This is a genomic window from Pseudomonas sp. PS01297 (assembly GCF_029959305.1).
Taxonomy (GTDB): Bacteria; Pseudomonadota; Gammaproteobacteria; order Pseudomonadales; family Pseudomonadaceae; genus Aquipseudomonas; species Aquipseudomonas helleri.
In genome coordinates this window covers 1-53,627 of the sequence record NZ_JASCPQ010000028.1, presented here as the reverse complement: position 1 = coordinate 53,627, position 53,627 = coordinate 1, and the positions used below count along the sequence as shown (strand labels likewise).

The window sequence follows — 53,627 nt, the reverse complement described above, 5'->3', positions numbered from 1 at the left end:
GGCTTGCTCGCGATCCAGGCAACGCGGTCCGGCAGGCAGGTCGCGTTGATCCTTTCGCGAGCAAGCCCGCTCCCACAGGATTCTGTCCGGTCTTCAACAGGATTTTTATAACCCCATGCTCATTCCGCCAATCGGGTTTATGATGCCAAACGGCACTATTTCTTGATGTCCCCACCAGGGATGACCTCAACCCTCCCGCGGAGTGTGTAATGCAGACCTTGTTCCCGCAGATCAAACCCTACGCCCGGCACGATCTTGCTGTTGATGGGCCGCATGTCTTGTATGTCGACGAAAGCGGTACGCCCGACGGCCTGCCGGTGGTCTTTGTGCACGGCGGGCCGGGGTCGGGGTGTGACGCCAACAGCCGCTGTTATTTCGATCCGGGCGTGTACCGCATCATTACGTTCGATCAGCGCGGCTGCGGCCGTTCGACTCCGCATGCCAGCCTGGACAACAACACCACGTGGGATCTGGTCGCGGACATGGAGCGGATTCGTCTGTTTCTGGGCATCGACAAGTGGGTGCTGTTTGGCGGCTCCTGGGGCTCGACCCTGTCGCTGGCCTACGCGCAAAGCCATCCGGATCGTGTTCATGGCCTGATCCTGCGCGGTATCTTTTTGGCCCGCCCGCAAGAAATTGAATGGTTCTACCAGGCCGGTGCCAGCCGTCTGTTCCCGGATTACTGGCAGGACTACATCGCGCCGATCCCGCCGGAGGAGCGCGACGACTTGCTCGGTGCCTTCCATAAGCGCCTGACGGGCAATGACCAGATCGCGCAAATGCATGCAGCCAAGGCCTGGTCGACCTGGGAGGGCCGCACCGCGACGCTGCGCCCCAACCCGCAAGTGGTTGAGCGCTTCTGCGACCCGCACCGGGCGCTGTCGATTGCCCGCATCGAATGCCATTACTTCACCAACAGCGCGTTCCTTGAGCCGGATCAACTGATCCGCGACATGCACAAAATCGCCCATTTGCCGGGCGTGATCGTGCATGGCCGCTACGACGTGATTTGCCCGCTGGACAACGCCTGGGAGCTTCACCAGAACTGGCCGGGCAGCGAACTGCAAGTGATCCGCGAAGCCGGCCACGCAGCCTCTGAGCCCGGAATCACCGATGCCTTGGTACGGGCTGCCGAGCAAATGGCTCGCAGCCTGCTCAACTTGCAGCCGGACGAAGCATGAAGGGCCTGCTGCAACGCGTAAAAGGTGCGCGGGTAGAGGTGGGCGGGGAAATTGTCGGTTCGATCGATCAGGGTTTGCTGGTGCTGTTGGCCGTCGAACCCGACGACACCGAGGCCCATGCGGCCAAAATGCTGCACAAGCTGCTCAATTACCGGGTGTTCAGCGATGCCGAGGGCAAAATGAACCTGTCGCTGAAGGATATCGACGGCGGCTTGCTGCTGGTGTCGCAATTTACCCTGGCCGCCGACACCAAAAGCGGCTTGCGCCCCAGCTTCTCCACCGCGGCCCCACCGGCAATGGCCGAGGCGATGTTTGAGCACGTCCTGGCCGAAGCCAAACGCCTGCATCCGACAGTCGAATCAGGCCGTTTTGGCGCCGATATGCAGGTGCATTTGGTCAATGATGGCCCGGTTACATTTTTGTTACAGATCTAAAACCTTGAAAATCTGTGTTTTCGTCAGAAAACATTAAGTTTTAGTTAGAAATACTTGGCGACAATAGATGCGTTGTAACGCGGGCTACTAGATAATCCCCGACTACCATAGAGACTAATCCGACACGTCAGGGGAATCATTCTTCCCTACGACGGTCGGAACAGTGCTCGCCAACCCGGCGATTTAGATCGCTGGCCGTTGGTTTCATCATCTGTTTTCGGCGAGGTTGCTCGTGATTGTTAGTCCATTAAATGCACCAAAAAGGTCTGCCAAGCGGTTACGCAACGCACTGGTGACGGGCTCTGCGCTCTTTTGCTTGCTCGGTGCGGGTCAACTGTGGGCCTTCAGTCTGGATGACGTAGCGGTTCAGGCTAAAGCCCTGGCCGAACAGAAATACCAAGCCCCGCGCAGCAATCTGCCAAACGAATTCCGTGACATGAAATTCGCGGACTATCAAAAGATTCAGTTCAAGCGCGAGAAGTCCCAGTGGGCGGGCGACAAGACCCCGTTCAAGCTGTCCTTCTATCACCAGGGCATGCATTTCGACACGCCGGTGAAAATCAACGAAGTGACCGCCGACAAGGTTGAAGAGATCAAGTACGACCCGAGCCGTTTTGATTTCGGCGACGTCAAATTCGATCCTAAAGCCACCGAGAACCTCGGCTGGGCCGGTTTCCGCGTCTTGTATCCGATCAACAAGGCTGACAAACAAGACGAAATCATGACCATGCTGGGCGCGAGCTACTTCCGCGTGATCGGCAAAGGCCAGACTTACGGCTTGTCGGCTCGTGGCATGGCGATTGATACCGCGTTGCCATCGGGCGAAGAGTTCCCGCGCTTCACCGAGTTCTGGGTTGAACGCCCAAAACCTAACGACAAACACCTGGTGATCTTTGCCTTGCTGGATTCGCCACGGGCGACCGGTGCCTACCGTTTTATCCTGCGCCCTGGCGTAGACACGGTGGTGGACGTGAAGGCACAAATGTACCTGCGTGACAAAGTGGGCAAGCTGGGCATCGCTCCGCTGACCAGCATGTACCTGTTTGGTGCGAACCAGCCGTCCAAAGTCCTCAACTACCGCCACGAGCTGCACGACTCGTCGGGCCTGGCGATCCATGCCGGCAACGGTGAGTGGATCTGGCGTCCGCTGAACAACCCGAAACACCTGTCGGTGAGCAACTTCGCCGTTGAGAACCCGCGCGGCTTTGGTTTGCTGCAACGTGGCCGTGACTTCAGCCAGTTTGAAGACCTCGACGACCGCTACGACAAGCGTCCAAGCGCCTGGATCGAGCCACAAGGTGACTGGGGCAAGGGCTCCGTTGACCTGGTAGAAATCCCGACAGCTGACGAAACCAACGACAACATCGTTGCGTTCTGGAGCCCGGGTACTCTGCCAGAGCCAGGCAAGCCGTTTGACTACGCTTACCGCCTGCACTGGACCCTGGACGAAGCAGCGCTGCACCCGGCTGACAGCGCCTGGGTTAAACAAACCATGCGTTCGACCGGTGACGTCAAGCAATCCAACCTGATCCGTCAGCCTGACGGCAGCGTGGCTTACCTGGTGGACTTCGAAGGCCCGGCGCTGGCCAAACTGCCTGCTGATGCGCCTGTGCGCAGCCAGGTGAGTGTGGGTGACAACGCCGATCTGGTTGAAAACAACCTGCGTTACAACCCGGAAACCAAAGGCTGGCGCTTGACCTTGCGCTTGAAAGTCAAAGACCCGAGCAAGTCCACGGAACTGCGTGCGGCACTGGTCCAGGACGTTGAGCAAGCTCCGGCAACCGTGGCCAAGGCTGAGAAAGTGGCGGCCAAGGTGCACGAGAAGAAAGAGCCAAAAGAAGCAAAAGCCAAGGACGCCAAGGATGCCAAGGGCACCCCGGCGCCTGCCGCCGAAGCTGCCCCTGCCACCCCAGAGCCGGTGAAGACTGAAAAAGTACTGACCGAGACCTGGAGCTATCAGTTGCCAGCCGATGAGTAATGCTCACTCTCAGCCAGTCTCGCTTGGCGAGTACCTGGCCCACCTGCCACTGAACGATGAGCAGCGCGCCGAACTGGCGAGCTGCACCTCGTTCGCTGAGTTGCATGAACGCCTGTCGGCGCGCCCGGACATCGACACCGCCGAGGCCGCCCAGGCTTCGGTGGCTTCGCGTCTGAACCTGAGCACGGCTCAAGCGCTTGAGGACGCAGAAATGCTCGCCCTCGATGCCAGTGGCCGGGTGATGCTTAAGGCCACGCCGCCGATTCGTCGTACCAAGGTGGTCCCGGAGCCATGGCGCACCAATATTCTGGTGCGTGGCTGGCGACGCCTGACCGGGCGCAGCAACCCTGCGTTGCCGCCCAAAGACGAGCGTGTATTGCCCAAGGCCCGCTGGCGTACGGTGGGTTCGATCCGCCGTTACATCCTGCTGGTGCTGATGCTGGGCCAGACCATCGTCGCGGGCTGGTACATGAAAGGCATCATGCCGTACCAGGGCTGGTCATTCGTTGACCTGGACGAGGTGCTGCATCAGCCGTTGCTGCAAACCGCACAACAAGTGCTGCCGTACGCCTTGCAGACCAGCATCCTGATCCTCTTCGGGATTTTGTTTTGCTGGGTGTCTGCAGGCTTCTGGACCGCCCTGATGGGCTTCCTTGAACTGCTGACCGGGCATGACAAGTACCGTATTTCCGGTGCCAGCGCTGGTGATGAGCCTATCCCTGAGCAAGCGCGTACAGCGTTGGTGATGCCGATTTGTAACGAAGACGTCACCCGTGTGTTTGCGGGCTTGCGGGCAACGTTTGAATCGGTGGCTGCCACAGGCGACCTGGATCGCTTTGACTTCTTTGTCCTGAGCGACAGTAACGACCCCGATATTTGTGTCGCAGAACAACAGGCCTGGCTGGATGTGTGCCGCGAGACAGAAGGCTTTGGGCGGATTTTCTATCGCCGTCGTCGCCGTCGTGTGAAGCGCAAAAGCGGCAACCTCGACGACTTTTGCCGTCGTTGGGGCGGCGATTACAAGTACATGGTGGTGCTCGACGCCGACAGCGTCATGAGCGGCGAATGCCTGACCAGCCTGGTGCGCTTGATGGAAGCCACGCCAGACGCAGGCATTATCCAGACCGCGCCACGGGCGTCGGGCATGGACACCTTGTATGCACGCATGCAGCAGTTTGCAACGCGCGTATACGGCCCGCTGTTCACCGCCGGTTTGCACTTCTGGCAGTTGGGTGAATCCCACTACTGGGGCCACAACGCGATCATCCGCATGAAGCCGTTTATCGAGCACTGCGCCCTGGCGCCGTTGCCGGGCAAGGGCGCGTTTGCGGGGGCGATTTTGTCCCACGACTTCGTTGAAGCCGCGCTGATGCGCCGTGCCGGTTGGGGCGTGTGGATCGCTTACGACTTGCCGGGCAGCTATGAAGAACTGCCGCCTAACTTGCTGGACGAACTCAAGCGTGACCGCCGCTGGTGCCACGGTAACTTGATGAACTTCCGCCTGTTCCTGGTCAAAGGCATGCACCCGGTGCACCGTGCGGTGTTCCTGACCGGCGTGATGTCGTACTTATCGGCGCCGTTGTGGTTCTTCTTCTTGCTGCTGTCGACGGCCTTGCTGGCGGTCAACACGCTGATGGAACCGCAGTACTTCATGGAGCCGCGCCAGCTGTATCCGTTGTGGCCACAATGGCACCCGGAAAAGGCGGTCGCGCTGTTCTCGACCACCATCGTGTTGCTGTTCCTGCCTAAACTGCTGAGCATCATCCTGATCTGGGCCAAGGGCGCCAAAGAGTTCGGCGGCAAGTTCAAGGTCACCGTGTCGATGCTGCTCGAAATGCTCTTTTCGATGCTGCTGGCGCCGGTGCGCATGATCTTCCACACCCGTTTCGTCCTGGCTGCCTTCCTGGGCTGGGCTGCGACCTGGAACTCGCCACAACGTGACGACGATTCCACGCCGTGGAGCGAAGCGGTACGCCGTCATGGCCCGCAAACCCTATTGGGTGCTGCGTGGGCCTGCGTGGTGTTGTGGCTGAACCCGAGCTTCCTGTGGTGGCTGGTGCCGATTGTGGGTTCGCTGATGCTGTCGATTCCAGTGTCGGTTCTGTCCAGCCGGGTTAAACCGGGCCTCAAGTCGCGTGACGAGAAGCTGTTCCTGATTCCTGAGGAATACGCGCCGCCGCGTGAGTTGTCGGCCACCGAGGAGTACACCCACGAGAACCGCTACCACGCGCTTCACGATGGCTTTGTACGGGCCGTGGTGGACCCGCAGCAAAACGCCCTGGCGTGCGCCTTGGCAACCTCGCGTCACCGCGAAGCCGAGCCGATCGAATGGCTGCGCGCCGAGCGCGTGCGTCATGCGATCAAGGTCGGCCCGAGCGGTTTGAACAACAACGAGCGTATGGCGTTGTTGAGCGACCCGGTGGCGTTGGCCCGTCTGCACGCGTTGGTGTGGACCGACGGTCACGAGGACTGGCTCAAAGCCTGGCGTGATTCGGTGGCCGCCGATAACCACGCACCGTTGCTGGCGTTGCAGCCAGCGGCGTGATCCACAGCACAAACCCCACGAAAGTGGGGTTTGTGCTTTTGTAGTCGCAGCCTTTAGCTGCGAAGGGTTGCGGAGCAACCCGTTCCCTTGAACACCCACACATCTCATCGCAGCCTTCGGCAGCGACTACGGTATTGGTTTTTACGCCCCGCCTGTCGTGCTTTTAACGCGCAAAACTCGTCTCAAAACCTTCTGTGAGTTAGCATCCGTCCCCGAATGGGTGAGTGCCCGGCTTTGTTGGCTTTATCAAGCAAACCCGCCGCAGGCCAACACCTTTATTGAGTCGGTTGAGGGGAGGTTGATGATGAAGAAGTTTCTGACGAAACTGCTGTGCGGCGCCACTGCATTACTGGCAGTCAGCGCAGCCCATGCAGGCGCCATTGACGACGCGGTCAAGCGCGGCACGCTGAAAGTCGGTATGGACCCAACGTACATGCCGTTTGAAATGACCAACAAACGCGGTCAGATCATTGGTTTTGAAGTTGACCTGCTCAAAGCCATGGCCAAGTCCATGGGCGTCAAGCTGGAACTGGTGTCCACGGCTTACGACGGTATCATCCCGGCCCTCATGACCAACAAGTTCGACATGATCGGCAGCGGCATGACCCTGACCCAAGAACGCAACCTGCGCCTGAACTTCAGCGAACCCTTCATTGTTGTGGGCCAAACCCTGCTGATCCGCAAAGAGCTGGCAGACAAGGTCAAGTCCTACAAAGACCTCAACGATCCACAGTACCGCCTGACCTCCAAAATCGGCACCACGGGTGAAATCGTCGCGCGCAAGCTGATGTCCAAAGCCCAGTACCACGGCTATGACAACGAGCCAGAAGCGGTGCTGGACGTGGTTAACGGCAAGGCAGACGCGTTTATCTACGACGCGCCTTACAACGTTGTAGCGGTCAACAAGTTCGGCAACGGCAAGCTGGAGTTCCTCGACAAGCCGTTCACCTACGAGCCGTTGGCGTTTGGTCTGAAGAAAGGCGACTACGACAGCATCAACTACATCAATAACTTCCTGCACCAGATCCACGAAGACGGCACCTACGATCGCATCCATGACAAGTGGTTCAAAGACACCGCTTGGCTCAAAGACATGGAATAAGCGCGATTCCCTGTAGCCGCTGCCGCAGGCTGCGATAAGGCCCGAAGGGGCTTGAAGATTTCAGGGCTGCTCTGCAGCCCGTCGCAGCCTTCGGCAGCGGCTACAAAAAAGCTGACCGCGTGACCTTGACGGAAAAATTGCAAAGTGATCAAACAAAAGAAAGCCCAGTGGCCGTGGCACGTTTTGACCGTGCTAATCCTCATCGGTCTGGCGGGGGCGCTGTATTACGCCACCTCGCTGATGTCCTACGAGTGGCGCTGGAACCGAGTCCCGCAGTACTTCGCCTATCAGGCCGAAGAAGCTCAACGGGCCGCTGAAACCTCCACCGTGATCGAAGTGATACACAACGGCGGAAAGGCCGAAGTGGTGCTGCGCGGCGACGATGGCGCCGAACAGCGTCTGACCGTTGCTGACAACAGCCTGCAATTGGCTGAGGGCGACGATGTTGCTGAAGGCGATGTGATCGGTGTGAACCGACATTGGGCTGCCGGGCCGCTGCTGCTGGGCCTGTGGACCACTGTCTGGCTGTCGCTGGTGTCTGGCGTGCTTGGGTTGCTGATCGGGCTGGCCACGGGCCTGTGCCGGCTGTCAAACAACCCGACCCTGCGTGACCTGTCGACGTTGTACGTTGAGCTGGTGCGCGGTACGCCGTTGCTGGTGCAGATTTTTATCTTCTACTTCTTTATTGGCACCGTGCTGAACCTGTCCCGCGAATTTGCCGGCATTGCTGCGCTGTCGCTGTTCACAGGCGCGTACGTGGCCGAAATCATCCGCGCGGGCGTCCAGTCCATCGCCCGTGGGCAAAACGAAGCGGCACGCTCGCTGGGCCTCAACGCCAGCCAGTCGATGCGCTACGTGGTCCTGCCGCAAGCGTTCAAACGGGTGCTGCCACCGCTGGCCGGGCAGTTTATCAGCTTGGTCAAAGACACCTCGCTGGTGTCGGTGATTGCGATTACCGAGCTGCTCAAAAGTGGTCGTGAAGTCATCACCACCTCGTTCTCGCCGTTCGAAATCCTGTTCTGCGTGGCGGGCCTGTACTTGTTGATCAACCTGCCGCTGTCGCACTTCGCCAGCCGGCTTGAGCGGAGGCTCGCGCAAAGTGATTGAAGTTCGCGAACTGGTAAAAGTCTTCGACACCCGCGGGCACATCGTACGCGCGGTCGACAACGTCACCACCAAGGTCGACAAGGGCGAAGTGCTGGTGGTGATCGGCCCGTCCGGCTCCGGCAAATCGACCTTTCTGCGCTGCCTCAATGGCCTGGAAGAGTTCGATTCGGGCTCTGTCAGCATTGATGGCGTAGACCTGGCCGACCCGAAAACCGACGTCAACGCCTACCGGCGTGAAGTCGGCATGGTGTTCCAGCATTTCAACCTGTTCCCGCACATGACCGTGCTCGAAAACCTCTGCCTGGCGCAGAAGGTGGTGCGCAAGCGCGGCAAGGCCGAGCGTGAAGCCAAGGCCCGTGCGCTGCTGGAGAAGGTCGGGATCGGGCAGAAGGCCAACGAATTCCCGTCGCGCCTGTCGGGCGGCCAGCAACAGCGTGTGGCCATTGCCCGTGCGCTGGCGATGGAACCCAAGGTCATGTTGTTTGACGAACCCACCTCGGCACTCGACCCGGAGATGGTCGGCGAAGTGCTCGACGTGATGAAGACCTTGGCCCTGGAGGGCATGACCATGGTCTGCGTGACCCACGAAATGGGCTTTGCTCGTGAAGTGGCGAACCGCGTGCTGTTCTTCGATCACGGCAAACTGCTGGAAGACTCCGCCCCGGAAGACTTCTTCAACTCGCCAAAAGACCTGCGCGCTCAAGCGTTCTTGCGCCAAGTCTTGTAACGCCAATCCCCGTAGGAGGGGCCGCCCCGTCTTCGACGCCGCGCTGTCGCGCAGCAAACAGGACAGCGAGTATCTTCAGCATCCCCCAATCGGTTCCCTCTCCTTCGGGAGAGGGCTAGGGTGAGGGGGCTCTTAGATCAAGATCAAAAGATCGCGAGACAAGCTCGCTCCTACCGGTTCAGACCTTAAATCGCCCCACCAATGTCTGCAAATGCGTGCCCAGACGCGCCAGTTCAATACTGGACGCGGCGGTTTCTTCGCTGGCGGCGGCCGTCTGATCCGACACATCACGCACATTCAGCACGCTGCGGTTGATCTCTTCCGCCACGGCACTTTGCTGCTCGGCGGCAGCCGCAATTTGCTGGTTCATGCCCTGAATGGCAGACACGGTACGGGTGATGTTGCCCAGCGACTGGCCCGCAGTGCGGGTCAGTTCGACGCTGCTGTCGGTGAGGGTACGGCTGCTGTCCAGGCGACTTGAGACCTGCTGTGTGCTGCTTTGCAGGCCGGCAATCAGTTCTTCGATTTCCTCGGTTGATTGCTGAGTGCGTTGCGCCAGGCTGCGCACCTCGTCGGCCACCACCGCAAAACCGCGCCCGGCTTCACCGGCCCGTGCCGCCTCAATGGCCGCGTTCAGGGCCAGCAGGTTGGTTTGCTGGGCCACCGACTTGATCACGTCCAGCACGCTGCCAATCTTGTCGCTTTCGCGCTTGAGGTGATCCATGGCCTCGGTGGAGTGCGCAACCTCTACGGCGAGCTTCTCGATCTGGGCGATGGCTTGTGCAACCACCGTGTCGCCTTCATGGGCCTGCTGGTCGGCAGCACCGGCGGCTTCGCTGGCTTCCTCAGCATTGCGCGCCACTTCTTGCACCGTCGCGGCCATTTCGTTCATGGCGGTAGCCACCTGATCGGTTTCGACTTTCTGGCTGTTAACACCGGCGCTGGTTTGCTCGGTGACGGCAGACAGCTCTTCCGCGGCGCTGGCAATCTGGGTGACGCCATCGCGAATCCCGCCAATCAGCTCACGCAGGCCTTCGGTCATGTTCTGGATGGACTTCTGCAATTGCCCCAGCTCATCGCGGCGCTCAGTTTTAGTGTCATGGGACAGGTCACCGGCGGCGATGTACTCAACGGACTTGAGCGTGCGTTGTAGCGGCACCACGATCTGGCGGGTAATGATCCAGGCCGCAATGATCCCGATCACCAACGCCAGCACGGCACAACTGACCAGCAGCGTTCTGGCCTGCTGGCTGTCTCTGTCACGCTTGGCGGTTTGCAGTGCCGAGAGCTTTTGGCTCAGGTCGATCAGGTTATTGCCTTGCAGGTGCATGCGCTCCAGCGCCTGATCGGTATTTTTACCTTGCGCCAGATCATCGAAGGCCCGTTTGTACTCGGCGGCGGCACTGATCTGCTGATCGACCAGCGCCAGGTCTTCAGGCATGGTCAGTTGCTTGCGCGAGGCGACCAGAATGGTGTCCAGCTCGCGCAGGCGCTCATCCACCTGGTGCTGGGCATCGGCCTGCTGGGTGAGTTGATAATCGAGCCGCGCAATGCGCAGGTCTTTGGTCAGCCCGATGATTCTGGAGATACTGGCCAGCTTGTCACCCCGCTCAATCACCGACGCCAGGCCGTTCCAGCCCGCGGTGGCAATCAGCACGGTCAGAACCAGCACCAGGCCGAAACCCAGGCTGAGTTTACGATTGACGCTCATATTGCCGAGTAGTTGGGCTAACCGACGGTACATGGTGCTGCTCCTTTATAGACCTGGATCGAGAGACGCAAAGTTGTCCGTTGCTTCGCGGTGCTCGTGACTTCACAGCGCATCGGCGTCCCGGCAGATAACTGTAGGACGGCTGTCGAATATGTGATCCAGGTCGCAAGAAGTGGCTTATTGCCATTACTGAGAGAACGTGCTCGCGGTCTTTTAAGATCAAAAGATCGCGAGACAAGCTCGCTCCTGCAGCAGGCAGTGGGCTTAGAACAGCCGGGCGAGGAGGGCGGTGACGGCGGTTTCGACCCGCAGGATGCGGGCGCCGAGTTGTACCGGTTGCAACCCGGCGTTGACCAGCAGGTCGATCTCGTAAGGGATCCAGCCACCTTCCGGGCCGATGGCCAGGGTGACGGCTTCGCTCAGGCCGCGTGGGCAGTCGGGGTAGTTGCCGGGGTGGCCGACCAGGCCCAAGGTGCCGTCGGCCATGGCCGGCAGGCGGTCTTCGACAAACGGTTTGAAGCGTTTTTCGATGATGATTTCAGGCAGCACGCTGTCGCGGGACTGTTCAAGGCCCAGGATCAATTGCTCGCGTATGGCCTCGGGCTCCAGAAACGGCGTTTGCCAGAAGCTCTTTTCAACCCGGTAACTGTTGACCAGCACGACGTTGGGCACGCCCATGGACGCTACTGTCTGGAGTACCCGACGCAACATTTTTGGGCGCGGCAGGGCCAGCAGCAGGGTCAGCGGGAGCTTTTGCGGCGGGGGCTGGTCGAGGCTCAGGATTACCAGCTCGGCCTCTTTGGCTTCAAGGCGCACCAGTTCGGCGCTGCCCATCAAACCGCCAATGCGCCCCACGCGCAGGGTGTCGCCCACCGCTGCCCGGTGCACGTCCTGCATGTGGGTCAGGCGCCGGTCGCGCAGGATCACGCGGTCGGCGGCAATGAAGTCAGCCTCTTCGAGGAGTAGCAGGTTCACGGCTGCGGTGCTGGCGGTTGGGCGTTGCTGTCGTTGTCAGCCGATTCTTCTTCGTCGCCGCGCTTGTTTTTGCTGATCAGGCTGCCAAACAGAATGCCGATCTCAAACAGCATCCACATCGGCACGGCCAGCAGCGTCTGCGAAAAGATGTCTGGCGGGGTCAGGATCATGCCGACCACGAAGCAGCCGATGATCACGTACGGGCGGATCTTGCGCAGGTATTTGACGTCGACTATGCCGATCCAGACCAGCAGCACCACGGCCACCGGAATTTCAAAGGCCACGCCAAAGGCAAAAAACAGGGTCATGACGAAATCAAGGTAACTGCTGATGTCGGTCATCATGGCCACGCCTTCCGGGGTCGCGGCAGCAAAGAACTTGAACACCAGCGGGAAGACCAGGAAGTAGGCAAACGCCATACCGGCATAGAACAAAAAGATGCTGGAGATCAGCAGCGGCACGGCAATGCGCTTTTCATGCTTGTACAGGCCCGGCGCAATAAAGCCCCAGATCTGGTGCAGGATCACCGGAATGGCAATAAACAGCGAGACCATCATGGTCAGCTTGAGCGGCGTGAGGAACGGCGAGGCCACGTCGGTGGCGATCATCGTGGCGCCCACCGGCAGGTATTCACGCAGCGGCGTGGAGACCAGGGTGTAGATCTGCTGCGTAAAGGCAAACAAGGCGATGAAGATCAGAAAGATCGCCGCAATACAGCGCAACAAACGGGTACGCAGCTCGGTCAGGTGCGAGACCAGCGGCATTGGCTGGTCGTGTTCGGGCTGCTCGTTCTTGGAGGAGTCGCTCATGCGCTTAGGGGGCTCGCGGTGGCAGGGTTGGGTCGTGTGGCGCTGGCGCGTGAGGCGCTGGCCCGGCCTCGGTCTCGCTCAGGCTGGTCGGTGCCGGGCTGGCAGGCTCCGGGTGAGCCAGCGGGGCCACAGGCGCGGCTGCGGGGGCTGGCACGGGCTCTGTCGGCACCACGGGCGGCACCGTCGGCTGGAGCGGGGCCAAGATCTTCTTGGCTTCCTCTTCCATCGACAAGATGTGTTCGTTGTGCAACTGGCGACGGATCTCGTCAGCGCCGATTTCACGTTCAACTTCCTGTTTGATCGCATTGAAACTGCGTTTCAAGCGTCCGATCCACAGGCCGGCGGTGCGTGCAGCACCCGGCAGGCGCTCGGGGCCCAGCACCACGAGGGCAACCAGGCCGACAAGCAGCAGTTCACTGAAGCTGATACCGAACATGGGTTTTGGCTCACACGTCTTTGCGGGTCGGCTCTTCGACTTTTTGCGCCTGCACGTCGATGGTGTGCGGCTCATTCAGGGTCGAAGTGGTGTGCGGTGTCGGTGCGGCAGTTGGCTGCGCAGGAGGAACCACGGGTTCTGCAGGCTTTTCGTCGTCGTTCATGGCTTTGCGAAAGCCTTTGATCGACTCGCCCACGTCGGTGCCCAGATTTTTCAGTTTTTTGGTGCCGAAGACCAGGACCACGACTACCAGAATGACGATCCAGTGTTTCCAGTCAAAAATGCCCATGCTGTGCTCCTTGAAAAAAGGGTTTAGGCGGAAGGCCGGGAGGCTTTTTCCACGTGTCCGGAAGTGCCGATGCGGCGCTCCAGTTCATCCAGTACCGCCTGAGGATGCTGGCCCAGCTGGGCGAGCATGATCATGCTGTGGAACCATAAATCAGCCGTTTCGTAGATGACATCGCTGCAGTCACCGCTGATGGCAGCATCTTTGGCGGCAATGATGGTTTCGACCGACTCTTCGCCGACTTTCTCCAGGATCTTGTTCAAACCCTTGTGGTACAGGCTGGCGACATAGGAGCTGTCTGGCGTGGCGCCTTTGCGTGCTTCGAGCACCTGGGCGACGCGGTTCAGGGTGTCAGTCATGGGAGTGGCCTGCGTGATAAATGGCGTTCGGGTCTTTAAGCACCGGATCAACGGTCTTCCATTCGGCGTTTTCATAAACGCGATAGAAGCAGCTTTGACGGCCGGTATGGCAAGCGATGTCGCCGATTTGCTCAACCATCAGGATGATCACATCAGCGTCGCAGTCCAGGCGCATTTCATGCAGCTTTTGCACGTGGCCTGATTCTTCACCTTTGCGCCACAGTTTGCCACGCGAGCGTGACCAGTAGATGGCACGGTTTTCTGCCGCGGTCAGGCTCAGGGCCTCGCGGTTCATCCAGGCCATCATCAGCACACGTCCGGTTTTATGGTCTTGGGCAATTGCCGGCACCAGGCCATCGTTGTCCCATTTGATCTCGTCCAGCCAGTCTTTCATGTTTGACTCCGCACTCGCGATGCCCACAGTTTGCCAGCCTCTCTCAAGAGTGACCAGAATTCCTACGATCGGCGCACGATCAGGTAAAGGCCCGCCACCAGCAGGATACCCGCCGGCCAGTATCCGATGCTGCCCAAGGGGCCGACAGTTGCCAGCAAGGCACCCGCAACCACATGCCCTGCGCCCAGCAGGCGCAAGAACCAGCCGTCACGGGGCTCACGCACCGCCAGCGGCTGGTTTTTGGCGTGAGGTTGCGACATGCGCTCCAGCAGGTCGCGGGTCATGCCCGCCAGATGCGGGATCTGCTCGACCTGGCTGTGCAGGTTGCGCAGCAGGGTTTTGGGGCTGACGCGCTCGCGCATCCAGCGTTCAAGGAACGGCTGCGCGGTGCTCCACAGGTCGAGGTCGGGGTACAGCTGGCGGCCCAGGCCTTCGATGTTGAGCAGGGTTTTTTGTAACAAAACCAACTGCGGCTGGACTTCCATGTTGAAGCGCCGAGCAGTCTGGAACAGGCGCATCAGCACCTGACCAAAGGAAATCTCTTTGAGCGGCTTCTCGAAAATCGGCTCGCACACGGTGCGGATCGCTGCCTCAAACTCGTTGAGCTTGGTGTTCGCCGGCACCCAGCCCGAGTCGATGTGCAGTTGGGCCACACGCCGGTAATCCCGCTTGAAGAAGGCAAACAGGTTGCGCGCCAGGTAGTCCTGGTCTTCGGGGGTCAGGCTGCCGACGATACCGCAGTCGATGGCGATGTATTGCGGGCTCCACGGGCTGACCGTGCTGACGAAAATGTTGCCGGGGTGCATGTCGGCATGGAAAAAACTGTCACGAAACACTTGGGTGAAGAAGATCTCGACCCCGCGTTCGGCCAGCAGCTTCATGTCGGTGCGCTGGTCGGCCAACGCCGCCAGATCGGTGACTTGCAGCCCGTAGATGCGCTCCATGACCAGCACTTTGGGGCGGCACCAGTCCCAGTAAATCTGCGGCACGTAAAGCAGCGGCGAACCTTCGAAGTTGCGCTTGAGTTGGCTGGCGTTGGCCGCCTCGCGCAGCAGGTCGAGTTCGTCGTAGATGGTTTTTTCGTAATCGCTGACCACGTCTACCGGGTGCAGCAGGCGCGCGTCGGCGCTCAAGCGCTCGGCGGTCTTGGCCAGAATAAACAGCCAGGCCAGGTCAGAACCGATAATCGGCTTGAGGCCCGGGCGGACGACTTTGACCACCACCTCTTCGCCGGTCTTGAGCTTGGCGGCGTGCACCTGGGCCACCGAGGCCGAGGCCAGCGGCTCAATGTCAAAACGGCTAAAGACTTCGCTGATTTTGGCGCCGAGCTGTTCTTCGATCAGCTTGACCGCCAGTTCCGGGTCGAACGGCGGAACGCGGTCTTGCAACAGCATCAACTCATCGGCGATGTCCGGTGGGAGCAAGTCGCGACGGGTCGACAGAATTTGCCCGAACTTGATGAAGATCGGTCCCAAGTCCTGCAAAGCCAAGCGCAGGGCTGCGCCTCGGCTCAGCTCCAGCTTTTTACGCGGGAACCAGCGCCACGGCAGGGCATAGCGCAGCGACAACAGCCACCACGGCAAGGGCAGGGCAAACAGCAGGTCATCCAGGCGGTAGCGAATGACGACGCGCTGGATGCGAAACAAACGGCGTATGGCAAGCAGCTTCATGCGTGATCGCTGGGCTTGAGGGATCGGCTGAGGCGCTCAAAGCGTGCCTCCAGGCGGTCCAGGTCGAGTTTAAGTCGGTCGATTTGCTCAAAGCGCGCTTGCGCTTCACGTTCGCCGACCAAGGTGCGGGCTTCTTCGCTCAGGTATTCGGCCAGGTTCTGATTGAGGCTGGCGAAACCTTGCTGGTACCAGTTGGCGCGGCTGCGCAGGTGGCCGCCGATCAACGCCGTAGGCACAGGGCCGAGCCAGCGTGAGAGTTCGTACTCCCAGTCCAGCTCAAGGTCTTGCAGCACGGCGGCCAGCGCCATCAGCGCGGCGCTGTCGCCTTCGAGGTCGACCTGCGGGCTGTGCAACACCGCGCTTTTGTCTTTGCTCAAGGCCAGGCGCAGCAGGGTCGACGTCGGGGCACGCAAGGTGCAGTCGGCGTCGGCGGCCCACTCAGCGGCCAGCAGCAGGCCTTCATCGCTGGGCAGGATAAACAGCTGAACCGTCGGGCTGCTGCCGCGCACCGCAATGACCTTACCGGTCAACGGGCGCAAGCGTGCCAAGGCCGTGCTGTCCAGGCGCAATACCCGGTTAACGCCGGTTTCGACGCTGGCGAGAAGGCCGCGCAGCAACATCAGGGCTTGATGCCGCGGTGCAGTGCGACGATACCTGAGGTCATGTTGTGATAGGTCACGCGGTCAAAACCGGCCTCGACCATCATCGACTTCAGCGTCTCCTGGTTCGGGTGCATGCGGATCGATTCAGCCAGGTAGCGGTAGCTGTCGGCATCGTTGAGCACCAGCTTGCCGACCATGGGCATAAAGGCGAACGAGTAAGCGTCGTAGACCTTGGACATCAGCGCATTGGTCGGCTTGGAGAACTCCAGCACCAACAGGCGGCCGCCCGGCTTGAGCACACGCAGCATGGAGCGCAGCGCGTCTTCTTTGTGGGTCACGTTACGCAGGCCAAAGGCAATGGTCACGCAGTCGAAGTGGTTGTCCGGGAACGGCAGCTTTTCGGCGTCAGCCTGAACGAACTCGATATTGCCGGCAACGCCTTTGTCCAGCAGGCGATCACGGCCTACCTTGAGCATCGAGGCGTTGATGTCGGCCAGTACCACGTGGCCGGTCGGGCCCACCAGTTGCGAGAACTTGCGCGCCAGATCGCCCGTACCGCCGGCGATGTCCAGCACCTTGTTGCCTGGGCGTACACCCGACAGCTCGATGGTGAAACGCTTCCACAGGCGGTGCATGCCGCCCGACAGAACGTCGTTCATCAGGTCATATTTACCGGCTACGGAGTGGAAAACCTCGGCGACTTTGTCGGCCTTTTGGCTTTCCGGCACGTTCTTGAAGCCGAAGTGAGTGGTGGGTTCGGCATCGCTGCCTTTGCGCTGATCAGTCATATCGCTGTCACCAGAAGAGAATGCTGGCCATTCTAATCCCGGTAGCCGGCTTTGTCTTGGCGAGGGTCAATGTAAGTATAGTGATCGACTTTTTTACGAGGAAAGCAGCAATGGCAAACATCAGTGTTGAGCGCATCCACACCCTGGGTCTTGAGCAGGCGCGGGTCAAGGCCCGGGAAGTGGTGGGCAAGCTGGAATCTCAGTACGGGCTAAGCCCTGAGTGGTCCGGCGACAAGGTGACCCTGAAACGTTCCGGGGTCGAGGCTCAACTGGAAGTGGATGAGCGCCGGGTCAAAGTGGACGTGAAACTGGGCATGTTGATGTCGGCGATGAGCGGCATGATCCAGTCAGAAATTGAACGCTCGCTGGACAAAGCCTTGGCATAAACCTGTTTTAAACCTGCCTTGAAACTAGGCGGATAAAGGTCTAAACCTGTTACAGGTGAACATGTTGTTCACCTTGATGACGCGGCGCTTTGATTCGAAGACGTCGCGACTGAACATTGAGGGGAACACAATGGCTGCAAAGAAACCGGCTGCACCTGCAAAAGAAAGTCACTCATGGACCGGCAAGATAGAAGAGTACTCGCGCAAGATCTGGTTGGCAGGCCTTGGGGTGTACTCAAAGATTGATGCCGATGGCAGCAAGCTGTTTGACAGCCTGGTCAAAGACGGCGAAAAAGCTGAAAAGCTGGCCAAGAGTGCAGGCAACAAGTTTGTCGATGAAGCCAAAGCAACCACCTCATCTGCGCGTTCACGGGTTGAAGACGTGAAAGACTTGGCGCTGGAGAAGTGGAGCGAATTCGAAGAGGCTTTCGATAAACGCCTGACCAGCGCGATCTCCCGTTTGGGCGTACCGAGCCGCGAAGAAGTCAAAACCTTGCATGCGCAAGTTGATGTGCTGACTAAGCACATCGAAAAACTCACCGCAGCCGCAGCAAAAGTCGCCGCTACCAAAGCCGCCGCACCCGCAAGCAAGCCCGCGCCAGCCAAAGCGACAGCCGCCAAGCCCGCCGTTAAGCCTGCTGCTGCCAAACCTGCTGCTGCCAAGCCCGCGGCCGCTAAACCAGCCGCCAAGCCTGCAACGGCTAAACCGGCAGCCAGCGCTGCGGCCAAGCCAGTGGCAAAACCAGCCGCAAAACCTGTCACCAAAGCCCCCGCCAAGCCAGCCGCAAAACCGACAGCCAAGGCAGCGGCCAAACCCGCCGCTAAAAAACCGGCAGCGGCCAAAAAACCAGCCGAAGTGAAGGCCCCGGAGCCAACCACCGCATCCTGAGTTGCCTACATCCAACCTGTAGGAGCTGCCGAAGGCTGCGATCTGTTGATCTTTAAAATCAAAAGATCGCAGCCTTCGTACCTCGGCAGCTCCTACGATACCGGAGCTACAACATCAGCTTTACAACCGATTCCGAAGGGTCGCGGGACTTACCGGCTGCTTTGAGTTCGGCCAGGTAGTCCTGCCACAACTCATCCTGGCGTTTCCCCAGTTGGTACAGGTATTCCCAGGTAAACAGCCCGCTGTCATGGCCGTCATCGAAGGTCAGCTTCAGGGCGTATTGGCCTGCGGGTTCGATCTTGAGCAAACCGACATTGATTTTGCCGAATTGCAGAATGGGCTTGCCGTGGCCCTGCACCTCTGCGGACGGCGAATGCACGCGCAGCAGTTCTGCCGGCAGGTGGTACTCCTCGCCAGACGGGTATTTGAGGGTCAGGGTTTTTGAGGCTTTGTGCAGGTTGATGGCGCTGGGGATCATGGTCATAACCTTTTGGTCTTCACACAAACACGAAGCCGCTGTCGCAGGCTGCGACAGCGGCTACAGGTGCCCGGCTTACAAGATGTAGCGCGAGAGGTCTTCGTTCTTGGCCAGTTCGCCCAAGTGGCTGTTCACGTACTCGGCGTCAATACGAATCGGCTCTTCGTTCTGCGCGCTGGCGATGTCACCGGCACTGAACGATACCTCTTCGAGCAGGCGTTCCAGCAGCGTGTGCAGACGACGAGCACCGATGTTTTCGGTTTTCTCGTTAACCTGCCAGGCAATTTCCGCCAGACGCTTGATGCCTTCAGGCTGGAACTCAATGTTCAGGCCTTCAGTTTTCAGCAGTTCGCGGTATTGCTCGGTCAGCGAAGCGTGCGGCTCGCTGAGGATGCGTTCGAAGTCTTCCGGGGTCAGCGCCTTGAGTTCGACACGGATCGGCAGACGGCCTTGCAGTTCAGGCACCAGATCGCTTGGCTTGCTCAGGTGGAACGCACCGGAGGCGATAAACAGGATGTGGTCAGTTTTAACCATGCCCAGCTTGGTGTTGACGGTGCAACCTTCGATCAGCGGCAGCAGGTCACGCTGCACGCCTTCGCGGGACACATCGGCGCCGCCGACGTTGCCGCGCTTGGCCACTTTGTCGATTTCGTCGATGAACACGATGCCGTGCTGTTCAACGGCTTCCAGGGCTTTGGCCTTGAGTTCTTCGTCGTTGACCAGGCGGCTGGCTTCTTCGTCACGCACCATTTTCAGGGCTTCTTTGACTTTCAGCTTGCGGCTCTTGCGCTTGCCTTTGCCCATGTTGGCAAACAGGCTTTGCAACTGGTTGGTCATTTCTTCCATGCCAGGCGGCGCGGAAATATCGACACCGGCCACGTCGGCCACTTCGATTTCAATTTCTTTGTCGTCCAGCTGGCCTTCACGCAGGCGCTTGCGGAACAGCTGACGGGTGTTGGAGTCCTGCGGTGTTGCCGCCTCTTCGCCAAACGTGCGGGCAGGTGGCAGCAGTGCGTCGAGGATGCGCTCTTCAGCGGCATCTTCAGCGCGGTGACGGACTTTAACGATTTCTTGCTCACGCAGCAGCTTGATCGCCGCGTCAGCCAGATCACGGATGATCGACTCAACGTCGCGGCCCACATAGCCCACTTCGGTGAATTTGGTGGCTTCAACCTTGATGAACGGTGCGTTGGCCAGCTTGGCCAGACGGCGCGCGATTTCGGTTTTGCCGACACCGGTCGGGCCGATCATCAGGATGTTTTTCGGGGTGACTTCAACGCGCAGCTCTTCAGGGAGCTGCATGCGGCGCCAGCGGTTACGCAAGGCGATTGCAACGGCGCGTTTGGCGTCGTCCTGGCCGATGATATGGCGGTTGAGTTCGTGGACGATTTCGCGGGGAGTCATGGACATAATAATTGGCGTTCCTCTAGCTGAAGTCAGGTGCATACACGGGCCAGCGAACTGGCCCGGCAGGGGGCTTACTCAGCGAGGTCCTGCTCCTCAATAGTGATGTTGTGGTTGGTGAACACGCAGATGTCGCCAGCAATGCCGAGTGCGGTCTCGGCGATTTCGCGGGCCGGCAGGTCGGTTTTCATCAGCAGGGCGCGGGCTGCCGCCTGGGCAAAAGCACCGCCAGAACCCATGGCGATCAAGCCGTCTTCGGGCTCAACCACGTCGCCGTTACCGGTGATGATCAAGGACGCGTCTTTGTTGGCGACGGCCAACATGGCTTCCAGGCGGCTCAGCGAGCGGTCGGTACGCCATTCTTTGGCCAACTCGACAGCGGCGCGAACCAGATGGCCCTGATGTTTCTCAAGCTGGCCTTCAAAGCGTTCGAACAGGGTGAATGCATCGGCAGTTGCACCGGCGAAACCGGCGATTACCTGGCCGTGGTACAGGCGACGGACTTTTTTCGCGTTGCCTTTCATCACGGTGTTGCCAAGAGAAACCTGGCCGTCGCCAGCCATAACGACTTTGCCGTGGCGGCGAACTGAAACGATGGTGGTCAAGGGAGAGTCTCCACGCAGCGGGGCGAAAATGCCTGATGGAGATACATATGGGGGTTGTAGCGCGTATTTCAACAGCGGGAGGGGAATGCGGATGAATGGAGTGAAGGAAGCGTCTGTAGGCGCTGGCGCAGGCTGCGATCTTTTCGAATGTTAAAAGATCGCAGCCTGCGGCCTGGATTAGCGGCGCTGCTGCAACAACAGGTTGTTGAAGCCGCCACCGGCCAATTGCTTCTGGGCCACGGTCAGTTGTTCGCGGTTGCTGAACGGGCCGACCAGTACCCGGTACCAGGTTTCGTCTTTCACCGTGCCCGACTCTACCGAAGCGGTTTGGCCGAGCAGGATGATTTGGGCGCGCACTTTGTCCGCGTCAGCCTGTTTGCGGAACGAGCCCGCCTGCAGGAAGAACTTGGTTGTCGACGGCGCTTCCTTGACCACCGGTGGTGCCGGCGGTGGCGTCAGGCCGTTCAGGGCCGCTTGTGCCCGCACGGTGTCGATTTTTGCCGCTTCAGCCGGTGTCACCGGCGCCAGAGGGGCCGTTGGCTGCGCAGGTGGGGTCTTCTCCGGCACGGCTTCTGGCGGCACGATCACTTCTGACTCGGGCAGCAAGGTATAAAAGTCGTACTTGGGCTTGACCGGCTGAGTCGGGCTCGGCGGCGTCTTGTTGGCTTCAGCCGCTTGCGAGGTCTTTTGCGCCTCTTGCTTGACCCGTTTGACGTCGTCGCCCTTACCCGGCTCGAGCTTCATCAAAAACACGATAAAAGCGCCGACGGTGAGGCCGATGGCCAGCCACAACCAGCCCGGAATCGGCTTTTTGGCTGGCGCCTGATACCGGCTGGCGCCTCGCTTGGGTGCAGGTTTTTTCTTGGCGGCCAACTTACATGCGCTCCAGAGTTTCCAGGCCCAGCAATTCCAGGCCTTGCTTGAGGGTCAGGCCGGCCAGGGCTGCCAGGCGCAGACGGCTTTGTTTTTGGGCCTCGTCTTCGGCGTTCAGGATCGGGCAGTTCTCGTAGAAGCTGGAGAACAGACCGGCCACTTCGTACAAGTAGGTGCACAGTGTGTGTGGCGTGCCTTTTTCAGCAACGTTGTTTAGCACTTCACCGAATTGCGCCAGTTTTGCGGCCAATTCCTGCTCTTGTGGCGCCGCCAGGACGATGTGCCCCGGTACTTCGTCGAAACGCTTGCCCAGTTTGCGGAACACGCCCGCAACACGGGTGTAGGCATACAGCAGGTAAGGTGCGGTATTGCCTTCAAAGTTCAACATCAGATCAAAGTTGAAGCTGTAATCGCTGGCGCGGTGCTTGGACAAGTCCGCGTATTTCACCGCGTCGATGCCGACCACCTTGGCGATGGCGCGCAGTTCTTCTTCGGCCAGCTCAGGGTTCTTCTCTTTCACCAGGGTGTAGGCACGTTCCTGAGCCTCGGTGAGCAAGTCGATCAGTTTTACCGTGCCACCGTCGCGGGTCTTGAAAGGGCGGCCATCAGCGCCGTTCATGGTGCCGAAGCCCATGTGTTCCATTTCCATCGGGTGGGTCACAAAACCGGCTTTGCGTGCCACGGCAAACACTTGCTGGAAGTGCAGGGCCTGACGCTGGTCGACGAAGTACAGGGCGCGGTCGGCCTTCAGTACACCGCTGCGGTAGCGGATGGCTGCCAGGTCGGTGGTGGCGTACAGGTAGCCGCCGTCTGCCTTGACGATAATCACCGGCAACGGCTCGCCTTCGGCGTTTTTGAACTCGTCGAGGAACACGCACTGCGCGCCGTTACTCTCTACCAGCATGCCTTTGGCTTTGAGATCGTTGACCACGTTGATCAGGTCGTCGTTATAGGCGCTTTCGCCCATCACGTCGTCCATGGTCAATTTAACGTTCAGCAGTTCGTAAATTTTCTGGCAGTGCGACAGCGAGATGTCTTTGAACTTGCTCCACAGCGCCAGGCAGTCCGGGTCACCGGCTTGCAGCTTGACCACCAGGCTACGGGCGCGGTCGGCAAACTCAGGGGACTCATCGAAGCGCTTTTTGGCGGCGCGGTAGAAGTTTTCGAGGTCAGACAGCTCGTCGCTGGTGATCGGGTTTTCTTCCAGGTAGGCCATCAGCATGCCGAACTGGGTGCCCCAGTCGCCCACGTGGTTCTGACGGATCACTTCGTCGCCCAGAAACTCCAGCACCCGTGCCACGCCGTCACCGATGATGGTGGAGCGCAGGTGGCCTACGTGCATTTCCTTGGCCAGGTTAGGCGCGGACATGTCGACAGCGGTGCGCTGGTGCGGGCCGGCTTTGCGTACGCCGAGCTTTGGGTCGGCCAGTGCCGCGTCCAGGCGCGAGGCCAGGGCTTGAGTGTTCTGGAAAAAGTTGAGGAAACCTGGGCCGGCGATTTCGACCTTGCTGATTTGCTCATCGGCCGGCAGCGCGGCAATGATTTTTTCAGCCAGATCGCGTGGCTTAAGGCCTGCAGGTTTGGCCAGCATCATGGCGATGTTGCTGGCGAAGTCGCCGTGGGTTTTGTCACGGGCGTTTTCCACCTGAATCGCTGGCGTCAGGCCTTCAGGCAACACACCTTCTGTGACGAGTTGAGCAAGGGCTTGTTGAATCAGCTGGCGAATGGTGTCTTTCATGGTCTTCTCTTTCGACCGCAAGCGCGGTAGCGCTTCAGTGCGCAGGTGGAAAAACTGGGTATTATCCGTTGCCGGGTCGGCCTTGCCAACCTTAGCTGTCGGGCTTTGTTAAATCCGTAGTCGCTGCCGCAGGCTGCGATGGGGCCAAATCAAAAGCGAAGGCCCTGCGGCCCTTATCGCAGCCTTCGGCAGCGGCTACAGGGACTTGCGTCAATACAAATCAACCGGGTCGACATCCAGCGACCAGCGGACTTGTCTGCCGCTGGGCATTTGTTCAAGGATCAGCAGCCAGTGGCTCAGCAGCCGATGCAGCGGCGCGCGGGCGTTGGCTTGTAAGAGTAGTTGAGCGCGGTAGCGTCCGGCCCTGCGTTCCATTGGCGCAGGCACGGGGCCCAGCAGTTCGATACCGCTCAGGTTCAGCTCGCCCAGCAAACGCTCGGCTTCGCTGCAGGCTTCATCCAGGAACCCTTCGGCTTGCCCCGGCTTGTGCGCTTCGGCGCGCAACAGCGCCAGGTGCGCAAAGGGCGGCAAGCCCGCAGCCCGGCGTTCGCTCAAGGCCTGTTCGGCGAAGGCAAAGTAACCTTGCTCGGTCAGTTGAATCAGCAGCGGGTGGTCGGCCAGGTGGGTCTGGATAATCACCCGGCCCGGTTCTTCAGCCCGGCCCGCACGGCCTGCGACCTGCACGATCAATTGCGCCATGCGTTCGCTGGCGCGGAAGTCGCCCGAGAACAACCCGCCGTCGGCATCCAGAATCGACACCAGCGTCACCCGTGGAAAGTGGTGCCCCTTGGCGAGCATTTGCGTGCCCACCAGAATGCACGGCTGGCCTTTCTGGATGGTGGCAAACAGCTGGTTCATCGCGTCTTTGCGTGACGTGCTGTCGCGGTCGACCCGCAGCACCGGGTAATCCGGGAACAAAATCGCCAGCCGTTCTTCGGCCCGCTCGGTGCCAGCCCCCACGGGGCGTAAATCCACCTTGGCGCATTGCGGGCAATTGCGCGGCACGCGCTCGACGTAACCGCAGTGATGGCAGCGCAATTCGCCTGAGCGCTGATGAACGGTCATGCGCGCATCGCAGCGCTTGCACTCGGACATCCAGCCGCAGTCATGGCACAGCAGGGTCGGCGCAAAGCCGCGACGGTTGAGAAACACCAGCACTTGCTGGCCCGCAGCCAGTGTCTGGCCGATGGCTTGTTGCATCGGCCCGGAAATACCGCTGTCCAGTGGGCGACTTTTTACATCCAGGCGCAGGAATCGCGGCTGCTTGGCCCCGCCTGCGCGCTCATTCAAACGCAGCAAACCATAGCGGCCGGTGTAGGCGTTATGCAGGCTTTCGAGCGAGGGCGTGGCAGAGCCGAGCACGATGGGGATGTTTTCTTGACGTGCCCGCACCAGCGCCAGGTCGCGGGCGTGGTAGCGCAGGCCTTCCTGCTGTTTATAAGAACCGTCGTGTTCTTCGTCGATGATGATCAACCCGGGGTTTTTCATCGGCGTGAACAGCGCTGAGCGCGTGCCAATAATAATGTCGGCCTCGCCGTCGCGGGCCGCGAGCCAGCTTTCGAGGCGCTCGCGATCATTGACCGCCGAATGCACCAGCGCGATACGGGCGTTAAAGCGTTGTTCGAAGCGGGCCAGGGTTTGCGGCCCCAGGTTGATCTCCGGGATCAGCACCAAGGCCTGTTTGCCGGCTTCGAGGGTTTCGCGGATCAACTGCAAATACACTTCGGTTTTACCGCTGCCGGTCACGCCCGCCAATAAAAAGGCGTGGAAGCTGTCGAATCCGGCGCGAATCGCCTCACACGCTGCGCGCTGCTCATCATTGAGCGGCAGCTCGGGCTGGGCCAGCCAGTGTTCATGGCGTGCGCTGGGTGCGTGGCGGCGAATTTCGACCGTCACCAGCTCTTTGGCCAGCAACAGGTCGAGGCTGTCTTTATTCAGCTTTAACTTGCTCAGGAGCTGATGGGCCACGCCGTGCGGGTGCTGGGCGAGAGTGGCCAGGGCTTCGCGCTGGCGCGGGGCGCGGGCAATACGCGGGTCATCCAGCTTGGCGCCGGGGGCGATCTGCCAGAAGCGCTCCTGGCGTGTCTCGGCCAATTCGCCCTGACGCAACAGTACGGGTAACGCCCAGCTCAGCGTGTCGCCCAAGCTGTGCTGGTAATACTGCGACGTCCACAGGCACAGCTTGAACAGCGAGGCGGGCAGCGGTGGCGTGCTGTCGAGCAGGGCGATGGCCGGCTTGAGCTTGTCTGCCGGGACTTCGCTGTGATCGACCACTTCGACCAGAATGCCGATCATTTCCCGTCGCCCGAACGGCACCCGCAAGCGCATGCCAGGCTGTAATTGACTGCGCAGCACGCCCGCAGGCGCCCGGTAGTCAAACAGGCGGCGCAAAGGGGAAGGCAGGGCAAGGCGCAAAATGGCGTCGGGCACGCGGGGCTCTCAAGTGGTCGGCGTTCAATATGGCCGGGAGCCTAGCAGACAACGCGCCCGGAAGCAGGTTCGGGGTGGCTGAAAACCCGTAGATGAAGATGAAGAAGCAGCCGACCCCCGGTGCTTGCGTCTGTTTAAAGGTCTGGTATCATTCCCGCCCTAAATTTACGTGCGGTATTCAACAATGGTGTTGAGTGGCGGCACGCTAGCCTGAGGAATACCCCATGAAAGCCGATATCCATCCAGCGTACGAAGTGATCGAAGTAACTTGCAGCTGCGGCAACAAGTTCGAAACTCGTTCTAACCTGTGCAAGCCACTGGGTACTGACGTATGCAACGAGTGCCACCCGTTCTACACCGGTAAGCAAAAAACTCTGGACGTTGGCGGTCGTGTTGATCGCTTCAAGACTCGTTTTGGTGCTTTCGGCGCTAAAACAGTCGCCGAGTAAGGCACATGACCTTGGCCAGGCTTTTGGGTCTGACCGGGTTAATGAAAAAGGCGTCCCTTGTGGGCGCCTTTTTTGTGCCCGCGATTTGGTATTCCACCGTTCAGGCGCAGGTACTGTGCCCGGCGCCGCGCGCGGTCACCTACGCGCAGGTGGAGCGCGTGGTCGATGGCGACTCGCTGCGGCTTAAAGATGGCCGCAGCGTGCGCCTGATTGGCCTCAATGCCCCGGAAACCGGTAAAAAGGGCCGCCCTGACGAGCCGTTTGCCGATGCCGCACGCAAACGCCTGCAAGCGCTGGTCACGCAGAGTGACGGGCGTGTCGGCTTGCTACCGGGGCTGCAACCGCAAGATCGCTACGGCCGTACTCTGGCCCATGTTTTCGGCGCCAATGGCAGCAATTTCGAAGCACAGTTGCTGGCCGATGGCCTGGGGTTTCAGGTTGCCCTGGCGCCTAACGTTGAACTGCTCGATTGCCAGCAGGCCGCCGAGCAGCGTGCGCGTGCGGCCACGCTCGGGTTGTGGCGACAATCACGGGTGCTGACCCCGCAGCAGATCAACCGTTCGGGTTTCGCGCTGGTGAGTGCCAACGTCACCCGGGTGCAGCGAAACCGTGGCGGTGTGTGGATTGATCTGCAGGGCGGGGCGGTGGTGCGCATTGCCCCTGAGTACTTGAGCAACTTCGATCAGGCAGCGCTCAACCGCTTGCAGGGCAAGCAAATCGAAGTGCGCGGCTGGGTGCTGGATCGTGCCCGGCGCGGTGGTTTGAAATCAGGGCAGGCGCGCTGGATGCTATCACTGACCCATCCGGGCATGATAAAAACCATTTCGAATGTAAAGTTGTAGACAATTTTATATTTAAATTGTGGACATTAAGCCCTTCTAGGACGCGGTTCTTGGCCCAAAGTCGTAGGGTAAAGCCCTTGACACTGCTGACTGGTCAGTCTTGTCGGGACTTTACGACACGCGTATGCTCGGCGGTCCGTCGTCCAACAGAAAAAAAGCGGAATGCCTATATGTCTGATTTGAAAACCGCCGCTCTCGAATATCATGCCCAGCCCCGCCCGGGGAAACTGAGCGTCGAGCTCACCAAACCTACTGCGACTGCCCGCGATCTAGCGCTGGCATACAGCCCGGGTGTAGCCGAGCCAGTACGCGAAATCGCCCGCGATCCTGAGCTGGCCTACAAGTACACCGGCAAGGGCAACCTGGTCGCCGTAATTTCTGATGGCACCGCAATTCTGGGCTTGGGCAACCTCGGCCCGTTGGCGTCCAAGCCGGTTATGGAAGGCAAAGGCGTGCTGTTCAAGCGCTTTGCCGGTGTGGATGTGTTCGACATCGAAGTCGACGCCGAAAGCCCGCAGGCTTTCATCGATACCGTTAAGCGTATTTCCATCACCTTCGGCGGCATCAACCTCGAAGACATCAAGGCACCTGAGTGCTTTGAGATTGAGCGTGCTCTGATCGAGCAGTGCGACATTCCGGTTTTCCACGATGACCAGCACGGCACCGCGATCGTGACCGCGGCCGGCATGATCAACGCCCTGGAAATTGCTGGCAAAACCCTGCCAGAAGCCAAGATCGTGTGCCTGGGCGCAGGCGCAGCGGCCATCTCCTGCATGAAGTTGCTGGTGAGCATGGGCGCCAAGATCGAAAACATCTACATGATCGACCGTACCGGCGTGATCCACTCCGGCCGTGACGACCTGAACCAGTACAAAGCGGTGTTCGCTCACGCGACCGAAAAACGCACCTTGGACGACGCCCTGCAAGGCGCTGACGTGTTCGTAGGCCTGTCCGGCCCGAACCTGCTGAGCGCTGAAGGCCTCAAAGCCATGGCGGCCAACCCGATCGTGTTCGCGTGCTCCAACCCGGATCCAGAGATCTCTCCGGAACTGGCTCACGCCACCCGTAGCGACGTGATCATGGCCACTGGCCGTTCGGACTACCCGAACCAGGTCAACAACGTACTGGGCTTCCCGTTCATCTTCCGTGGTGCCCTGGACGTTCGCGCCAAGCGCATCAACGAAGAAATGAAAATCGCAGCGGCCAACGCACTGCGTGAACTGGCCAAACTGCCAGTGCCACAAGAAGTGTGCGACGCCTACGGCGGCATCAAACTGGAATTCGGTCGTGAGTACATCATCCCGAAACCAATGGATAAGCGCCTGATCACCCTGATCTCCGATGCCGTGGCTAAAGCCGCTATCGAGACCGGTGTGGCCACCCTGCCGTACCCGAAACACTACCCGCTGAAAAGCGTGGATGACGTCTTCAACGGCTAAGCCCGCGTAGCGTCAAACAAAAAGCCCCGGCTCGAAAGAGTCGGGGCTTTTTGCGTTAAGGGGGGCTGAAAGCGACTGTTTCTCTCTCAAGCATTTCTTATGTTTTTCAAGAATATTCCTACATCCATCACCAGCACTATCCGTTAGCGTCAGATCTCCATTATTTGACGCCTCCCCATGACGCCCGCTGATATGCAGACACCTGTGCCCGTTTCCCAGAGTACCCGCCTTCAATTGGTCGATGAACAGGACCAACCTCACCACGATGGCCTGGACGCCACAGGGCGCGGCGCAATCGACGGAGTATTGCGTGTCCAACGCCTCATGCTGTCCGGCGCAGGCCAGCAATGTGCCCTGAACCGCTACCAAATGGCCTTGGTGGCCGCGCACGGCGGTAGCATCCTGGAGCCTGCTGCGTCTGAGCGTCATGTTTATCGCCCGCTGTACCAGAACGTGGCTTATTCACAGCGTTTTCAACGGGTACCGGAGTCGTGCGATCAGCTGTTTATGGCCCACACCCCTGAACTGTTGCTGATCGCCGTGCGCGAGCCGCGCCCGGCGACGGCCTTTTTGGGGGACGGCGACCTTGAGCCGGTGCCCTTTGACGAGGGGGCAGGCCGCGTGCATCGGGGCTTTTACCACGCCGCCAAGCGCCTTTATGAGCGCGTAAGTGCTTGTCTGAATAACGGCTTCGGCGGGCATAAAGTGCTGATGTGCGGGCACGGTGTGAGTGGCGCCATTGCGCTGATCCTGTGCCAGATGCTGCGCCATCGTGACGTGCAGCTTTATACCTACGGCGCGCCCCGTGCGGGCGACGCTGCCTTTGTTCGGGCGGCGCAATCGTTGGCGCATTACCGCATGGTCCACCATCACGACCCGTTGCCCAGCCTGCCGGGCAGCTGGATGAACACCCGGCTGTCGACGTATCGCGGGCACGCCACGCTGGGCCTTAACCATGGGCTGCCTGAGCTGGGTGTGTTTGTGGCGGGTCTCAGCGCGTTGACCAGCGAGCTGTATCAGCATCACGGAGCCTTGTGCCACTTCATGCCGCTGGCGTCCGGGCAGGAGAGTGCGCACCTGATGTGGGCACCCACAAGCGATATCGTGACCCAGCATGCGCTGAGTCTTTTGGTGTTTGAGCGGCTGCGTGACAGGCCCGAGTGCGACGGGAGGGTTGGGATCGGCCTTGGGGAGTCGTTGGGCGTAGACAGCTATGTGGCGAGCAGTTGGGTTGCATTGCAGCGCTCACAGGTCGCCCTGGAGGCTCGTGAACCCGAAGTGACAGAAGATGAAGTGAGGGCGGTTGATCTGGCGTTTGAGCACATCGCCCAGCAACTGCGTCGTCGTTATCAGGCCGTGGTGAGCGAGGTGTATGCGCACTCGCATGAGCAAGAACGCATGATCAACCTGTTGATGCGCGAGCTGAGCCGGCTCCACATCACCCGCCAGCGCTTGTACAGCTTGAGGTTCAAGGTGCCAAGCGTGGCTGAAGTGTATGGCGACTGTGCGCAGCGGCCTGTGTGACGAGAGTAGGGGCTGACGCCTGTGTCTGTTGATACACAGTTCTCCCGGTAAAGCTCTTGAATAACCTTGTATTAAACGACTCATTTCCCTTCGATGTTAGAGAAGCATCCTACATCTGCTTTTAGCCCTGTCCGCTAATGTCCCCCCCTTTGCCTAGGGGGCTTTGTTCGCAAGTGTGCCCTCAGTGTCTGAGGAGTCACGGATGCCCACTTTTGACCGCCCATCACGTTTCAGCCTGGACATCACCGGTGCTGATCCTGATCTTCACGTACTTGCCTTTACCGGCAAAGAAGCCATCAGCACGCCTTATGCTTTCGATCTTGAACTGGTCAGCCCACGATGTGATCTGGACCTTGAGGCGCTGCTGCATCGGCCTGCTTTTTTAGCGTTTGATTCGTTGGACAGCGGCGTCCATGGGCACATTTCCAGCATTGTCCGCCGCAGTCCTGGCAGGCGGCTGGCTCGCTACCGCCTGACGCTGGAACCGCAGTTGGCCTACTTGGCCTATCGCACCAATCAGCGCATTTTTCAGCGTTTGACCGTACAACAGATAATCGAAGTTATCCTCGAAGAGCATGGCATTCTCGGCAATGCCTATACCTTCAATTCGTTCTCGTCTTACGCACCAAGGGAATATTGCGTGCAGTACGGCGAGTCCGATTTACGTTTTATTCAGCGCCTGTGTTTTGAAGAGGGCTTTCACTACCACTTTCAGCATTCGCCTGACGGTCATCAGTTGGTTTTCGGCGACAAACAGCAAGCGTTTACCTCGCTTAAACATCCCACGCCGTACGTGCAAGGCGCAGGCATGGTGGCTGAAGAGCCGTCGATCAATCACTTTGAGCTGCGTCTTAATAGCAGTGCTCAGCGGACGGTTCGCCGTGATTACGACTTTCAGAAAGCGGGCCGCACGCTGGAGGCAGACAGTTCCCCACTGCTTGGCGGGCGAGTTCTTGAGCACTACACCTACCCCGGCCGCTTCACTGAGTTAGCCCAAGGCCAACAGCAAAGTCAGCGCGCGATGGAACACCACCAAACCGGTCAACGCCAAGCGAATGGGCGCAGTGATCAGCCGTGCCTGAGCAGTGGCCACTTTTTGCCGATGGTCGGGCATCCAGACGCAGCGTTCAACACCGGCTGGCTGCTTACCGGGGTTCACCATGAAGGCAAGCAGCCTCAGGTGCTGGAGGAGCACGGCGACAACCCGCAAGGTGTGGAGGCGGGCGAATTTACCCAGGGCTATCGCAACACGTTCCAGGTGATTCCCGAAGACGTGACATACCGTCCTCAGGAAGTCTTTGCCAAACCGCGCATCATGGGCAGCCCAACGGCTCGTGTTACGGGGCCCGTGGGTGAAGAGATCCACTGCGATGAATACGGTCGGGTCCGGGTTAAATTTCATTGGGATCGCAGCGGTATTGATGACGATAAAAGCAGTTGCTGGCTGCGCGTGTCGTCGAGTTGGGCGGGCGACCGTTACGGCGCGGTGGTTATTCCGCGGGTGGGCATGGAAGTGCTGGTGGTCTACCTCGACGGCGACCCGGATCAACCGGTTATTTCGGCCTGTTTGATCAACAGCCTCAACCCGGCGCCGCTCACGTTACCGGCCAACAAAACCCAAAGCGTGTTTCGCAGCCGCAGTACTCCCGGCGGTAGCGGCTACAACGAGTTACGCCTCGAAGACCGCAAAGGCCAAGAACAGATCTACCTCCACGCCCAGCGCGACTTGCAGCAACACATCAAAAACGACAGCCACCTGCAGGTCGACGGTAAGCGCGAAGAAACCATTACGGGCAACAGCGTCTCGGTGTTCGAAGCCGAAGAGCATCACACGGTGGGCCTTGATCGCAGCGTTCAGCTCGACGGCAATGACCACCTGGCCGTCGCGCTTAGCAGTCATACCCGAGTGGGTGTCGCGCTGGTGGCTGAAGCCGGGGTGCACGTACACCTCAAAGGGGGCGCACATGTAGTCATGCAAGGCGGGGTCGACATCACCCTGATGGCTGGCGGACAGCACTTGGTGATTGGCGCCGCAGGGATTTATGCCAGTTGCCCGATCTTGCCCGGCGGTGTGCCGATACCGGGGCTGCCAGCGGTGCCGCTGTTACCGGGGGCGTCTGCGCCCCTGTTGCCCGCGCAAGCGTTGCCCGCTGCCATAGCCCCCACGCAGCAAGCACTGATGGGCGCCACGCAAGCGCTGGGTGCTGACTTTTGCCCGGTGTGCGAGGCCTGCCAAAACGGTGTGTGTCTGCCGGAAGGAGCCTCGCAATGAGTCCTGTACGGCCAAGCCAATGGATGGATGAACAGCGTGGTCAAGGCCGTGACGTATGCCTGGTGCTGGACGCTCAACATGAAATCGAAGCCCGCACAGCGTTGTTGAGTGAACGCGCTCACGAGCGTTATGCCAGCGTCTACAGCCAAACCCCCGTGGCGGAACTGGCTGCTGCCGGTCCCTTTTTGATTGTGCTCGACAGCGCCGACATTGCGCGCATGACCGAGCTTCTGCACGCCCCTGAGCGTAATTGGGGGTGGTTGGCCAGTATCGCGCCGGGCGACTTGCCCGTATGGCTAGCGCATTGGCGGGCGCGCTGCCTGGTGGGTGTGAGCCCCAATCGGGCCTTGTATCGGTTTCAGGACAACCGCGTGCTCACCCGTGCCTTGGGGCATCTATCAGCGGATCTGCATCCGGCCTATCTAGGACCAGCCATCAGTGTGTGCTATTGGCAGGGCGAGCAGTGGGCGAGCGTCGACAACCCGATGCCAAGTGAATACCCGCTGCCCATCGTTGCGTCTTGGCTGAACGTGCCCGCCACGAACTCGCAACGGGCGACCATCTACGAAGCAAACGCGCTGCGTTTTCTAATGGAACACCACCAACAGGCTTGTCTACACGTCGTGAAGCAGCTCCCGCTGCTGGAGTGGATAAGACTGCAATGCAAACAGGCTGATGACTGGGGTTGGGGAAGGGCAGAGCAGTTGGAGTTTTTGTTAACCCACAGCCTTAAATTCGCCGGCTACGAATTGCCCGTTCACTGGCATCCACGCCTTGAAGAAAACGCTGCTGAGCATTTTCAGCGCGTGAAGCACATAGCGATATTGTGTTCGGCGCAGGGGACTGTATGAAGCGGGTTATAGGTTGTTTGGTACTGGTTTGTTGTTGTGCTCTAGGTGTGATGTGGTATTTGAAAGAGCCAAATACTTTCATGCTTAAAGTGGATATGCCACCGGGGTTTAAATATAGAGCGGCGGTGTATTACGTGCCTGCACCGGGTGAAACGTGCACGGTGGAGACCAAAGATAACAAAGCGCCGGTGTTTAACGAGTGGTGGCGGGAAGACTATAAACCTGATTCTGAAATAATAATTCGTCGGACGCGTAAAGGGTGTCCGTTGGTTGTGTACAACATCAAGCTTAGGGTTTACGCAACCTACGGTAAAGATCGAGGGGACTTTGGTGAGTCGGCAGCTCAGTTGGTGTTTAAGGAAAAATTGGATACTGAAAAAGATAGAGAATATTTCGATGGGGCGGGTGTAAGTACTTTTTATGGAGAGTGTGGGTGGACATTTCGGACTGTTGGTGGGAATCGACGGATCGTAAAGTTGCTTAATTGTAAGGGTGTCAATATAACTCGCCCTCCCTTGCCGGGTGGGCCTGTAGCGTTTTATACCTTGAGTCAATTACCGGGCAATACAATAAAAATGAAAATTAATTTGGCTGATAAGGAGAGGCCGTCGACCGGCGATACTTGGGTGGAAGTTTCTAATGGATGGAGAAAATGTATGGGGGAAAATTTTGAAGATCCTTATGCTTTTTGTCGTGGAGATACTAAGAGGTTCAGTCATTTCATGATGCCAGATGGTAGGCGGTGCACTACTTATCCTGGCTGTACTGAATAAAAGGTGATAGCTATGAAGCGAGTCATTGGTTGTTTGGTACTGGTTTGTAGTAGTGCTCTAGGTGTGGTGTGGTATTTGAAAGAACCGAATACTTTCATGCTTAAAGTGGATATGCCACCGGGGTTTAAATATAGAGCGGCGGTGTCTTACGTGCCTGCGCCGGGTGAAACCTGCACGGTAGAGATGAAAGACAATAAAAGGCCGGTGTTTAATGAGTGGTGGCGTGAAAATTATAAGCCGGACTCGGAAATAACGATTCGCCGGACGCGTAAAGGGTGTCCGTTGGTTGTGTATAACATCGAGTTAGAAATCTACGCGGTTTATGGCAAGCATCGAAGCGACTTTAGTGCAGCGCCGGCTCAGGTAGTCGTCAAAGATAAGTTAAATGTTGAGGCGTATAGAGAGTATTTCGAGGAGGCAGGTATTAGCACTTTTTATGGTGAGTGTAGCTGGACCTTTCGTACCTCTGGTACAACGCGAGTACTTAGGAAATTACTGAATTGCAAGGATGTAAATATTAAACACCCTTCTCCGCGTGGAGGGCCAATAGCGGTTTATACCTTGGATCAATTGCCGGGTAAGACGGTGAGGTTAAAAATTAATCTGGCTGAAAAAGAGCGGCCATCGACAATAGATAGATGGGTAGAGTTTTCTAATGGTTGGAAACGTTGTATGGGTGATGGTTTCGAAGATCGATATGGATTCTGTAAAGTTGATAAAAATGAATTTAGTCATTTTCTAATGCCTGATGGTAAGAAGTGCACTATCTATCCAGGTTGTACGGAATAAGTAAGGTTGATTAATTGTGATGTCTGATCGTGTAGATGGTGTAGATTTAAGAGGCCGAATGTTTACCTGTCCAGTCCAAGGTAAACAGTCAACCTTTCAATTAACTGATGAGTTTGGAGTGGGTGATGCCTATGCCGGGCTAGCTTATGAAGCGGTCGACTCAGAAGGGTTTAAATATAGCGGTGTGCTTAATGCATTGGGTGTAGGTAAAGTAAGGAATCACTTCGCAGGCCCCATCGCGCTTACGTTTCTATCGTTGCTTCAAGGGCAGAAAGGTTATTACCATGATCTGGTTATTAGAGATAGCTACCCCCTAAAAATTACCGAGCTCCAAGTCAGGGCCGAACAAACACGCTATTTCAATAAAGATGGGAGCCGCCCGCTCAACAACCCAGCACTTCTCCTGACTGATACGGACTTTTACCAAGTTGAAGTTCGTCATTTGGTGGAGTACGTGTCGCACTTGCCGCCCTTGGTGGAGTGCCATTACCCGCCTTCCGAGGGCGCCCGACAGTTGATGGTCAAGCACAGCCCGCGAGGCGTGTGCATGCTCGGCAGCCGACATACCATTCTGCAAGTGCGGCCTTTGCGTGCCTTGCGCCCCATGCTCTCCACCGACCCACAGTTTTGCGCGTTGAACCTGTATCAGTTGGCGCTGATGGCCACACTAAGTTATTGCCCTTTTGGTCAAGCACCGGGCAAGCACCCGATATATGAGGCCAGTGTCAGTTTTAAACAGGTGCCGAGCTCGGGTAACTGGTTTGGTGATGCATTGGCCAAATACCAGCAACTTGGGCGCGTCGATGCCGGGCAGACTCAGGCGTATTACCCGCTGTATGAGGATGTGCCGTACTCCAGACGTTTTGAAATCGTGCCTTTTGACCCAGTCTTGTATCCGATAAATCAACCTCGGCAGGGGCCCGAGCAGGAAAGCCCGGCTAAAGTCCATTTTTTGGATGATCGAGGCGATATTATCGACACGGATACTCAGGCTTTTGCGACCCATAGCGATGAAATCATCTTGATCGCTGTTCGCGGTACCAGCGAATTGGGGCCAGATGGCCTGAGGGATATTGATGCCTTTCAAGTGCCGTTCGAGGAAGGTAAAGGTGCGGTTCACCGCGGCTTTTATGAGGCAGCTAAGAAAGCCAATGACTTTGCAACCAAGTACCTCGATAAGTTTTACGCGGGCCAAACAATTCTGATCTGTGGCCACAGTCTGGGTGGGGCTATCGCTTTAATCCTGTCGGAAATGCTGCGGCGCAAACCGGAGCGTTACAACATCTTGCTCTACACCTACGGCGCCCCTCGCGCAGGCGATGCAACGTTTGTCCAGGGCGCCGAATCTTTAGTGCATCACCGTATGGTCAATCACAACGATCCAGTCCCCAGCGTGCCTGCAACCTGGATGAAGATTAAGCCCGGCAAGCCGATGCCCGCCGTCGGGATTCGTTTCCGGCAAGTGCCCGCCGAGTTTGCGGTGTATATCACCAGCATGATCAATGTTGGCGGTGAGCCGTATGCTCATCATGGGCAGTTGCAGCACTTTATGCCGGTGGATTTCGGTGGCAACGAGGTGTCTCAAATGTTGTGGGCGCCGGGTTGTGAAACGTTGGCCCAGCACGCTGCGTGCAGCCTCGCCCTTGCGCAACACGAAGGGCTGCCCATGCGAGGTAGTTTGATCGAACAAGTGATGGAGGCGGGTGATCACTCCATGACCGGGGGCTATGTCCCGCACAGTTGGGCCACCCTTCGCCGCTGGCAAGAAGCACTGGACAACACGCGCCCACGGGTGACCGGGCGAGAAGTTGAATGGGTGGATGAAATGTTGGCGCGCATTGAGGCGCAGGTGAAAGAGCGGCGCAGCCAATTGAGCCATGCGACTGATCCGTTTATACGTGTTTCACAAATGGAGATCGGTGCTCTGCTCAGCGAGGCGCAAAAAATAAGAACGACCCGTGATCGTTTGCAAACATTGGGTCTTCACACGGTGCAACTGAAAGACGTCTATGGCAGCTGTGCGGCAGATGCTGAAGGTCTGGCCGAGAGTGTCGAGCGCTGGCAGGCCAACAGCGAGAATACCCGCATCGAGCAACTGGCCATGGCGCCCAAGGGGCTTACCATGGCCGAGCTGGATGCCTCGCTGGGCATTCATGTGGCGGGTGCACCCTATAAGGGTGACATTCTGGATGTGTCGTAGCGGTGAACCGCTAGCGGCAAGCCACAAGCCACAAGCTACAAGCCACAAGCATAAAACCGCTTCAAACTTGCCGCTTGCAGCTAACCCCCTTGACGCTCTCTTCGTCAGAAGAGATCTATTGGCGCCCCGTCTTCTGCTGGCAGCGGGCTGCCCGGTGCCGGGGTGCTGCCCAGTTCGCTGTTGGTCGGCGGTGTGTCTTCGCTTTTGAACAGTTCAAAGTAGGCGCCCGGTGTGCCCGGTGAGGCAATGCGGCCGCTGGCCGGGTCGATGCGCAGGCTGAGGATGCCTTCCGGCTCGGCCTGGGTGTGCGCAGGCTTGCCTTTGAGCGCGCCGCCCATGTAGCTCATCCAGATCGGCAGGGCCACGGTGCCGCCGTACTCGCGACGGCCAAGGCTCACGGGCTGGTCGAAGCCAGTCCATACGGTGGTCACGTAATCGGCGTTGTAGCCCGAGAACCATGCATCTTTTGACTCGTTGGTGGTACCGGTTTTGCCTGCCAGATCGGTACGGCCCAGCGCCAGGGCGCGTCGGCCAGTGCCGCGTTTGATCACGTCCTGCAGCATGCTGGTGAGGATGTAAGTGGTGCGCCCGTCAACGATACGCTCAGCGACGGCCTGGGTTTCTGCGGTGGGCAGGCCGGGGGCGGCGTTGATGGTGTCAATGGTCAGCGCGGCGGCCTCTGCAGGCACGTCTTTGCTGGCGTTTTTTGGAACGCTTGGCGGGTTGGCCACGAACAGGGTTTCGCCGTTGCGGCTTTCAATCTTGTCGATCAGGTACGGCGTGATTTTGTAACCGCCGTTGGCAAAGGTGCTCCAGCCGGTGGCGATTTCCATCGGCGTCAGGGTGGCAGTACCCAGGGCCAGCGACAGGTTGCGCGGCAGGTCCTGCTTGTTGAAGCCGAACTTGCTGATGTAGTCGATGGTGCGGTCGACACCCAGGCTTTGCAGGGTGCGGATCGAGACCAGGTTGCGCGACTTGTACAGCGCTTCACGCAGCGGGATCGGGCCGAGGAAGGTGTTGGTGTCGTTCTTCGGACGCCAGACCTTGTCCAGGTACTCATCGACAAACACGATCGGTGCGTCGTTTACCAGGGTGGCGGCGGTGTAACCGTTATCCAGGGCGGCGCTGTAAATGAACGGTTTGAAGCTGGAGCCCGGTTGGCGTTTGGCCTGGGTGGCACGGTTGTAGTTGCTTTGCTCGAAGGCAAAACCGCCCACCAATGCACGAATAGCGCCGTTGTCCGGGTCAAGGGACACCAGCGCGCCTTGCACGTCAGGGACCTGGCTGAATTTGTAGGTGCCATTGGCTTGCGCTTGCAGGCGAATCAAATCGCCAACTTGGGCCACATCCGAAGGCTGCTTGGGCATCGGGCCCATGCTGTTGGTGTTAATGAACTTGCGCGCCCATTTCATGCTGTCCCACGGGACGTGAGCCTCGCCGTTACGGGTCAGGACTTGCAGGCCGTCTTTGTCGACCTGGGTCACGATGGCCGGCTCAAGCCCGCTGATGGTGCGCTGCTTGGTCAGCTCCTGAGCCCAGGCCGACGGGGATTTACCGGCAAAGCGTGCTTCAGGGCCGCGATAGCCGTGGCGCTGGTCGTAGACCATCAAGCCGTCTTCAACCGACTTGTTGGCCAGCTCTTGCAGGTCGCTTGGGACCGTCGTAGTCACGCGATAACCTTCGGTGTAGGCCTCGCTGCCATAACGGCCGACCATTTCGGCACGGGCCATTTCAGCGATATAAGGCGCGTTCACTTCTGGCGTCGGCACGTGGTAGCTGGCGTTCACCGGTTCGGCAATCGCGGCTTCATAACTGGCCTGGTCGATTTTGCCCAGCTTGTACATGCGGCCCAAAATCCAGTCGCGGCGTTCTTTACTGCGCACCGGGTTGGCCAGCGGGTTGAAGCGCGAAGGGGCTTTTGGCAGACCGGCAATCATGGCCATCTGCGCCAGGCTCAGGTCGCGAATCGACTTGCCGTAGTAAACCTGCGCAGCAGACTCGATGCCGTAAGCGCGGTTACCCAGGTAAATCTTGTTCACGTACAGCTCAAGGATCTCGTCCTTGGTCAGCTCGCGTTCGATTTCCAGAGCCAGCAGGATTTCGTTGGTTTTGCGTGAAAAACTCCGCTCACTGGTGAGGAAATAGTTCTTCGCCACCTGCATCGTGATGGTGCTGCCACCCGATTGTATGTGTCCGCTTTTTACCAACTGGCTGGCGGCACGCATCAGGCTGCTCGGGTCAACCCCGTAATGATTGGCGAAGTTGTCATCTTCTGCCGAGAGCAGGGCATTGATGAAATTGGGCGGAATGTCGGCGAACTTGATCGGAGAGCGGCGCATTTCGCCAAACTCTGCAATCAATTTCCCGTCGCTGGTGTAGACCCGCAAAGGAATCTGCAACTGGATGCTTCTCAACGACTCTACGGACGGCAAGCCAGGACTAAGATAGAGAAACGCGCCGCTGAGCACGAGCAAAAGCCCGCAGACCACGGCAACGAAAGACCACCCGAAAAACTTCAGCAGACGAATCAAGGCTTTTGGATTTCCAGATTAAGAAATGGGTTTGCACGTCAGGGTAGTGCGCATGCTGCGCCGGGTCGACGATGCGGAAAAAAACGCCCGGCATTATAAGCATTTTTCGGCTGCCAGCGTCATGGGCCGCATGTCAGAACGGGTTATGAACGGATCTCATTTTTTACCCTCCGTAAGTCACGGAATGCATTAGGGAAAATCACAGTGCCCGGATATTTTTGTAAAGCCCGCCAGCGGTATGTGGGTGTCGACATTGGTTCGCACACGATAAAAATTGTCGAATTGAGCCGTTCAAACGGCCCCTTCCAGCTGGAGGCTTATGCGGTTGAACCGCTGCCCGCCACGCTCATGGACGATCAGACCAGCGCCGAGCCGAAAAGTGTCGCCCAGGTGCTGCTCAAGGCGCTGGGTGCTGCCTCGGTGTCGGCTCGTGAGGCGGTGGTAGCGCTCCCGGACACGCACGTCATCTGTAAACACCTTGAGGTGGACGCCGGGCTCAGCGACGACGATCTGGAGCTGTACGTACGGCTAGAGGCCGAGCAATACATTCCGTATGCACTGGACGAAGCAGCCCTGGATTTCGATGTGTTGGGGCCTTCACCGAACAATCCGGAAAAACTGCAAGTGCTGTTGGTGACGTGCCGCCAGCACACCTTGGCGTGGTACGAGGCGGTGCTGAGCCAGGCCGGGCTAAAGGCGCGGGTGGTCGCGGTTCAGGCCCATGCGCTGGCGCGGGCGATTGAAGGCGCAACACCGTTGGGCGCTGAGGCGCAACTACCGGCCACCGTGGCCGTGATCGACGTCGCGGGCCACACCGCGCTGCTCAGTATCGTGCACCAAGGGCAGGTGCTTTACGCCCGGGAGCTGTTGTTTGGCGCCGACACACGTGAAGAGGGCGCCTTTAAACCGGGCGCGCTGGAGCAGGTGAAGCGCGGGCTTGAGCAATACGCCGAATCAGTTGTAGCGCCCGCCGTGCAATCGCTTTGGTTGGCGGGGCCAATCGGCGCCCGCAGCGGCCTCGGCGCCTGGTTTGAGGCCCTCCTCGGGCTGCCCGTGAACGTTGCCAACCCGTTTTCGCAAATGACCATTAGCCCTTTGGTTACACCTCAAGCCTTGCGTTGCGATGCCCCGATGTTGTTGACTGCCTGCGGTCTGGCCTTGAGGGGGTTTGATTAATGGCGAGCATCAACTTACTGCCGTGGCGCACCCTGTTGCGAGAAAAACGACGTAAGCGTTTTGTAGTCGTACTGATCGCACTGTCAGCGGTGGCGGTAGGCGGGTTGTTTGTGATCGACCACTTTATTGACCGGGCGGTTGAACGACAGCTGGCGCGCAACGACTTGATCAGAAGCTCAATGGTGCAACTGGATGGTCGTGCCGAGCAGATCGACCAGTTGAAAGTGCGCCGCGAACAACTGCTTGAGCGCATGCAGACCATCGAAACGCTACAGGGCAACCGGTCTGACAGCGGGATCATTTTGGAGCAGCTGGCGCGCAGCTTGCCCAAGGGCGTATTTTTTACTGACGTAAAAATGTCTGACCAGACCCTTGTGATCACCGGGGTGGCGCAATCCAACAGCCTTGTTGCCGAGCTGATGCGCAACCTGGACGCCTCGCATTGGCTTGAAGCCCCCGTGCTGATTGATGTGCAGGCAGGTCCTAGCCCAAATGAAGGGCCGCAGCGCTTGTTCCAAATGAGCGTGCGCCAAACGCGGCATGCCCACACCGGCGCCCAGTTCTGATGGTTGCTCACTGGTTGGCGCGCCTGAGCCATTTTGATCTGCGAGACCTGAACGTTGAGCGTGTCAGCAATGGCTCGTTTAGGCTCAAGGCCGCGGTTGCACTGTTGTTGGTGGGTGCGGTGCTGGTGATGGGCTACGGGCTGATGCTACGGGCGCCGCTTAACCAGCTTGCCCAGCAGCGTGACGCCGAAGTGACACTGCATGGCGAATTTGTTGCCAAGGCCGCTCAGGTCGCGAGCCTGGAAGCCCAGTTGCTGTCGATGCATGAGCTGGAAGCGGCGTTCAGCGACGTTTTAAAGCAACTGCCCGGTCAGGCCCAAGTGCCCGGCCTGCTGGACGACATGTCTCGTCTCGGCCAGACCAGCGGCTTGCAGATCGAACACATTCAGTGGTCGCCCGAGGTGTTGCAACCGTTCTACGCCGAGCTGCCGTTAAAGCTGGTGCTTATTGGCGGGTACCACGACCTGGGGCATTTCGTCAGCCAGTTGGCGGGCCTGCCGCGCATTGTCACCCTGCATGACTTCACCCTCACCCCACTCAACGAGACAAACGACGGCCAATTGCGCATGACGCTGTTGGCCAAGACCTACCGCACCTACGATCAAGGATAGATCCCATGAGTGTTGGCTTTCGACTACTCGGTGCCTGCTGTCTGGCGGGCCTGACGGGCTGCGATCACGCGCAAAGCCTTGCGCAACTGCAAGCCTCTTTACAGGCAGTGCCGGCGGGCCCGGTCGCTGTTATGGCGGCCGTACCGCGTGTAGAGCCTCCCGCGGTGGTGGCGTATGCAGCGGCCGGCTTGCGCAGCCCCTTTCAGGCGCAACTTGACGGCGGAGCAGAACGCTGGCAGCCCAGCTTGCTGGTGGCTGAAGACCTGGACAACGACCGCCCCCGGCATTTTCTGGAGGGGCTGGCCCTTGAGCAATTCGAGATGGTAGGCACGTTTTCCAATGAGCACGGGGCCAACGCCCTGTTGCGCGCCAATGGGCTCGTGCACCGTTTAAAGGTAGGCGATTACCTGGGGCGCAATAACGGGCAGGTTGCCTCGATCAATCGCGCACACGTTGAAGTGTTTGAAGTGATTTCAGATGGTCAGGGCGGTTGGCTGGAAAGGTCCCTGAGCATCCTTTTAAAGCAGCAGTCTTAACGGATAAACACCATGAAAAGGATTTCCCCGGTCTGTGCACTGGCGCTATGGAGTGCGCTGAATTCGCAGACAGCGCTGGCCATCGTCCAGCATCAACCCCCGTTATCAGCAAAACCCGCTGTTGTGGCGCCGCCCCCGGTGTATGTCGGGGAAAAGGTCTCGCTGAATTTTCAGGCCATTGAAGTGCGCACGGTGTTGCAGCTATTGGCCGAGTTTACCCAGTTCAATCTGGTGGTCAGTGATGCGGTGCAAGGCAGCATTACCCTCAATTTGCAGGAGGTGCCGTGGGATCAGGCGCTGGACTTGGTGCTGGCCAGCAAAGACCTTGGCAAACGCCTCGAAGGCAACGTGCTGTTGATTGCCCCCGCAGAAGAAATCGCCGCCCGTGAGCGCCACGAGTTGGAGGCGCATAACCAGCGGGCTGAGCTGGCGCCGTTGCGACGCGAATTGGTGCAGGTCAATTACGCCAAGGCCAGTGACATCGCCAAGCTGTTCCAGTCCGTCACCCACGGCCAGGACGGTATGGGCCCGCGCGGTTCAATCACCGTCGATGAGCGCACCAATAACATCATCGCGCTGCAGTCAGATGAGCAGTTGGCCGAACTGCGGCGCATCGTGGCGCAACTGGACGTGCCGGTTCGTCAAGTTATGATCGAAGCGCGCATTGTGGAAGCCGGGGTGGATTTCGAACGCCATCTGGGGGTGCGCTGGGGTGGCACCTTGAACGTGGGGGGGGACTGGAGTGTCGGTGGCACTGGCGCTGGGGCGGGCGAGATGAGTGCGCCCTTTGTCGACATGGGCGTCAGGGGCAATACCTCAGGCTTGGGCATCGCCTTTATCAGCAACAATGTCTTGCTGGACCTTGAGTTGAGCGCCATGGAAAAAACCGGTAATGGCGAAATCATCTCTCAGCCCAAAGTGGTCACGTCCGACAAAGAGACCGCCAAAATCCTTAAAGGCACTGAAATTCCTTACCAGGAGTCCAGTGCCAGCGGCGCCACCTCGGTGTCGTTCAAAGAGGCCTCCCTGTCGCTGGAGGTGACCCCGCAAATCACCCCGGACAACAGCGTCATCATGGACGTGGTGGTGACCAAGGACGAGCCGGACTACATGAACATGGTCAATGACGTGCCGCCGATCAAAAAGAACGAGGTCAACGCCAAGGTGCTGGTCAAAAATGGCGAAACCATCGTAATCGGCGGTGTTTTCTCAAATACTCAAAGCAATGTGGTAGATAAAGTGCCATTTTTGGGCGATCTGCCGTATGTTGGCCGACTTTTCCGTAAAGACGTTGTTCTGGAAAAAAAATCCGAGCTGCTGGTGTTCCTTACTCCGCGTATTATGAGCAACCAGGCGATTGCTGTGAGTCATTGATTCTGTGCGAAATTTGATTCTTGTTGGGCCCATGGGGGCTGGTAAAAGCACCATCGGACGTTTGCTGGCCAAAGAGCTGCACCTGCCATTTAAAGATTCCGATAAGGAAATTGAAGTGCGCACCGGTGCCAATATCCCGTGGATCTTCGATAAAGAAGGTGAGCCAGGCTTTCGTGATCGCGAGTCGGCCATGATCGCCGAGCTGTGCGAGGCCGATGGCGTGGTGTTGGCGACGGGCGGCGGTGCGGTGATGCGCCCCGAAAACCGCAAAGCGTTGTGGGCGGGCGGGCGCGTGGTGTATTTGCATGCATCGGTTGAGCAGCAGGTTGCCCGCACCGCGCGCGATCGCAATCGGCCCTTGCTGCGCACCGCCAACCCCGAGAAAACCCTGCGCGATTTGCTGGCCATGCGTGACCCGCTTTATCGAGAAATCGCCGACCTGGTGGTAGAAACCGATGAGCGGCCGCCACGAATGGTGGTTCTGGATATTCTCGAGCGGCTGGGGCAGCTGCCTCCCCGTTAAAGTGCGCCACGAAATGCGTTATCCTCGGCGCCGACCATGACCGCTCAGCGGCATGCCATCACTTGATAATTGCGAAACAAGGCACGGGGTTTCATGCAGACACTGAAGGTTGATCTAGGCGAGCGTAGTTACCCAATTCACATTGGCGAAGGTTTGTTGGATCAGCCCGAGTTGCTGGCCCCGCATATCGCTGGCCGCCAAGTGGCGATTGTGACCAATGAAACCGTTGCGCCACTCTACCTCGAGCGTCTGACGCGCAGCCTCGCGCAGTATTCTGTGGTGCCGATCATCCTGCCGGATGGCGAAGCGCACAAAAACTGGGAAACCCTGCAGCTAATCTTTGATGGCCTGCTCACTGCCCGTCATGACCGTCGCACCACCGTGGTCGCCCTGGGTGGCGGCGTAGTGGGTGACATGGCCGGTTTTGCGGCGGCGTGCTACCAGCGCGGCGTTGATTTTATTCAGGTGCCGACCACCTTGCTGTCCCAGGTCGATTCGTCGGTGGGCGGCAAAACCGGCATCAACCACCCGCTGGGCAAAAACATGGTGGGCGCGTTCTACCAGCCCAACCTGGTGCTGATCGATACCCAAACCCTCAACACCTTGCCTGAGCGCGAGCTGTCGGCAGGCCTGGCAGAAGTCATCAAGTACGGGCTGATCTGCGACGAGCCGTTCCTGACCTGGCTTGAAGACAACATGGATGCCCTGCGCGGCCTTGATCAACAGGCTCTGACCGCAGCGATTTATCGTTCATGCGAGGCCAAGGCCATCGTTGTGGGCGCTGACGAACGCGAGTCGGGTGTACGCGCTACGCTTAACTTGGGCCATACGTTTGGCCACGCGATCGAAACCCACATGGGCTATGGCGTGTGGTTGCATGGCGAAGCGGTGGCGACTGGCACCGTGATGGCGCTGGAAATGTCCGCACGTCTGGGCTGGATCACAAACGCCGAGCGTGACCGCGGGATTCGCCTGTTCGAGCGCGCCGGTTTGCCGGTGGTGCCGCCTGCTGAAATGAGCCCGGCTGATTTCATGCAGCACATGGCAGTTGATAAAAAAGTGATCGACGGTCGTATGCGCCTGGTGCTGTTGCGTCGCATCGGTGAAGCGACAGTGACCGACGATTATCCACAAGAGGTTCTACAAGCCACGCTGGGTGCGGATTACCGCGCACTGGCTCAGCTTAAAGGTTAATAAGATCCCGATGACTAGTTTGCATGCCGACGAGGCGTTCCTCGGTCACTTCCAGCTGACCCATGACCCGTTCGCCCCTCGGGTGCCGGGTTTCAAGTTTTTCCCTGCACAGCGCAAGCCCGTGCTGGGGCAATTGCACCACCTCGCCCGTTACAGCCAGTTGCTGCTGGTAGTGACCGGCCCTGAAGGCAGCGGCAAGACCTTGCTGCGCCAGGCACTGGTGGCCAGCACCAACAAGCAGTCGGTACAGAGCGTGGTGGTGTCGGCGCGCGGTGCGGGCGATGCGGCGGGAATTTTGCGCCAGGTGGCACAAACCCTGAACGTGGCCCGGCCTGAAGTCGACGCGATCCTCAAGCAAGTGGTGCAATTGGCCCTCACCGGCCAAGAAGTCTACTTGCTGGTCGATGATGCCGAGCAGCTCGACGACTCTGCTCAGGAAGCCTTACTGGGCCTGGCCGCCGGTACGCCGGAAGGCCGTCCGCATGTCTTTTTGTTCGGCGAGCCATCGATGATTGCCGGGCTTGAGCAGCTCAGCGGTGATGAAGAGCGCTTCCACGTCATCGAATTGCAGCCCTACACCGAAGAAGAAACCCGCGAGTATCTGGCTCAGCGCCTTGAAGGTGCAGGGCGCGGAATCGAACTCTTTAGCGCTCAGCAGATCTCAGATATACATGAGAGCTCTGGAGGTTGGCCTGGCATCATCAATCAGGTCGCCCGCGATGCAATGATCGAAGCCATGATTGCCAGCCGTTCAGCGGTCAAGCGTCCAAGTATGGGGTTCAAAATGCCGAAGAAGCACGTATTGGCCATTGGTGCCGTTGTGGTCGTGGCGGTTGCCGCAGCTGTGTTGATTCCTGGCCGGGGCAAAACGCCAACCGCGCCAAATGCTGAACAGGGGCAATTGCCACTGGGTCAGGCCGCGCCGAAAAATGGCGCTAACCCGTCGATTGATTTCGCCGGTTCTTCCCAGCCGATGCCATTGCCGCTGGTTGGCCAATCGCAACCGGTGATGCGTGGCCCGCTGGCTGAAGCCGCAGGTGGCATTAGCGAAGGCGACGATGGCGGTGCGCCTGCGGTCGACGGCGGTGTGGCTAACCCACCAACCGTCACCACCACCGCGCCACCGGTGGGCGTGCCGTCTGGCCCGGCGCCTGCGCCTGCGCCGCGTCCAACACCAGCGCCTGCGGTGGCTGCGACCAAACCTGCACCTGCGCCAGCCGCCAAGCCTGCTCCGGCCCCGGCTCCCAAGCCTGCGGCCAAACCTGCTGAGAAGCCGGTGACTGTGGCCAAGGCTGCACCGGGCGGTAGCTGGTACGCCAGCCAACCGGCCAGCAACTACGTGGTGCAGATCGTCGGCACCAGCTCTGAAGCGTCAGCGCAAAATGTCGCCAAAGAGTTGGGTGGCGAAGCCCGTTACTTCAAGAAATCCTTGAACGGCAAGCCGCTGTATGTCGTGACTTACGGCAATTTCCCAAGCCATGCCGCCGCCACTGCGGCAATCAAGAACTTGCCAGCGAAGACGCAGGCTGGTAAACCTTGGCCTCGCACTGTCGCCAGCGTCCAACAAGAACTGGCAGCAGCTCGCTGATGAGACGGCGACCTTACCCAGGTCGCCGTTCTAGGCTCTGCACGAAATGTATCTGCGCTCGGTTATGCGGCGTTGAAAACAGGCTCGGAATGCTCATTTACAACCCGTAAACTCCGCTTCCTCGCCTGTTTTCGCCTTGCCTAACCTACGCTCGAAAACATTTCGTACAGACCCTTACCCATCAAAATATTCGCCCAGCATGCGACTTAATCGAGTCGCATGCGTTGTGGTGTCTGCGCCGTGCGGCGGTCAACATCAAAAATGTTTTGACTAGCACGAGCAATCGCTTTAAACCTTCATCAATGCGACATAAATTTACGGTTAATCGCCGCTTAATTTGTGGGTCTTTGCGACGGTGTGTAAAATGGCCACCCTTTTGCTACCGCTAAGCTGGCGTACGTTCAGCGCGGAAAGCAGGTGGTTGAATTAAAAAGAAATTTGCCCCTTTTTGGGGCAGCCTGGTGAGAAAGTGTCTATGAAAGCAGGTCTGTACCACCCCGATGAATTCAAGGATAACTGTGGTTTCGGCCTGATAGCCCATATGCAGGGCGAACCCAGTCATACCCTATTGCAAACCGCCATTGAGGCCCTGACCTGCATGACCCACCGCGGTGGGATCAACGCAGACGGCAAGACCGGTGACGGTTGTGGCCTGCTGATTCAAAAGCCCGATCAGTTCTTGCGTGCAGTCGCCAAAGAACAGTTCGGCACTGAGTTGCCCAAGCAATATGCGGTCGGCATGGTGTTTTTTAACCAGGACCCGATCAAAGCCGAAGCGGCCCGCGCCCACATGAACCGCGAAATCCTCGCGGCGGGCCTGCAATTGGTGGGCTGGCGCAAAGTCCCGATTGATACCAGCGTGCTGGGTCGTCTGGCGCTGGAGCGTCTGCCACAAATCGAGCAAGTGTTCATCGCAGGCGACGGCCTCAGCGATCAGGACATGGCGATCAAGCTGTTCAGCGCCCGTCGCCGTTCCTCGGTGGCCAACGCAGCGGACACCGATCACTACATCTGCAGCTTTTCTCACAAGACCATTATCTATAAAGGCCTGATGATGCCGGCGGACTTGACCGCCTTCTATCCAGACCTGAGTGACGAGCGCCTGCAAACCGCCATCTGCGTGTTCCACCAGCGCTTCTCCACCAACACCCTGCCGAAATGGCCGCTGGCTCAGCCATTCCGCTTTCTCGCCCACAACGGCGAGATCAACACCATTACCGGCAACCGCAACTGGGCGCAGGCCCGTCGCACCAAGTTTGCCAATGACCTGATCGGCGACCTCGACGAGCTCGGCCCGCTGGTTAACCGCGTGGGTTCAGACTCCTCCAGCATGGACAACATGCTGGAGTTGATGGTCACCGGCGGCATAGACCTGTTCCGTGGCGTGCGCATGTTGATTCCACCGGCATGGCAGAACGTTGAAACCATGGACCCCGACCTGCGGGCGTTCTATGAGTACAACTCCATGCACATGGAACCGTGGGACGGCCCGGCGGGCGTGGTAATGACCGACGGTCGTTACGCGGTCTGCCTGCTCGACCGTAACGGCCTGCGCCCGGCGCGCTGGGTCACGACCACCAACGGCTACATCACCATCGCCTCCGAAATCGGCGTGTGGGACTACAAGCCTGAAGACGTGATCGCCAAAGGCCGCGTTGGCCCTGGGCAAATCCTTGCGGTCGATACCGAGACCGGCCAGGTGCTGGACACCGACTCCATCGACAACCGCTTGAAGTCGCGCCACCCGTACAAACAGTGGCTGCGCAAGAATGCCCTGCGCATTCAGGCCACCATTGAAGACAACGACCACGGCTCTGCGTTTTACGACGTCGATCAGCTCAAGCAATACATGAAGATGTACCAGGTCACGTTCGAAGAGCGCGATCAGGTGCTGCGCCCATTGGGCGAACAAGGCTACGAAGCCGTGGGCTCGATGGGTGACGACACGCCAATGGCCGTGCTGTCCCAGCGTGTGCGCACGCCGTACGACTACTTCCGCCAGCAGTTCGCGCAGGTCACCAACCCGCCGATCGACCCGCTGCGTGAAGCCATCGTCATGTCGCTGGAAATCTGCCTCGGTGCCGAGCGCAACATCTTCCAGGAATCGCCGGAGCACGCCTCGCGCGTCATCCTCAGTTCGCCTGTGATCTCGCCAGCCAAATGGCGTTCGCTGATGAACCTCGACCTGCCGGGCTTTGAGCGTCAGATCATCGACCTCAACTACGACCAGTCGATCGGCCTTGAAGCCGCTGTGCGCAACATCGCCGACCAGGCCGAAGAAGCCGCGCGTGCGGGCCATAGCCAGATCGTCTTGACCGACCGTCATATCGCGCCGGGCAAGCTGCCGGTCCACGCCTCGCTGGCCGTGGGCGCTGTACACCACCGCCTGACCGAAAAAGGCCTGCGCTGCGACAGCAACATCCTGGTCGAAACCGCGACCGCTCGCGACCCGCATCACTTTGCCGTGCTGATCGGCTTCGGCGCCTCGGCGGTGTACCCGTTCCTGGCCTACGAAGTGCTGGGCGACTTGATCCGTACTGGCGAAGTGCTGGGCGACCTTTACGAAGTGTTCAAAAACTACCGTAAAGGCATCACCAAAGGCCTGCTCAAGATCCTCTCGAAGATGGGCATCTCGACCATTGCGTCCTACCGCGGTGCGCAACTGTTCGAAGCCATTGGCCTGTCCGAAGAAGTCTGCAACCTGAGCTTCCGTGGTGTGCCAAGCCGCATCAAAGGCGCGCGTTTTGTCGACCTTGAAGCCGAGCAAAAACTGCTCGCCGCTGAAGCCTGGAGCCCGCGCAAAGCCATCCAGCAAGGCGGTCTGCTCAAGTACGTACACGGTGGCGAGTACCACGCCTACAACCCGGACGTGGTCGCCACCCTGCAAGCGGCTGTGCAGCAGGGCGATTACAGCAAGTTCAAGGAATACACCGCACTGGTCGACAAACGCCCGGTGTCGATGATCCGCGACCTGTTCCAGGTCAAAACCCTCGATACGCCATTGGCCATCGACGAGATCGAACCGCTGGACTCGATCCTCAAGCGTTTCGACTCGGCCGGTATCTCGCTCGGCGCCTTGTCGCCAGAAGCGCACGAAGCCCTGGCTGAAGCCATGAACCGCTTGGGCGCCCGCTCCAACTCCGGTGAAGGCGGCGAAGACCCGGCGCGTTACGGCACTATCAAAAGCTCGAAAATCAAACAAGTGGCCACCGGCCGTTTCGGCGTCACGCCGGAATACCTGGTCAACGCTGAAGTGCTGCAAATCAAGGTTGCCCAAGGCGCCAAGCCAGGTGAGGGCGGGCAACTGCCAGGCGGCAAGGTCAACGGCCTGATCGCCAAGCTGCGCTATGCCGTGCCCGGCGTGACCCTGATTTCGCCACCGCCGCACCACGACATCTACTCCATTGAAGACTTGTCGCAGCTGATCTTTGACCTCAAGCAGGTCAACCCTAAAGCGCTGGTTTCGGTGAAGCTGGTAGCTGAAGCGGGCGTAGGCACCATCGCCGCTGGCGTGGCCAAGGCGTATGCCGACCTGATCACCATCTCCGGCTACGACGGCGGTACCGGTGCATCGCCGCTGACCTCGATCAAGTACGCGGGCGCGCCGTGGGAACTGGGCCTGGCGGAAACCCACCAGACCCTGCGCGGCAACGACCTGCGCGGCAAAGTGCGGGTGCAGACCGACGGCGGCCTGAAAACCGGCCTCGACGTGATCAAGGCGGCGATCCTGGGCGCTGAAAGCTTCGGCTTCGGCACCGCGCCAATGATCGCGCTGGGCTGCAAATACCTGCGTATTTGCCACCTCAACAACTGCGCGACCGGTGTGGCCACACAGAACGAATCGCTGCGTAAAAACCACTACATCGGCACCGTCGACATGGTGGTCAACTTCTTCACCTACGTGGCTGAAGAAACCCGCGAGTGGCTGGCCAAGCTGGGCGTGCGCAGCCTTGAAGAGCTGATCGGGCGTACCGATCTGCTGGACATCCTGCCGGGCGAAACCGCCAAGCAGCACAACCTTGACCTCACGCCGTTGCTGGGCAGTGACCACATCCCGGCTGACAAGCCGCAGTTCTGCCAGGTTGACCGCAACCCGCCGTTCGACCAAGGCCTGCTGGCCGAGCAGATGCTCGACATGGCCCGCTCGGCGATCAACGACCTGAGCGGTGCCGAGTTCGACCTCGACATCTGCAACTGCGACCGTTCGATTGGTGCACGGATCTCGGGTGAAATCGCCCGTGCTCACGGCAACCAGGGCATGGCCAAGGCGCCGATCACGTTCCGCTTCAAAGGCACTGCCGGTCAGAGCTTTGGTGTGTGGAACGCCGGTGGTTTGAACCTGTACCTGCAAGGCGACGCCAACGACTACGTGGGCAAAGGCATGACCGGCGGCAAGCTGGTGATCGTGCCGCCTGCGGGCAGCGTCTACAAAACTCAGGACAGCGCCATTGTTGGCAACACCTGCCTGTACGGCGCCACCGGCGGCAAGCTGTTTGCCGCAGGCACCGCAGGCGAGCGTTTCGCCGTGCGTAACTCCGGTGCCCACACCGTGGTGGAAGGCACAGGGGATCACTGCTGCGAATACATGACGGGCGGCTTTGTCTGCGTATTGGGCAAAACCGGTTACAACTTCGGCTCAGGCATGACCGGCGGTTTCGCCTACGTGCTGGATCAGGACAACACGTTCGTCGACAAGGTGAACCACGAGTTGGTGGAGATCCAGCGTATCAGCGGCGAAGCGATGGAAGCCTATCGCAACCACCTGCAACACGTGCTGGACGAATACGTTGAGGAAACCAACAGCGAGTGGGGCCGTAATCTCGCGGAAAACCTCGATGATTACCTGCGTCGTTTCTGGATGGTCAAGCCTAAGGCTGCCAGCTTGAAAACGTTGCTTTCCAGCATCCGTGCCAACCCGCAGTGATATGCGCCTGAAGAGTTTGATGAGGTTTTAACAATGGCTGAACGTCTGAGTAACGACTTCCAGTTCATCGATGTCGGGCGCAAAGATCCGAAGAAGAAACTGTTACGTCAACGCAAAAAAGAGTTCGTGGAAATCTACGAACCCTTCAAACCCCAGCAGTCGGCCGATCAGGCCCACCGCTGCCTGGGGTGCGGTAACCCGTACTGTGAATGGAAATGCCCTGTGCATAACTTCATTCCCAACTGGCTTAAGCTTGTGGCCGAGGGCAACATCCTCGCTGCCGCTGAACTGTCGCACCAAACCAACACCCTGCCCGAAGTGTGCGGCCGGGTGTGCCCGCAAGACCGTCTGTGCGAGGGCGCTTGCACCCTCAACGACGGTTTTGGCGCGGTGACCATCGGTTCGGTCGAGAAGTACATCACTGACACCGCCTTCGCCATGGGCTGGCGCCCGGATATGTCCAAAGTGGTGCCGACCGGCAAGCGCGTGGCAATCATCGGTGCCGGGCCTGCGGGCCTGGGCTGCGCTGACGTGCTGGTGCGTGGCGGGGTGACCCCGGTGGTCTTCGACAAGAACCCGGAAATCGGCGGTCTGCTGACCTTCGGTATCCCGGAGTTCAAGCTGGAGAAAACCGTACTGAGCAATCGCCGCGAAGTCTTCACCGGCATGGGTATCGAGTTCCGCCTCAATACCGAAATCGGCAAAGACATCAGCATGGAAGAACTGCTGGCCGAGTACGACGCGGTCTTCATGGGCATGGGCACCTACACCTACATGAAAGGTGGTTTTGCCGGTGAAGACTTGCCGGGCGTGCATGACGCGCTGGATTTCTTGATTGCCAACGTCAATCGCAACCTTGGCTTTGAAAAAACGCCGGAAGATTTCGTCGACATGAAAGGCAAAAAGGTCGTGGTGCTGGGCGGTGGTGACACCGCCATGGACTGTAACCGTACCTCGATCCGCCAGGGTGCCAAGTCGGTGACCTGTGCGTACCGTCGTGACGAAGCCAACATGCCCGGTTCGCGCAAAGAGGTTAAAAACGCCAAAGAAGAAGGCGTGAAATTCCTCTACAACCGTCAGCCGATTGCGATTGTCGGTGACGGCAAGGTGGAAGGCGTGAAAGTGGTCGAGACCCGTCTCGGCGAGCCGGACGCCCGTGGCCGTCGCAGCCCTGAGCCGATTCCGGGTTCCGAAGAGATCATCCCGGCAGACGCCGTGATCATCGCGTTCGGCTTCCGCCCGAGCCCGGCGCCGTGGTTTGAGCAGTTCGACATCGCCACCGACAGCCAGGGCCGCGTGATTGCGCCTGAGCAGTCGCAGTTCAAGCACCAGACCAGCCACCCGAAGATCTTTGCCGGTGGCGACATGGTGCGCGGATCTGACCTGGTGGTGACGGCGATCTTCGAAGGCCGCACCGCGGCAGAAGGGATCATGGACTACCTGGGCGTCTAACCTGCCCCCTGTAGCCGCTGCCGCAGGCTGCGATCGAGCCCGAAGGGGTCGTGCTTTTCTTTGAAGAGCGAAGGCCCTTCGGCCCTTATCGCAGCCTGCGGCAGCG

Annotated in this window: 45 protein-coding genes; 28 read left to right on the top strand and 17 right to left on the bottom strand. The window is 59.1% G+C overall.

Going from position 1 to position 53,627, the window contains the following annotated elements:
- Nucleotides 1-209: 209 nt before the first annotated feature.
- From pip to QMX84_RS10940, 7 genes are all read left to right on the top strand, one after another.
- Nucleotides 210-1,181: a prolyl aminopeptidase gene (gene pip / locus QMX84_RS10970; protein ID WP_048386416.1), complete on the top strand. Its 972-nt coding sequence runs from the start codon at nt 210-212 to the stop codon at nt 1,179-1,181.
- Nucleotides 1,178-1,615 carry a D-aminoacyl-tRNA deacylase gene (dtd, locus tag QMX84_RS10965; RefSeq protein ID WP_282363804.1) on the top strand — a complete coding sequence of 146 codons (438 nt, stop codon included), beginning with the start codon at nt 1,178-1,180 and terminating at the stop codon, nt 1,613-1,615. Before pip ends, dtd begins: the two co-directional genes overlap by 4 nt.
- A 232-nt stretch (nt 1,616-1,847) precedes the next feature.
- The gene (locus QMX84_RS10960; protein ID WP_048366743.1) at nt 1,848-3,593 is read left to right on the top strand and encodes a glucan biosynthesis protein G; all 1,746 of its coding nucleotides are present in this window, start codon (nt 1,848-1,850) and stop codon (nt 3,591-3,593) included.
- Nucleotides 3,586-6,138, top strand: a complete 2,553-nt coding sequence (gene mdoH / locus QMX84_RS10955) for a glucans biosynthesis glucosyltransferase MdoH (RefSeq protein WP_282363803.1) — start codon at nt 3,586-3,588, stop codon at nt 6,136-6,138. The genes QMX84_RS10960 and mdoH overlap by 8 nt, the downstream gene beginning before the upstream one ends.
- Nucleotides 6,139-6,442: 304 nt before the next feature.
- Nucleotides 6,443-7,240 (top strand): transporter substrate-binding domain-containing protein, encoded by a 798-nt coding sequence (locus QMX84_RS10950; protein WP_048366741.1) that lies wholly within the window; start codon nt 6,443-6,445, stop codon nt 7,238-7,240.
- A 144-nt stretch (nt 7,241-7,384) separates the two neighbouring features.
- The gene (locus tag QMX84_RS10945; RefSeq protein ID WP_048366740.1) at nt 7,385-8,347 is read left to right on the top strand and encodes an amino acid ABC transporter permease; all 963 of its coding nucleotides are present in this window, start codon (nt 7,385-7,387) and stop codon (nt 8,345-8,347) included.
- Nucleotides 8,340-9,074, top strand: coding sequence for an amino acid ABC transporter ATP-binding protein (locus QMX84_RS10940; protein ID WP_048366739.1), 735 nt, complete (start codon nt 8,340-8,342; stop codon nt 9,072-9,074). Before QMX84_RS10945 ends, QMX84_RS10940 begins: the two co-directional genes overlap by 8 nt.
- Before the next feature lie 178 nt (nt 9,075-9,252).
- Here the strand turns inward: QMX84_RS10940 and QMX84_RS10935 are convergent, their stop codons facing one another.
- The 10 genes from QMX84_RS10935 to ubiE form a co-directional block, all read right to left on the bottom strand.
- Entirely contained in the window at nt 9,253-10,818 is a 1,566-nt protein-coding gene (locus tag QMX84_RS10935) for a methyl-accepting chemotaxis protein (protein WP_262123371.1), read from the bottom strand.
- A 231-nt stretch (nt 10,819-11,049) separates the two neighbouring features.
- Nucleotides 11,050-11,760 carry a 16S rRNA (uracil(1498)-N(3))-methyltransferase gene (locus tag QMX84_RS10930; RefSeq protein ID WP_262123373.1) on the bottom strand — a complete coding sequence of 237 codons (711 nt, stop codon included), beginning with the start codon at nt 11,758-11,760 and terminating at the stop codon, nt 11,050-11,052.
- A complete protein-coding gene (tatC, locus tag QMX84_RS10925) occupies nt 11,757-12,569 on the bottom strand; it encodes a twin-arginine translocase subunit TatC (RefSeq protein WP_262123375.1) in 813 nt (270 codons plus the stop codon). The genes QMX84_RS10930 and tatC overlap by 4 nt, the downstream gene beginning before the upstream one ends.
- Nucleotides 12,570-12,573: 4 nt before the next feature.
- The gene (gene tatB / locus QMX84_RS10920; RefSeq protein ID WP_262123377.1) at nt 12,574-13,005 is read right to left on the bottom strand and encodes a Sec-independent protein translocase protein TatB; all 432 of its coding nucleotides are present in this window, start codon (nt 13,003-13,005) and stop codon (nt 12,574-12,576) included.
- A gap of 10 nt (nt 13,006-13,015) precedes the next feature.
- On the bottom strand, nt 13,016-13,294 hold the full coding sequence (locus QMX84_RS10915; RefSeq protein WP_048366734.1) for a twin-arginine translocase TatA/TatE family subunit: 279 nt from the start codon (nt 13,292-13,294) through the stop codon (nt 13,016-13,018).
- Nucleotides 13,295-13,317: 23 nt separating this feature from the next.
- Nucleotides 13,318-13,650 (bottom strand): phosphoribosyl-ATP diphosphatase, encoded by a 333-nt coding sequence (locus tag QMX84_RS10910; protein WP_048366733.1) that lies wholly within the window; start codon nt 13,648-13,650, stop codon nt 13,318-13,320.
- Entirely contained in the window at nt 13,643-14,044 is a 402-nt protein-coding gene (hisI, locus tag QMX84_RS10905; RefSeq protein WP_019412272.1) for a phosphoribosyl-AMP cyclohydrolase, read from the bottom strand. Before hisI ends, QMX84_RS10910 begins: the two co-directional genes overlap by 8 nt.
- A 62-nt stretch (nt 14,045-14,106) precedes the next feature.
- Nucleotides 14,107-15,714 (bottom strand): ubiquinone biosynthesis regulatory protein kinase UbiB, encoded by a 1,608-nt coding sequence (gene ubiB / locus QMX84_RS10900; protein ID WP_282363802.1) that lies wholly within the window; start codon nt 15,712-15,714, stop codon nt 14,107-14,109.
- Nucleotides 15,711-16,334 (bottom strand): SCP2 sterol-binding domain-containing protein, encoded by a 624-nt coding sequence (locus tag QMX84_RS10895; RefSeq protein WP_123751061.1) that lies wholly within the window; start codon nt 16,332-16,334, stop codon nt 15,711-15,713. The genes ubiB and QMX84_RS10895 overlap by 4 nt, the downstream gene beginning before the upstream one ends.
- The gene (gene ubiE, locus QMX84_RS10890; protein WP_048366729.1) at nt 16,334-17,104 is read right to left on the bottom strand and encodes a bifunctional demethylmenaquinone methyltransferase/2-methoxy-6-polyprenyl-1,4-benzoquinol methylase UbiE; all 771 of its coding nucleotides are present in this window, start codon (nt 17,102-17,104) and stop codon (nt 16,334-16,336) included. The genes QMX84_RS10895 and ubiE overlap by 1 nt, the downstream gene beginning before the upstream one ends.
- Before the next feature lie 110 nt (nt 17,105-17,214).
- On the opposite strand from ubiE, the gene QMX84_RS10885 reads away from it, so the two are divergent.
- A complete protein-coding gene (locus tag QMX84_RS10885) occupies nt 17,215-17,490 on the top strand; it encodes a polyhydroxyalkanoic acid system family protein (RefSeq protein ID WP_048366728.1) in 276 nt (91 codons plus the stop codon).
- Between the two features lie 130 nt (nt 17,491-17,620).
- On the top strand, nt 17,621-18,379 hold the full coding sequence (locus QMX84_RS10880; protein WP_282363801.1) for a phasin family protein: 759 nt from the start codon (nt 17,621-17,623) through the stop codon (nt 18,377-18,379).
- A 106-nt stretch (nt 18,380-18,485) separates the two neighbouring features.
- Here the strand turns inward: QMX84_RS10880 and QMX84_RS10875 are convergent, their stop codons facing one another.
- The 6 genes from QMX84_RS10875 to QMX84_RS10850 form a co-directional block, all read right to left on the bottom strand.
- Nucleotides 18,486-18,863 carry a DUF971 domain-containing protein gene (locus QMX84_RS10875; RefSeq protein WP_262123389.1) on the bottom strand — a complete coding sequence of 126 codons (378 nt, stop codon included), beginning with the start codon at nt 18,861-18,863 and terminating at the stop codon, nt 18,486-18,488.
- A gap of 69 nt (nt 18,864-18,932) precedes the next feature.
- Nucleotides 18,933-20,267 (bottom strand): ATP-dependent protease ATPase subunit HslU, encoded by a 1,335-nt coding sequence (gene hslU / locus QMX84_RS10870; protein ID WP_048366725.1) that lies wholly within the window; start codon nt 20,265-20,267, stop codon nt 18,933-18,935.
- Between the two features lie 68 nt (nt 20,268-20,335).
- Nucleotides 20,336-20,866 carry an ATP-dependent protease subunit HslV gene (gene hslV, locus QMX84_RS10865; protein WP_048366724.1) on the bottom strand — a complete coding sequence of 177 codons (531 nt, stop codon included), beginning with the start codon at nt 20,864-20,866 and terminating at the stop codon, nt 20,336-20,338.
- A gap of 177 nt (nt 20,867-21,043) precedes the next feature.
- Nucleotides 21,044-21,739: an SPOR domain-containing protein gene (locus tag QMX84_RS10860; RefSeq protein ID WP_123751065.1), complete on the bottom strand. Its 696-nt coding sequence runs from the start codon at nt 21,737-21,739 to the stop codon at nt 21,044-21,046.
- Between the two features lies 1 nt (nt 21,740).
- On the bottom strand, nt 21,741-23,477 hold the full coding sequence (gene argS / locus QMX84_RS10855; protein ID WP_123751066.1) for an arginine--tRNA ligase: 1,737 nt from the start codon (nt 23,475-23,477) through the stop codon (nt 21,741-21,743).
- A 210-nt stretch (nt 23,478-23,687) separates the two neighbouring features.
- On the bottom strand, nt 23,688-25,907 hold the full coding sequence (locus tag QMX84_RS10850) for a primosomal protein N' (RefSeq protein ID WP_262125979.1): 2,220 nt from the start codon (nt 25,905-25,907) through the stop codon (nt 23,688-23,690).
- A gap of 224 nt (nt 25,908-26,131) precedes the next feature.
- On the opposite strand from QMX84_RS10850, the gene rpmE reads away from it, so the two are divergent.
- From rpmE to QMX84_RS10805, 9 genes are all read left to right on the top strand, one after another.
- Nucleotides 26,132-26,356 carry a 50S ribosomal protein L31 gene (gene rpmE, locus QMX84_RS10845; protein WP_282363800.1) on the top strand — a complete coding sequence of 75 codons (225 nt, stop codon included), beginning with the start codon at nt 26,132-26,134 and terminating at the stop codon, nt 26,354-26,356.
- Between the two features lie 5 nt (nt 26,357-26,361).
- Nucleotides 26,362-27,198, top strand: a complete 837-nt coding sequence (locus tag QMX84_RS10840; RefSeq protein ID WP_282363799.1) for a thermonuclease family protein — start codon at nt 26,362-26,364, stop codon at nt 27,196-27,198.
- 170 nt (nt 27,199-27,368) lie between these two features.
- Complete coding sequence (locus QMX84_RS10835) at nt 27,369-28,637, top strand: malic enzyme-like NAD(P)-binding protein (protein WP_262125981.1); 1,269 nt, start codon at nt 27,369-27,371, stop codon at nt 28,635-28,637.
- Between the two features lie 204 nt (nt 28,638-28,841).
- Nucleotides 28,842-30,161: a lipase family protein gene (locus QMX84_RS10830; protein ID WP_262125982.1), complete on the top strand. Its 1,320-nt coding sequence runs from the start codon at nt 28,842-28,844 to the stop codon at nt 30,159-30,161.
- A gap of 202 nt (nt 30,162-30,363) precedes the next feature.
- On the top strand, nt 30,364-32,433 hold the full coding sequence (locus QMX84_RS10825) for a type VI secretion system tip protein VgrG (protein ID WP_282363798.1): 2,070 nt from the start codon (nt 30,364-30,366) through the stop codon (nt 32,431-32,433).
- Entirely contained in the window at nt 32,430-33,284 is an 855-nt protein-coding gene (locus tag QMX84_RS10820; protein WP_282363797.1) for a DUF4123 domain-containing protein, read from the top strand. The genes QMX84_RS10825 and QMX84_RS10820 overlap by 4 nt, the downstream gene beginning before the upstream one ends.
- Nucleotides 33,281-34,057, top strand: a complete 777-nt coding sequence (locus QMX84_RS10815; protein ID WP_282363796.1) for a hypothetical protein — start codon at nt 33,281-33,283, stop codon at nt 34,055-34,057. The genes QMX84_RS10820 and QMX84_RS10815 overlap by 4 nt, the downstream gene beginning before the upstream one ends.
- A gap of 12 nt (nt 34,058-34,069) precedes the next feature.
- Nucleotides 34,070-34,846: a hypothetical protein gene (locus tag QMX84_RS10810; protein ID WP_262125986.1), complete on the top strand. Its 777-nt coding sequence runs from the start codon at nt 34,070-34,072 to the stop codon at nt 34,844-34,846.
- A 19-nt stretch (nt 34,847-34,865) separates the two neighbouring features.
- Nucleotides 34,866-37,046, top strand: coding sequence for a lipase family protein (locus QMX84_RS10805; protein WP_262125987.1), 2,181 nt, complete (start codon nt 34,866-34,868; stop codon nt 37,044-37,046).
- Nucleotides 37,047-37,150: 104 nt separating this feature from the next.
- Here the strand turns inward: QMX84_RS10805 and QMX84_RS10800 are convergent, their stop codons facing one another.
- Entirely contained in the window at nt 37,151-39,577 is a 2,427-nt protein-coding gene (locus QMX84_RS10800) for a penicillin-binding protein 1A (RefSeq protein WP_153336177.1), read from the bottom strand.
- A gap of 204 nt (nt 39,578-39,781) precedes the next feature.
- Here QMX84_RS10800 and pilM point away from each other — a divergent pair, with 204 nt between their 5' ends.
- The 10 genes from pilM to QMX84_RS10750 all read left to right on the top strand — a co-directional run bounded on the left by pilM (nt 39,782) and on the right by QMX84_RS10750 (nt 53,521).
- On the top strand, nt 39,782-40,753 hold the full coding sequence (gene pilM / locus QMX84_RS10795; protein ID WP_282363795.1) for a type IV pilus assembly protein PilM: 972 nt from the start codon (nt 39,782-39,784) through the stop codon (nt 40,751-40,753).
- Nucleotides 40,753-41,319, top strand: coding sequence for a PilN domain-containing protein (locus tag QMX84_RS10790; protein WP_282363794.1), 567 nt, complete (start codon nt 40,753-40,755; stop codon nt 41,317-41,319). Before pilM ends, QMX84_RS10790 begins: the two co-directional genes overlap by 1 nt.
- Nucleotides 41,319-41,930 (top strand): type 4a pilus biogenesis protein PilO, encoded by a 612-nt coding sequence (gene pilO / locus QMX84_RS10785; protein ID WP_262125990.1) that lies wholly within the window; start codon nt 41,319-41,321, stop codon nt 41,928-41,930. Before QMX84_RS10790 ends, pilO begins: the two co-directional genes overlap by 1 nt.
- A gap of 5 nt (nt 41,931-41,935) precedes the next feature.
- Nucleotides 41,936-42,466, top strand: coding sequence for a pilus assembly protein PilP (locus QMX84_RS10780; protein WP_282363793.1), 531 nt, complete (start codon nt 41,936-41,938; stop codon nt 42,464-42,466).
- Between the two features lie 12 nt (nt 42,467-42,478).
- The gene (locus tag QMX84_RS10775; protein WP_282363792.1) at nt 42,479-43,840 is read left to right on the top strand and encodes a type IV pilus secretin PilQ family protein; all 1,362 of its coding nucleotides are present in this window, start codon (nt 42,479-42,481) and stop codon (nt 43,838-43,840) included.
- A gap of 4 nt (nt 43,841-43,844) precedes the next feature.
- Nucleotides 43,845-44,363, top strand: coding sequence for a shikimate kinase AroK (gene aroK, locus QMX84_RS10770; protein WP_048366711.1), 519 nt, complete (start codon nt 43,845-43,847; stop codon nt 44,361-44,363).
- 93 nt (nt 44,364-44,456) lie between these two features.
- Complete coding sequence (gene aroB, locus QMX84_RS10765) at nt 44,457-45,557, top strand: 3-dehydroquinate synthase (protein WP_262125993.1); 1,101 nt, start codon at nt 44,457-44,459, stop codon at nt 45,555-45,557.
- Nucleotides 45,558-45,567: 10 nt separating this feature from the next.
- The gene (locus tag QMX84_RS10760) at nt 45,568-47,145 is read left to right on the top strand and encodes an AAA family ATPase (RefSeq protein ID WP_282363791.1); all 1,578 of its coding nucleotides are present in this window, start codon (nt 45,568-45,570) and stop codon (nt 47,143-47,145) included.
- A 475-nt stretch (nt 47,146-47,620) separates the two neighbouring features.
- Entirely contained in the window at nt 47,621-52,069 is a 4,449-nt protein-coding gene (gene gltB / locus QMX84_RS10755; protein ID WP_282363790.1) for a glutamate synthase large subunit, read from the top strand.
- Nucleotides 52,070-52,102: 33 nt separating this feature from the next.
- Nucleotides 52,103-53,521, top strand: a complete 1,419-nt coding sequence (locus QMX84_RS10750; RefSeq protein ID WP_153393024.1) for an FAD-dependent oxidoreductase — start codon at nt 52,103-52,105, stop codon at nt 53,519-53,521.
- The last annotated feature ends 106 nt before the right edge of the window (nt 53,522-53,627 follow it).

Coding starts and splice junctions, on each gene's coding strand:
- pip (WP_048386416.1), top strand. CDS start 210: ATGCAGACCTTGTTCCCGCAGATCAAACCCTACGCCCGGCACGATCTT.
- dtd (WP_282363804.1), top strand. CDS start 1,178: ATGAAGGGCCTGCTGCAACGCGTAAAAGGTGCGCGGGTAGAGGTGGGC.
- mdoH (WP_282363803.1), top strand. CDS start 3,586: ATGAGTAATGCTCACTCTCAGCCAGTCTCGCTTGGCGAGTACCTGGCC.
- QMX84_RS10950 (WP_048366741.1), top strand. CDS start 6,443: ATGAAGAAGTTTCTGACGAAACTGCTGTGCGGCGCCACTGCATTACTG.
- QMX84_RS10935 (WP_262123371.1), bottom strand. CDS start 10,818: ATGTACCGTCGGTTAGCCCAACTACTCGGCAATATGAGCGTCAATCGT.
- tatC (WP_262123375.1), bottom strand. CDS start 12,569: ATGAGCGACTCCTCCAAGAACGAGCAGCCCGAACACGACCAGCCAATG.
- tatB (WP_262123377.1), bottom strand. CDS start 13,005: ATGTTCGGTATCAGCTTCAGTGAACTGCTGCTTGTCGGCCTGGTTGCC.
- QMX84_RS10915 (WP_048366734.1), bottom strand. CDS start 13,294: ATGGGCATTTTTGACTGGAAACACTGGATCGTCATTCTGGTAGTCGTG.
- QMX84_RS10910 (WP_048366733.1), bottom strand. CDS start 13,650: ATGACTGACACCCTGAACCGCGTCGCCCAGGTGCTCGAAGCACGCAAA.
- hisI (WP_019412272.1), bottom strand. CDS start 14,044: ATGAAAGACTGGCTGGACGAGATCAAATGGGACAACGATGGCCTGGTG.
- ubiB (WP_282363802.1), bottom strand. CDS start 15,714: ATGAAGCTGCTTGCCATACGCCGTTTGTTTCGCATCCAGCGCGTCGTC.
- QMX84_RS10895 (WP_123751061.1), bottom strand. CDS start 16,334: ATGTTGCTGCGCGGCCTTCTCGCCAGCGTCGAAACCGGCGTTAACCGG.
- ubiE (WP_048366729.1), bottom strand. CDS start 17,104: ATGACTGATCAGCGCAAAGGCAGCGATGCCGAACCCACCACTCACTTC.
- QMX84_RS10885 (WP_048366728.1), top strand. CDS start 17,215: ATGGCAAACATCAGTGTTGAGCGCATCCACACCCTGGGTCTTGAGCAG.
- QMX84_RS10880 (WP_282363801.1), top strand. CDS start 17,621: ATGGCTGCAAAGAAACCGGCTGCACCTGCAAAAGAAAGTCACTCATGG.
- QMX84_RS10875 (WP_262123389.1), bottom strand. CDS start 18,863: ATGACCATGATCCCCAGCGCCATCAACCTGCACAAAGCCTCAAAAACC.
- hslU (WP_048366725.1), bottom strand. CDS start 20,267: ATGTCCATGACTCCCCGCGAAATCGTCCACGAACTCAACCGCCATATC.
- argS (WP_123751066.1), bottom strand. CDS start 23,477: ATGAAAGACACCATTCGCCAGCTGATTCAACAAGCCCTTGCTCAACTC.
- rpmE (WP_282363800.1), top strand. CDS start 26,132: ATGAAAGCCGATATCCATCCAGCGTACGAAGTGATCGAAGTAACTTGC.
- QMX84_RS10840 (WP_282363799.1), top strand. CDS start 26,362: ATGACCTTGGCCAGGCTTTTGGGTCTGACCGGGTTAATGAAAAAGGCG.
- QMX84_RS10835 (WP_262125981.1), top strand. CDS start 27,369: ATGTCTGATTTGAAAACCGCCGCTCTCGAATATCATGCCCAGCCCCGC.
- QMX84_RS10825 (WP_282363798.1), top strand. CDS start 30,364: ATGCCCACTTTTGACCGCCCATCACGTTTCAGCCTGGACATCACCGGT.
- QMX84_RS10820 (WP_282363797.1), top strand. CDS start 32,430: ATGAGTCCTGTACGGCCAAGCCAATGGATGGATGAACAGCGTGGTCAA.
- QMX84_RS10815 (WP_282363796.1), top strand. CDS start 33,281: ATGAAGCGGGTTATAGGTTGTTTGGTACTGGTTTGTTGTTGTGCTCTA.
- QMX84_RS10810 (WP_262125986.1), top strand. CDS start 34,070: ATGAAGCGAGTCATTGGTTGTTTGGTACTGGTTTGTAGTAGTGCTCTA.
- QMX84_RS10805 (WP_262125987.1), top strand. CDS start 34,866: ATGTCTGATCGTGTAGATGGTGTAGATTTAAGAGGCCGAATGTTTACC.
- QMX84_RS10790 (WP_282363794.1), top strand. CDS start 40,753: ATGGCGAGCATCAACTTACTGCCGTGGCGCACCCTGTTGCGAGAAAAA.
- pilO (WP_262125990.1), top strand. CDS start 41,319: ATGGTTGCTCACTGGTTGGCGCGCCTGAGCCATTTTGATCTGCGAGAC.
- QMX84_RS10780 (WP_282363793.1), top strand. CDS start 41,936: ATGAGTGTTGGCTTTCGACTACTCGGTGCCTGCTGTCTGGCGGGCCTG.
- QMX84_RS10775 (WP_282363792.1), top strand. CDS start 42,479: ATGAAAAGGATTTCCCCGGTCTGTGCACTGGCGCTATGGAGTGCGCTG.
- aroB (WP_262125993.1), top strand. CDS start 44,457: ATGCAGACACTGAAGGTTGATCTAGGCGAGCGTAGTTACCCAATTCAC.
- QMX84_RS10760 (WP_282363791.1), top strand. CDS start 45,568: ATGACTAGTTTGCATGCCGACGAGGCGTTCCTCGGTCACTTCCAGCTG.
- gltB (WP_282363790.1), top strand. CDS start 47,621: ATGAAAGCAGGTCTGTACCACCCCGATGAATTCAAGGATAACTGTGGT.
- QMX84_RS10750 (WP_153393024.1), top strand. CDS start 52,103: ATGGCTGAACGTCTGAGTAACGACTTCCAGTTCATCGATGTCGGGCGC.